Source organism: Methanococcoides orientis, assembly GCF_021184045.1.
Taxonomy (GTDB): domain Archaea; phylum Halobacteriota; class Methanosarcinia; order Methanosarcinales; family Methanosarcinaceae; genus Methanococcoides; species Methanococcoides orientis.
On sequence record NZ_CP073710.1, the window covers coordinates 631,407 to 689,077 of the forward strand.

At 42.5% G+C, this 57,671-nt stretch carries 58 protein-coding genes (2 of these 58 cut by a window edge); 28 read left to right on the forward strand and 30 right to left on the reverse strand.

Annotated features, from left to right (window positions below):
• The 3 genes from J7W08_RS03215 to J7W08_RS03225 all read left to right on the forward strand — a co-directional run.
• On the forward strand, positions 1-30 hold the final stretch of the coding sequence (locus tag J7W08_RS03215; protein WP_233085209.1) for a tetratricopeptide repeat protein. Its footprint begins 873 nt before the window's first position; only the last 30 of its 903 coding nucleotides appear in the window; its start codon lies beyond the left edge, outside the window; it ends in the stop codon at positions 28-30.
• Between the two features lie 112 nt (positions 31-142).
• Positions 143-832 (forward strand): queuosine precursor transporter, encoded by a 690-nt coding sequence (locus J7W08_RS03220; RefSeq protein ID WP_233085210.1) that lies wholly within the window; start codon positions 143-145, stop codon positions 830-832.
• 413 nt (positions 833-1,245) lie between these two features.
• Positions 1,246-2,154, forward strand: coding sequence for a cache domain-containing protein (locus tag J7W08_RS03225; RefSeq protein WP_233085211.1), 909 nt, complete (start codon positions 1,246-1,248; stop codon positions 2,152-2,154).
• A 43-nt stretch (positions 2,155-2,197) separates the two neighbouring features.
• Here the strand turns inward: J7W08_RS03225 and J7W08_RS03230 are convergent, their stop codons facing one another.
• The 5 genes from J7W08_RS03230 to J7W08_RS03250 form a co-directional block, all read right to left on the reverse strand.
• Positions 2,198-2,929: a hypothetical protein gene (locus tag J7W08_RS03230; RefSeq protein WP_233085212.1), complete on the reverse strand. Its 732-nt coding sequence runs from the start codon at positions 2,927-2,929 to the stop codon at positions 2,198-2,200.
• The gene (locus J7W08_RS03235; RefSeq protein WP_233085213.1) at positions 2,926-3,651 is read right to left on the reverse strand and encodes a DUF1673 family protein; all 726 of its coding nucleotides are present in this window, start codon (positions 3,649-3,651) and stop codon (positions 2,926-2,928) included. The genes J7W08_RS03230 and J7W08_RS03235 overlap by 4 nt, the downstream gene beginning before the upstream one ends.
• The gene (locus J7W08_RS03240; RefSeq protein WP_233085214.1) at positions 3,652-4,392 is read right to left on the reverse strand and encodes a DUF1673 family protein; all 741 of its coding nucleotides are present in this window, start codon (positions 4,390-4,392) and stop codon (positions 3,652-3,654) included.
• A gap of 142 nt (positions 4,393-4,534) precedes the next feature.
• Entirely contained in the window at positions 4,535-4,891 is a 357-nt protein-coding gene (locus J7W08_RS03245) for a DUF1673 domain-containing protein (protein WP_233085215.1), read from the reverse strand.
• Positions 4,888-5,334, reverse strand: a complete 447-nt coding sequence (locus tag J7W08_RS03250) for a hypothetical protein (protein WP_233085216.1) — start codon at positions 5,332-5,334, stop codon at positions 4,888-4,890. The genes J7W08_RS03245 and J7W08_RS03250 overlap by 4 nt, the downstream gene beginning before the upstream one ends.
• A gap of 257 nt (positions 5,335-5,591) precedes the next feature.
• Here J7W08_RS03250 and J7W08_RS03255 point away from each other — a divergent pair, with 257 nt between their 5' ends.
• Genes J7W08_RS03255 through J7W08_RS03265 form a run of 3 tightly spaced genes read left to right on the forward strand, consistent with a single transcriptional unit; the run spans position 5,592 to position 6,751 of the window.
• Entirely contained in the window at positions 5,592-5,882 is a 291-nt protein-coding gene (locus J7W08_RS03255; RefSeq protein ID WP_233085217.1) for a PLDc N-terminal domain-containing protein, read from the forward strand.
• A complete protein-coding gene (locus J7W08_RS03260) occupies positions 5,879-6,250 on the forward strand; it encodes a DUF4064 domain-containing protein (protein WP_233085218.1) in 372 nt (123 codons plus the stop codon). Before J7W08_RS03255 ends, J7W08_RS03260 begins: the two co-directional genes overlap by 4 nt.
• A gap of 24 nt (positions 6,251-6,274) precedes the next feature.
• Complete coding sequence (locus tag J7W08_RS03265) at positions 6,275-6,751, forward strand: potassium channel family protein (RefSeq protein WP_259370127.1); 477 nt, start codon at positions 6,275-6,277, stop codon at positions 6,749-6,751.
• A gap of 277 nt (positions 6,752-7,028) precedes the next feature.
• Here the strand turns inward: J7W08_RS03265 and J7W08_RS03270 are convergent, their stop codons facing one another.
• Positions 7,029-7,565 carry an O-acetyl-ADP-ribose deacetylase gene (locus J7W08_RS03270; RefSeq protein WP_233085220.1) on the reverse strand — a complete coding sequence of 179 codons (537 nt, stop codon included), beginning with the start codon at positions 7,563-7,565 and terminating at the stop codon, positions 7,029-7,031.
• A gap of 69 nt (positions 7,566-7,634) precedes the next feature.
• The gene (locus J7W08_RS03275; protein ID WP_233085221.1) at positions 7,635-8,894 is read right to left on the reverse strand and encodes a GntP family permease; all 1,260 of its coding nucleotides are present in this window, start codon (positions 8,892-8,894) and stop codon (positions 7,635-7,637) included.
• Between the two features lie 59 nt (positions 8,895-8,953).
• On the opposite strand from J7W08_RS03275, the gene J7W08_RS03280 reads away from it, so the two are divergent.
• Complete coding sequence (locus J7W08_RS03280) at positions 8,954-10,039, forward strand: (Fe-S)-binding protein (protein ID WP_233085222.1); 1,086 nt, start codon at positions 8,954-8,956, stop codon at positions 10,037-10,039.
• 139 nt (positions 10,040-10,178) lie between these two features.
• Here J7W08_RS03280 and pyk read toward each other — a convergent pair whose 3' ends face one another.
• From pyk to J7W08_RS03300, 4 genes are all read right to left on the reverse strand, one after another.
• Positions 10,179-11,600: a pyruvate kinase gene (gene pyk, locus J7W08_RS03285; protein WP_233085723.1), complete on the reverse strand. Its 1,422-nt coding sequence runs from the start codon at positions 11,598-11,600 to the stop codon at positions 10,179-10,181.
• Positions 11,601-11,699: 99 nt separating this feature from the next.
• The gene (locus J7W08_RS03290; RefSeq protein ID WP_233085223.1) at positions 11,700-11,957 is read right to left on the reverse strand and encodes a hypothetical protein; all 258 of its coding nucleotides are present in this window, start codon (positions 11,955-11,957) and stop codon (positions 11,700-11,702) included.
• Positions 11,958-12,100: 143 nt separating this feature from the next.
• Complete coding sequence (locus tag J7W08_RS03295) at positions 12,101-12,520, reverse strand: hypothetical protein (protein WP_233085224.1); 420 nt, start codon at positions 12,518-12,520, stop codon at positions 12,101-12,103.
• Complete coding sequence (locus J7W08_RS03300) at positions 12,517-13,407, reverse strand: rhomboid family intramembrane serine protease (RefSeq protein WP_233085225.1); 891 nt, start codon at positions 13,405-13,407, stop codon at positions 12,517-12,519. The genes J7W08_RS03295 and J7W08_RS03300 overlap by 4 nt, the downstream gene beginning before the upstream one ends.
• 367 nt (positions 13,408-13,774) lie before the next feature.
• On the opposite strand from J7W08_RS03300, the gene cdhA reads away from it, so the two are divergent.
• From cdhA to J7W08_RS03335, 7 genes are all read left to right on the forward strand, one after another.
• Entirely contained in the window at positions 13,775-16,183 is a 2,409-nt protein-coding gene (cdhA, locus tag J7W08_RS03305) for a CO dehydrogenase/acetyl-CoA synthase complex subunit alpha (protein ID WP_233085226.1), read from the forward strand.
• Positions 16,184-16,186: 3 nt separating this feature from the next.
• Entirely contained in the window at positions 16,187-16,702 is a 516-nt protein-coding gene (cdhB, locus tag J7W08_RS03310) for a CO dehydrogenase/acetyl-CoA synthase complex subunit epsilon (RefSeq protein WP_233085227.1), read from the forward strand.
• 61 nt (positions 16,703-16,763) lie between these two features.
• Entirely contained in the window at positions 16,764-18,173 is a 1,410-nt protein-coding gene (gene cdhC / locus J7W08_RS03315) for a CO dehydrogenase/CO-methylating acetyl-CoA synthase complex subunit beta (RefSeq protein ID WP_233085228.1), read from the forward strand.
• Positions 18,174-18,185: 12 nt separating this feature from the next.
• The gene (locus J7W08_RS03320) at positions 18,186-18,938 is read left to right on the forward strand and encodes an ATP-binding protein (protein WP_233085229.1); all 753 of its coding nucleotides are present in this window, start codon (positions 18,186-18,188) and stop codon (positions 18,936-18,938) included.
• A gap of 40 nt (positions 18,939-18,978) precedes the next feature.
• On the forward strand, positions 18,979-20,295 hold the full coding sequence (gene cdhD / locus J7W08_RS03325) for a CO dehydrogenase/acetyl-CoA synthase subunit delta (RefSeq protein ID WP_233085230.1): 1,317 nt from the start codon (positions 18,979-18,981) through the stop codon (positions 20,293-20,295).
• 3 nt (positions 20,296-20,298) lie between these two features.
• On the forward strand, positions 20,299-21,708 hold the full coding sequence (gene acsC / locus J7W08_RS03330) for an acetyl-CoA decarbonylase/synthase complex subunit gamma (protein ID WP_233085231.1): 1,410 nt from the start codon (positions 20,299-20,301) through the stop codon (positions 21,706-21,708).
• A gap of 72 nt (positions 21,709-21,780) precedes the next feature.
• The gene (locus J7W08_RS03335; protein WP_233085232.1) at positions 21,781-22,716 is read left to right on the forward strand and encodes an alpha/beta hydrolase; all 936 of its coding nucleotides are present in this window, start codon (positions 21,781-21,783) and stop codon (positions 22,714-22,716) included.
• 96 nt (positions 22,717-22,812) lie between these two features.
• On the opposite strand, the gene cobN is transcribed toward J7W08_RS03335, so the two are convergent.
• From cobN to J7W08_RS03355, 4 genes are all read right to left on the reverse strand, one after another.
• On the reverse strand, positions 22,813-27,996 hold the full coding sequence (cobN, locus tag J7W08_RS03340) for a cobaltochelatase subunit CobN (RefSeq protein ID WP_233085233.1): 5,184 nt from the start codon (positions 27,994-27,996) through the stop codon (positions 22,813-22,815).
• 795 nt (positions 27,997-28,791) lie between these two features.
• Positions 28,792-29,043 (reverse strand): hypothetical protein, encoded by a 252-nt coding sequence (locus tag J7W08_RS03345; protein ID WP_233085234.1) that lies wholly within the window; start codon positions 29,041-29,043, stop codon positions 28,792-28,794.
• A gap of 2 nt (positions 29,044-29,045) precedes the next feature.
• Positions 29,046-30,356, reverse strand: a complete 1,311-nt coding sequence (locus J7W08_RS03350; protein ID WP_233085235.1) for a hypothetical protein — start codon at positions 30,354-30,356, stop codon at positions 29,046-29,048.
• A gap of 458 nt (positions 30,357-30,814) precedes the next feature.
• On the reverse strand, positions 30,815-32,047 hold the full coding sequence (locus tag J7W08_RS03355; RefSeq protein WP_233085236.1) for a hypothetical protein: 1,233 nt from the start codon (positions 32,045-32,047) through the stop codon (positions 30,815-30,817).
• 421 nt (positions 32,048-32,468) lie between these two features.
• On the opposite strand from J7W08_RS03355, the gene J7W08_RS03360 reads away from it, so the two are divergent.
• The 7 genes from J7W08_RS03360 to J7W08_RS03390 all read left to right on the forward strand — a co-directional run bounded on the left by J7W08_RS03360 (position 32,469) and on the right by J7W08_RS03390 (position 39,901).
• A complete protein-coding gene (locus J7W08_RS03360) occupies positions 32,469-33,695 on the forward strand; it encodes an NAD(P)/FAD-dependent oxidoreductase (RefSeq protein ID WP_233085237.1) in 1,227 nt (408 codons plus the stop codon).
• A gap of 56 nt (positions 33,696-33,751) precedes the next feature.
• Entirely contained in the window at positions 33,752-34,813 is a 1,062-nt protein-coding gene (locus J7W08_RS03365; RefSeq protein ID WP_233085238.1) for a 60S ribosomal export protein NMD3, read from the forward strand.
• Positions 34,814-34,827: 14 nt separating this feature from the next.
• Entirely contained in the window at positions 34,828-35,979 is a 1,152-nt protein-coding gene (locus J7W08_RS03370; protein WP_233085239.1) for an ATP-grasp domain-containing protein, read from the forward strand.
• A gap of 137 nt (positions 35,980-36,116) precedes the next feature.
• Positions 36,117-36,617 (forward strand): transcription factor, encoded by a 501-nt coding sequence (locus J7W08_RS03375; protein WP_233085240.1) that lies wholly within the window; start codon positions 36,117-36,119, stop codon positions 36,615-36,617.
• Positions 36,614-37,120 (forward strand): TIGR00295 family protein, encoded by a 507-nt coding sequence (locus tag J7W08_RS03380; RefSeq protein WP_233085241.1) that lies wholly within the window; start codon positions 36,614-36,616, stop codon positions 37,118-37,120. The genes J7W08_RS03375 and J7W08_RS03380 overlap by 4 nt, the downstream gene beginning before the upstream one ends.
• Positions 37,121-37,254: 134 nt before the next feature.
• Entirely contained in the window at positions 37,255-37,887 is a 633-nt protein-coding gene (psmB, locus tag J7W08_RS03385) for an archaeal proteasome endopeptidase complex subunit beta (RefSeq protein WP_233085242.1), read from the forward strand.
• Positions 37,888-37,990: 103 nt separating this feature from the next.
• A complete protein-coding gene (locus tag J7W08_RS03390; protein WP_233085243.1) occupies positions 37,991-39,901 on the forward strand; it encodes a beta-CASP ribonuclease aCPSF1 in 1,911 nt (636 codons plus the stop codon).
• A gap of 32 nt (positions 39,902-39,933) precedes the next feature.
• Here the strand turns inward: J7W08_RS03390 and J7W08_RS03395 are convergent, their stop codons facing one another.
• A complete protein-coding gene (locus J7W08_RS03395; RefSeq protein WP_233085244.1) occupies positions 39,934-40,584 on the reverse strand; it encodes an HAD family hydrolase in 651 nt (216 codons plus the stop codon).
• Between the two features lie 125 nt (positions 40,585-40,709).
• On the opposite strand from J7W08_RS03395, the gene J7W08_RS12195 reads away from it, so the two are divergent.
• A complete protein-coding gene (locus tag J7W08_RS12195) occupies positions 40,710-40,835 on the forward strand; it encodes a hypothetical protein (RefSeq protein WP_259370112.1) in 126 nt (41 codons plus the stop codon).
• Positions 40,832-41,044: a ubiquitin family protein gene (locus J7W08_RS03400; protein WP_048194363.1), complete on the forward strand. Its 213-nt coding sequence runs from the start codon at positions 40,832-40,834 to the stop codon at positions 41,042-41,044. The genes J7W08_RS12195 and J7W08_RS03400 overlap by 4 nt, the downstream gene beginning before the upstream one ends.
• Positions 41,045-41,280: 236 nt before the next feature.
• Here the strand turns inward: J7W08_RS03400 and mreA are convergent, their stop codons facing one another.
• From mreA to J7W08_RS03425, 7 genes are all read right to left on the reverse strand, one after another.
• On the reverse strand, positions 41,281-41,655 hold the full coding sequence (gene mreA, locus J7W08_RS03405) for an MreA family transcriptional regulator (RefSeq protein WP_233085245.1): 375 nt from the start codon (positions 41,653-41,655) through the stop codon (positions 41,281-41,283).
• Between the two features lie 332 nt (positions 41,656-41,987).
• Complete coding sequence (locus tag J7W08_RS03410; RefSeq protein WP_233085246.1) at positions 41,988-43,121, reverse strand: DUF2117 family protein; 1,134 nt, start codon at positions 43,119-43,121, stop codon at positions 41,988-41,990.
• 349 nt (positions 43,122-43,470) lie between these two features.
• A complete protein-coding gene (locus J7W08_RS03415) occupies positions 43,471-45,057 on the reverse strand; it encodes a sodium:solute symporter family protein (RefSeq protein WP_233085247.1) in 1,587 nt (528 codons plus the stop codon).
• Positions 45,057-45,170 carry a symporter small accessory protein gene (locus J7W08_RS12295; protein ID WP_375141059.1) on the reverse strand — a complete coding sequence of 38 codons (114 nt, stop codon included), beginning with the start codon at positions 45,168-45,170 and terminating at the stop codon, positions 45,057-45,059. The genes J7W08_RS03415 and J7W08_RS12295 overlap by 1 nt, the downstream gene beginning before the upstream one ends.
• 295 nt (positions 45,171-45,465) lie before the next feature.
• On the reverse strand, positions 45,466-47,058 hold the full coding sequence (locus tag J7W08_RS03420) for a sodium:solute symporter family protein (RefSeq protein WP_233085248.1): 1,593 nt from the start codon (positions 47,056-47,058) through the stop codon (positions 45,466-45,468).
• Positions 47,058-47,177, reverse strand: coding sequence for a symporter small accessory protein (locus J7W08_RS12300; RefSeq protein WP_375141060.1), 120 nt, complete (start codon positions 47,175-47,177; stop codon positions 47,058-47,060). The genes J7W08_RS03420 and J7W08_RS12300 overlap by 1 nt, the downstream gene beginning before the upstream one ends.
• Before the next feature lie 246 nt (positions 47,178-47,423).
• On the reverse strand, positions 47,424-48,248 hold the full coding sequence (locus J7W08_RS03425; protein ID WP_233085249.1) for a molybdopterin synthase: 825 nt from the start codon (positions 48,246-48,248) through the stop codon (positions 47,424-47,426).
• 208 nt (positions 48,249-48,456) lie between these two features.
• Here J7W08_RS03425 and radC point away from each other — a divergent pair, with 208 nt between their 5' ends.
• On the forward strand, positions 48,457-49,146 hold the full coding sequence (gene radC / locus J7W08_RS03430; RefSeq protein WP_233085250.1) for a RadC family protein: 690 nt from the start codon (positions 48,457-48,459) through the stop codon (positions 49,144-49,146).
• Positions 49,147-49,196: 50 nt separating this feature from the next.
• On the opposite strand, the gene J7W08_RS03435 is transcribed toward radC, so the two are convergent.
• The 3 genes from J7W08_RS03435 to J7W08_RS03445 form a co-directional block, all read right to left on the reverse strand.
• On the reverse strand, positions 49,197-49,679 hold the full coding sequence (locus tag J7W08_RS03435) for a hypothetical protein (RefSeq protein ID WP_233085251.1): 483 nt from the start codon (positions 49,677-49,679) through the stop codon (positions 49,197-49,199).
• A gap of 124 nt (positions 49,680-49,803) precedes the next feature.
• Positions 49,804-50,328, reverse strand: coding sequence for a dihydrofolate reductase family protein (locus J7W08_RS03440; RefSeq protein WP_233085252.1), 525 nt, complete (start codon positions 50,326-50,328; stop codon positions 49,804-49,806).
• Between the two features lie 67 nt (positions 50,329-50,395).
• Positions 50,396-50,821, reverse strand: coding sequence for a MarR family winged helix-turn-helix transcriptional regulator (locus tag J7W08_RS03445; protein ID WP_233085253.1), 426 nt, complete (start codon positions 50,819-50,821; stop codon positions 50,396-50,398).
• Between the two features lie 123 nt (positions 50,822-50,944).
• On the opposite strand from J7W08_RS03445, the gene mmp11 reads away from it, so the two are divergent.
• Together mmp11 and J7W08_RS03455 are read left to right on the forward strand one after the other, a co-directional pair.
• The gene (gene mmp11 / locus J7W08_RS03450; RefSeq protein WP_233085254.1) at positions 50,945-51,853 is read left to right on the forward strand and encodes a methanogenesis marker protein 11; all 909 of its coding nucleotides are present in this window, start codon (positions 50,945-50,947) and stop codon (positions 51,851-51,853) included.
• Entirely contained in the window at positions 51,850-53,403 is a 1,554-nt protein-coding gene (locus J7W08_RS03455) for a thiamine pyrophosphate-dependent enzyme (RefSeq protein ID WP_233085255.1), read from the forward strand. Before mmp11 ends, J7W08_RS03455 begins: the two co-directional genes overlap by 4 nt.
• Here J7W08_RS03455 and J7W08_RS03460 read toward each other — a convergent pair.
• Entirely contained in the window at positions 53,370-53,723 is a 354-nt protein-coding gene (locus J7W08_RS03460; protein ID WP_233085256.1) for a hypothetical protein, read from the reverse strand. The genes J7W08_RS03455 and J7W08_RS03460 overlap by 34 nt on opposite strands.
• 27 nt (positions 53,724-53,750) lie before the next feature.
• A complete protein-coding gene (locus J7W08_RS03465; RefSeq protein ID WP_233085257.1) occupies positions 53,751-55,037 on the reverse strand; it encodes an APC family permease in 1,287 nt (428 codons plus the stop codon).
• 40 nt (positions 55,038-55,077) lie between these two features.
• Between J7W08_RS03465 and J7W08_RS03470 the strand changes: the two genes are divergently transcribed.
• Positions 55,078-55,248 carry a hypothetical protein gene (locus J7W08_RS03470; RefSeq protein WP_233085258.1) on the forward strand — a complete coding sequence of 57 codons (171 nt, stop codon included), beginning with the start codon at positions 55,078-55,080 and terminating at the stop codon, positions 55,246-55,248.
• A 56-nt stretch (positions 55,249-55,304) separates the two neighbouring features.
• Here the strand turns inward: J7W08_RS03470 and J7W08_RS03475 are convergent, their stop codons facing one another.
• Both J7W08_RS03475 and J7W08_RS03480 read right to left on the reverse strand, forming a co-directional pair.
• A complete protein-coding gene (locus J7W08_RS03475; RefSeq protein WP_233085259.1) occupies positions 55,305-55,634 on the reverse strand; it encodes a CRISPR-associated protein Cas1 in 330 nt (109 codons plus the stop codon).
• Positions 55,635-55,718: 84 nt separating this feature from the next.
• Entirely contained in the window at positions 55,719-57,107 is a 1,389-nt protein-coding gene (locus tag J7W08_RS03480; protein ID WP_233085260.1) for an amidase, read from the reverse strand.
• Positions 57,108-57,434: 327 nt separating this feature from the next.
• On the opposite strand from J7W08_RS03480, the gene J7W08_RS03485 reads away from it, so the two are divergent.
• A protein-coding gene (locus tag J7W08_RS03485) for a DUF4386 domain-containing protein (protein ID WP_233085261.1) crosses the window boundary here: on the forward strand, positions 57,435-57,671 show its 5' portion. The gene runs 513 nt beyond the window's last position; only the first 237 of its 750 coding nucleotides appear in the window; it begins with the start codon at positions 57,435-57,437; the stop codon falls past the right edge of the window.

Sequence of the window (57,671 nt, forward strand, 5' to 3'; positions counted from 1 at the left end):
TATGAAAAGGCAGAAGAACTCCTCTCTTAAGCTAAAAGAGATATTAGCTACGTAGAAATCCTAATTCATAGTTACAATGTAGTTGCAGTTATGGGATCTCCACAGGACCTATAATACAAAAAACAGATGGAAGGACGTGAAAATGTATGAATTAATACTTTTAATAATATTAACTTTAGCTGCTGCTACTTTCGTCTGCTACCTTGGTGAAAAATATGGCGTAGGCATGTGTATCGGGATATTTGCGGGCCTTGTAGTTACGGGACAGATACTAGCCACCAAAGTAGCTTTGTTTGGTCCATTTGTAGTGCCAGCTGGAGTGATTGTTCATGCAACTACATTTCTCATAACTGATGCTTTATGTGAATTCCATGGTAAAAAAATTGCAAAACAAGCACTATGGAGTGGATTCTTAGCTTCTATTTTGCTGGTAATAGCAATACAAACAGCCATAGCATTACCTTCCGCACCCTTCTGGTCTGGACAGGAAGCATTTGACTTAACTCTTAACTCTACAGGGAGAATTGTTTTTGCAAGTTTGATAGCATATATAATATCGCAGAATTGGGACGTATTTATCTTTGATAAGATCAAAACAAAAACAAATGGTAAACATCTATGGTTGAGAAATTGTGCATCCACAATGTCATCTCAAGGCTTAGACACCATTATTTTTATTACGATCGGTTTCTACGGTCTAATGCCATTAGTTCCACTAATAATTGGTCAATATATTGTCAAACTCCTTATTGCTACGATGGACACACCGTTTTTATATGCAATAAAATGGGCTAAAGAAAAAAAATTGATGGGCTTAGCATTAAACCATTAATAGATTACAACAGTAGCATAATCCACCATAATAGACCATGCGATCTCAGAAGACCTTGCAGATACTTTTAATCACAAAAGTGATCGATATTTACAATATCTTATGATATGGAAATCCAATGTAAGGTCTATTAATAGTTGAATTAGGAAATGATTGTTCAAGCCCATGGACTATAGAAGTGATGAGATTGAACCGGTCGCATGGATACTTTTCATTCTATGTCTGGTATTCTTCGTGTTCTATTCATATTGACCATTAGCAAATCGATATTTTAGAAAATGAACCCAGTTCTTTTTTAAAATAAAAAACTGATGAATGAACCATATACAATAATTATATATTAAGAAAGAAGGCTTAATGCAATTTAAAATAAAATTCCAAATATTATTTTTAAATTGTACGGGTGTAATAATATGAGTGAACTAAAAAAGATACTTTGCGTTCTGTCCATGGCAATTCTGTTGCTGGCAGCTGCAGGCTGTGTGCAGCCAGATAATACAGAAATGAGTGAACAGGAAGAACAAATAGTCATAGAAGCGCAGAATGATCTATTATCCCTGAAACAGGAAAGAATAGCCCTTGTCAATGCTGCTATTGAACTGATCGATGAAAAAGGAGAGCTTGCATTTCCTGAATTCAGAGAGAACAACAGTCAGTGGTATCATAATGATTCCTACATAACCATCTGGAAGGCTGAAGGAATACGTGTTGTCTACCCTCCTAAAGCAAGCGGTGAGGGTGAGGATGTGAAAGATCTTGAAGATTATAACGGTAAACCGTTCGGCAGGATGTTCATAGACACTGCTTTAAGTGAAGAGGGTGAGGGATGGGTTCATTATTACTGGCCAAAACCTGGCGAGATTTCTCCTTCCAAGAAGTGTACATTCATCAAGAGAACTACTATCGATAACCAGACATACCTTGTGAATTCCGGCTTTTATCTCGATGACTACATTTACACCAATGATCTTGAAGATCTTGAACACTTCAGTCGTTTTGGAGACGTTTTTATTGGTAATTTGTTCCACCCTGAAACAACTGATAAAGAATTGGAAGTCAATTACAGTATTGCTCATGTGATAATTAAGCCAGGTAAGTCCATTGGACCTCACATGATGACAAATCCTGAGGTATATTATATCCTTGAAGGCGAAGGTGTGCTCTACATAGAAGATGTACCATTTGAACTGAGCAAAGGAAAGCTTGTTCACATACCTGCTAATTCAAAACAATCCACGGAGAACACAGGGGATGTTGACCTTGAATTCTTTGCTATAAACGAGCCTGCCTGGGCAGAAGAGAATGAGGAAATGGTGGAGTGATCCGCCATCCAGCCTTTCTTTGACACTTTCAATAGAAGGTATTTTACGCTGTCTTCCTGTAGTGTTCAATAGCATCCTCTATTTCGGATGCTGTTACCTCATCAGTTATAAGCGAATAATAAGGACTCAATTTATACCATCTCTTATTTTTGTATTCGATGTACAATTGTGTATCCAAATTGTAGTAATCTTTTTTCTGTTTTTGATATACAAACAGGGATAATGGCAACAGTGGGATCATTGATAGAATTGTTCGCCATTCCCCCAGCATGACCATATGTGTAACTATTGCAAAAACGATTACAAAAGCTATGCATTTCAACATCAGAAGTGTTTTCTTTGAGTGCTCTACAAGCTTGTTGGAAATGATGGAACTAATCTCACTGTGGTTTAATGTAATATTTTTCATCCCGATGGAACTTAAATGCACACCAGAATCATTGACCAAAATACTTGCCTGAAAGCTCCTAGATACAATGAAAAAGTAGAAAACATACACCACGGACACAATGATTAGATAATTCAAAAGACCAAGACTTGAAGGAAGACGAAACAACACACTCAATCCTGCTATTAGGAAAGCAGTATACAAGCTGCTATTGGTTGGAAAGATTACGTTAGCAGATCGGAACTGTCGAATGTTAACTGTTTTACCCAAAGAACTTGCAGACTGGAAATCCGGTGAGCAATTTTTTTGCGGTTGTCTAAACTCTATATCTTTCACCGGACACCACCCCATAATTTTCTTAATATTTTCTGCAAAACTATCAATCATCTCTCCAATGTCTCCTTCAGAATGTGATACTCAATATCATTTCTTGGAAATAGCGTGATGGCCTTATTTTCAACATTTATTTTGATCGCTTTCGGACAATGGGATCTCCGGCGATTTATATAAATCATATATATATAAAGAAAATAAGGGAGCACAACCATTGTAGTATTTGATCTTATGTATTCCAATAATAGGGATTTTGTTGACAAGTTGTATAAGTACCGGGTATGCACAAAAAAGGCCAGTAGCATAACTATAATGAGCACAATATAGAGCGGTCTTTTCCTGTACACGGTATTGTCAATAGTCTTTACTTCTTTAATCTGCTGTTTTGGAATGTTTATCGGTTTGAACAGAGGTGTTTTTATCATCAGTATTTCGGAACCAATGGAAACCCGGTTGTGATTGAACAGGAAAAAAGATGCCATCAACATAATGAGAACTAACACAAGGATAAGATGGCCTACAGGTGTTATGGTAAACTGATCGTTAAAAACTAAAATCAGAAAAGACAAACTAAGGGTGAGTAAAATCGTTAACTGGCGCCAATCTATCATTTGGAGGGGAATATCTTTTTCCTTAATTGATTGGTTATCCATTTGACTCAGATTCATATTTTTAGATTTGAAATCCGGTGAGCAGTTCTTTTGAGCCGGTTTAAACTCGATATCTTTCATCGGACACCATCCCATCATTCTTTTGACACTTTCAAAGGATACCATTTACTGTGTCCTCCTATAATGGTCAATAGCATTCTGTATTTTAGATGCTGTCATCTCGTCTGTCATAATTGAATAATCAGAAGTAAGTTCATACCATCTTGTATACCGGTTTTTATTTTCATATTTGATGGATAATTGTGTCTCTATATCGTGATATTTCCCACCCAGGTTATGTTTTACAAGTAAGTATCCTGGTACGAATGAGACAATTGATATGATCATTTGCCACTCTCCGCGTATCGTTGCTGAATAAACAGCCAATGAAACAAGAGCTGATAGTGGTATTGCCAGTAGTAGAATTATTAAAACTGTAGATCTAATGCGCTTATTTGCTGTGACTGATTTTATTTCGTTGTACTTTAATGTAATATGCTTCAGCTCAAAAGATTGTAAATGAATCCCACTTTCATCAATTAATACGTTTGATTGAATAAATTTTGTTACAAGGAAGTAATATATGAAATACATTGCAACGATGGTAGGAATCAGGATTGTGGAACTCTCACCCCTGACTAAAAACAGAACCGCATTTAAAACTGATACAACGATAATGAAAAACAGGGAAGTATTTGCAGGGAACATCACGTTTTCAGATTGAACCAGTTCAAGATTTGATCTGCCGGAAGGTTCGAGTGAAGTGTTTACAAAATCAAGATCCTGATTTGATCTCAATTTCATTGAAGGTGTATTCGGGCACCACCCCATTAATTTTCGTATAGTTTCTGTCACATTTATTGTCATACCAATCCCCTCAACTTCTCAAACAGTTCCTCTGCCAGTTTTGTAGGATCGTCCGTTTGTTCGATCTTTATCTTTATCTTCATCTCATCTGCAAAATCCCAATGCATTTTGATAGAATTATTTTATCCTGCCACCTTTCTTTTCATTCACGATCGGCTTTTTCTCTATAAAGTTTCTTGAATTTCAACATAGTGAATATCCAGATTATTGCAAGACCAGATGTGCCTATAGTGAACCGATTCGCCTGCAATGAACTCATATCACTTCCTAAATAGGAAGTTAATTGCCATATTATTAAAATAGAAAGTGCAACTAATGAAAGGATAACTGTTCTTATTTCTTTTTCTGGTTTCATTTGTTCTTGGCCCCCTCTTATTCCTGAAGGTTTCAGTGAAGTGTTTGAAAAATCAATCTGCTGAGATGACTTAAATCCCCCCGCAGTTGCATTGGGACACCATCCCATGACTTTACGTATAGTTCCTGTCACATTTATTGTCATACTAACTCCCTCAATTTCTCAAACATTTCCTCCGCCAATCTTGTAGGATCGTCCGTCTGTTCGAGCTTGATCTTCATCTCATCTGCAAAATCCCAGAGCAATTCCATGCACTCCTTGTACCTGCTGCATTCATTGCAATCTCCTTCGTGCTCATACCACACCTGAACGCCATTTTTTTCAGAAATAAAAATCAAGGCATCAACATTCAGAGGAATTGACTGGCCGAACAATATGCCCCGTTCAACGTTCATACGTTCCACATGGATCTGGTTTGACCTTGCCATCTCAAGCAATAAATTTTCAACACGTTTGTCCATTCCAATAAGTGCCCGGGATACTGCTTGTCTGGAGATGTTGAACGAGTGTGCGATATTGATGTTGCGGGATCCACTCCTTCGTAGTTTCCAGAACTCGAACTGTCTATCTCCTGTTGGAAGGAACATATGTCAACATATGTATGTTTACTATAAATACATTATTAATTTATTTTACTATTATACAAAACAAATCAGTAAAATTATCATTAATTTAATCTCATCCAATTATTTATGTATGTCTTTGATAATTAAAAATTATATTGAACTTAATAATTTGATGAAATGGGCATAAAATTATTATAATGAACTGCTATGCTATAAAGTAAAGACTTTTAAAATGAATAAATGATAAAATTGAATATAATCAGAAGGAAGGCATGCAAATGAGCAAAAGTGATTCAGAATGGATGGTTGCCGGACTTATTGTATTCTTTGCGATGATTGTTTTTGCATATCACATAGGCCAACTGCTATGGGGAATAATCCTAATAGCTCTTGTTTTCTGGATGCTCATGTTGGCTGACTGTCTGCGAAGAGGGACAGATAGTTTCCCCGGCAAAGGAGAGTATGACAAATTTATCTGGTCGGCTGCCTTAATTTTTCTGAATTTCATAGGTGCGATCTTGTATTATTATCTGGTTCGGAAGCAGGATATCATTGGAGAAATATCATGAGCAAGGAAACTGCAATAATATTGGGGGCAAGTGGAGGAATCTTCGGAGTTGGTGCTTCTGCAATTACATTTTTGGTTGCAGCGTACAATTTCGGATTTGGAAGCAGGATCATAGACTATGCTCCCAGTCAGGTTTTTGGAATTGCAAACTTTATAGTCCTGGGTTTAGGTCTCATAGCACTGGCATTAAGCATGATTGGAATTGCAGGCTCGGTTGTTGCTAGAACGGACAAGAAGAAAGGTGCTAAATTAATGCTGGCATCAGGTATATTTGGTTTCTTCCTTCTCTTTGCATTGTGGATCATGCCGGGAATACTGCTCACTGCCGGTGGAATTATAGCAATGCGTACGGACGAAGGAACTATGTAAAAATAAATCGTGGAATTTGATCAAATGCATAATCATTTTTTTAAAAGATTTCAACCAAGAAATTGCTCAAAATTAATTCAATTTATATTTTTGATGTTGTCCCTTACAGTAATCTCAGGTGTCCTGATGTACTTTGTCGAAGGGGCAACTCGTGGATTTAGCAGTATACCAAAAAGCATCTACTGGGCTATTACAACATTTACAACTGTAGGGTATGGGGATATAATTCCACAAACTGATACTGGCAGAACAATTCACTCTTTCATAAGAATATTAGGCATAAGCACACCATTTATAATTATTGGATCAGCTTTTGTTTTCCTGTTCAAAATGCTGATCGACTGCCTCCAGAGACCTTTGGAAGACTTCCCACAAGGGGAAAGATATGATAAGTTGATCTGGTCTCTTGCAATCATCTTCCTGAATTTCATTGGTGCGGTCTTGTATTACTATCTGGTTCGGAATCAGGATAACAATGAAAATTACATAAGTAAAAAATGAAAGAGGTTTAAATGACTAGATGACCAATAAAAGCAATGATTTTAGGACTACAAATTGTGTTGTTGGGTGGATTCATGATCATTGATACTTCAACCAACTTGAATGGCATTGAATGCCTGATAATTCTAGCCGGATTATTTGTCAGTCTTGGTGGGTATATTCGTGATGTTTGAAAATAAACTTACATACAATTGATGAATAGTGGCGATACAGGCTATGGATTTAGATTATTACATCCATTTGCTACTATAATAAAACCTAATCCTGAAAAAGTACTTCAATCATTTCCTCCTTCGGCTACTCTTTTCTCAAGAGCACGGGAATAGCTATCAAATGCCCTATCATTAAAACAAACTATCAGAACCTTCTCGATAGAATTGCCCTTCCCAAGGAAATCAGCGATCTCACTTACCGCTATCCCCGCAGCCCTTTCCACAGGGAATCCGTAAGCACCTGTGCTTATTGAAGGAAAGGCGATCGTTCTCACACCATTCCTTACCGCTACTTTCAGACTGTTGCGATAGCATCGGGCCAGCATCTCATCTTCCCCGGAAGTTCCACCTCTCCATATCGGACCTACAGTGTGTATCACCCACTTTGCAGGAAGACGATACCCTGAAGTGATCTTTGCCTCTCCCGTTGGACAGCCCTTCAGACTCCTGCATTCCTCAAGAAGCTCAGGTCCCGCTGCATAATGGATAGCACCATCAACCCCGCCACCTCCCAGAAGGGAATTGTTGGCAGCATTTACGATGGCATCAACATCCAGTTCTACAATATCACCTTTGGTAACTACTATCCTGTCCGAAAGCATACATTATAGTATGGTCTGATGGGACTTTAGAATTATCCTGCTTTTCCTTTCCGTTTCTTGATCAAGGCTTCAGCCAAGCAGGAAAATCACCATGGAACAACAGAAGATCAGAATCCCGGCACCTGCAAGAGGAAGCGTGAACCTGCGAACGACAGTGGGTATAGAATCTCCTGTGGAGCGTTGTATCAGCCAGAAATAAGGGTCACTGACATATGAAACGACCAGTGTGCCGGCTGAGATCATCAGTATGAGGGGGATCGTTGGAATTGAAGCAACAATATCTGTACCGGCGAGGATTGTTGCTGTGATGACTGCTGTGACCACACGGGAGCCCTGTGCCGTCTGAATGAGGACTGCAAGTGCAAAAGGGATCACAACTACTGGAAGGATGGCGGATATCAATGTAAAGACCTCATCCGGGAAGCTGCTTGCAGATATTACAAACCCAAGGGCCCCTGCGCCACAAAGGTCGAAGAGTATGATTCCTGCGTTCTTGGTCCCTTTCTCAAGTGCGAGCCTGCGTGGCCCTTCGCTTACTAGCAGAAGTGAGGCGAATACTGAGATCACAAGAGCGATGTTTACGTCACTGATGGCTGACAGGGGGGAGAACAAATAGCCTATCGTTATCAGAAGGACTGGCAGTGCAATTGGTAGCCAGACCTTCCATCTGGGCAGGGAAATCATCACAGGTTCCACGAGTCCTTCAAGTTCCGGAACCGGGTGTTGCTGGCCTCTGCTTAGTCTTTTCGAGACAACGTAACCGATGCCTAGCAGGAATATGGAAAGAGGAACTGTTATGAGATTGATGCTGAAACTCTCTGATGCCGGGACACTGAAAGTCGTGGTCATGCTATAAACAACCGGCAATGGCAAAATGAGCACGAATGAGAGAACACTTCCAAAGGCTGCCATGTAGAAAAGCCTTCCATTTGAGGAATGTTCCTTCTCCATCTGTTCAATAAGGGGAAGCATCACTACATATGCAGTAAGACAGCACATGAGTGGAATGGAAAGAAGGTAGCCTACAACTCCTGCAGCCATATCAGGTGCTTTGATGGCTCGTTTCACATCATCCACGATCCTTTCAATAAAGTGTCCGTGTCTCAGGATCTGGGCTATCACTGCTCCACAATATATGGGGATTCCCAGAAGAGAAAAGATTCGACCGGCACCACCGGTAACATACTGTACCAGCCATTCGGTCATTCCATTGAGTATTCCAAATATGAATGCAGCTGCTATCAGGGTAAGGAAGGGGGTGACGTGAAATCTTATAGTGAGGATACTGATGAAAATAATAATAAATATAAAGATGAGCAGTGATTCCATACAAGGTTTGATGTATCAGGAGATATATGATGCCATCGGAAGATCAAAGGAGCAATAAGATGGATGAAGACCTGCTTGCTGTGGATTATTGTATCGATTGTGGAAAATGCTATGATGTCTGTCATATTTCAAAAGTGACGGACAACAAGTACACGCCAAGATCGAAGATAATGTTGCTACAGAAGCTGCTCGATGGAGATGAACTAGAGCAGGAAGAAATTAATGATATTTATCTTTCAACCCGCTGCGGTGCTTGCGATGATGTATGCCCCGTGAACATTCCGATCACAGATATAATCCAGAGAGAAAGGGAAATACTGGCACAACAGGGAAAAGAACCTGCCAGAACCACACAGATAAGCAGGAATATTCTCGAAGCAGGAAGTCCGGGAAGGAAGGATGCTTCAATTCGAAACTCGTGGGTCACAGACGAACTTGAGCTTGATGATAGCTCTGATGTGGCTTACATGGCAGGTTGCTGGATAGCATTTGCACATCAGGATATCGCCAGCTCCACCATTAAGATACTCAATGCAGGAGGTATAACTCCAAAGGCTATTCCGGAAGAGAAATGCTGTGGTCTTTTCCTGATAGACAACGGTCATCTTGAAGAAGCTAAGGAATATGCAAAAGAGTATGTTGAATATCTTGAATCCCTCGGGATAAAAAAGGTCATTGCTTCATGTCCGGGATGTTATCTTGTTCTTAAGGAAGAATATCCGAAGCTCTTCCGTGAACCTGAATTTGAGGTCATATATTCACTTTCACTTTTCGAGCAGCTCATTGATGAAAGAAAACTCATTCCAAAGAAGCTGAACAAGACTGTATCCATAAGGGATGCCTGTGCAATTATGGATATGTCAGACATCCCAAGAAAGATCCTCTCTGAAATGGGAGTTGAGGTCAGGGAGATGTTCGACAGAAAAAAGGCATGTTGTGGTGGTCCTGCCGGAGTGAAACCAAATTTCCCGGAAATTTCATCGAAGACTGCAATGCTTACCATCGAACATTTCAAGGACACTCCTGATGGAACTATTTCCTACTGTCCGTTCTGTTACCATCATCTGGAAAACGTGTGTCAGGAAAAAAATAAAGAGATGGATATGCAGGACATCTCTCTACTGCTTTTGCAGAGCATACTTTGAATTTGAATAATTGATGGCTTAATAGGAGGCTACTTTAAAATTAAACTTTCAATTTAGTTAGTAGCCATCCAGTTGGTCAGCAAGTAAATAAGTAAGCGGATAAGTTGGCCAACCGAGCAGCCAGCTAAGTAGTAAGTAATTAAGTCAATTGTATGATCTTCAGAAGGTTTGTACCGCCTTCATGACCCTGGGTCAGGACGATCATGTCTTTGGATTTGCCTATGCCCTTTGATATCATGGTATTGTTTACCTTATCTTCAAGGCCTTCAAACCCATCCATCACTTTGATGGGATATACACCATAGGAATATGCCAGCTGCTCACATGTCAGGTCCAGATGGCTCATGGCAATGATCCATTCATCTGGCTTGAATCTTGAAATACGCCTTGGAGTGCCACCTGAATACGTAGGTACTACCACGTACTCTATGGGAAGCCGTTTGATAGCTTCGTATACCTGAAGTGAAATAACATCACTGATGATCATTGTGGTCTCATCTATCCCTTTTCTGATAAGATCTAAACCAAACCCTGTCCTTGCACGCCATTCTTCGGTTCTCTTTGCAATATTGATCATGGTACTAACGGTCTCTACCGGATATTTTCCAACCGCAGTTTCACCGGATAACATTACAGCATCGGTTCCGTCAAGGATAGCATTTGCCACATCGGTCGCTTCGGCACGTGTTGGCCTTATATTTTCGGTCATAGACTCAAGCATATGAGTTGCAGTTATTACCGGTATACCGCGAAGATTGGCTTTATGAATCAGCTGCTTCTGGGCTATTGGGACCTCTTCTATTGGTATTTCCACACCAAGATCACCACGTGCAACCATCAGGCCATCGACCATATCAAGTATTCCATCTATGTTCTTCAGTGCCTGCTCTCTCTCTATCTTCCCTACAAGGAAAACAGAATGTCCCTGTTTCTCAGCATGATATCGCACTTTCTCGATATCGGAACCAAGCTCTATGAACGATACACTGAAACAATTGACACCTTCGCTCAATGCAAAATCCACGATCTCGAGGTCCCGTTTTGTGACAGGATCAAGTAAAAGGTTGGTTCCGGGAATGTTGACACCTTTATGGGAGGAAAGCAGACCTCCCACTACAACCTCACATTCGGCTTCATTGTTGCAAACGCCATTGCATCGCATCTGGATAAAACCATCATTAAAATAAACATCAGAGGGTTTTGCAATACAATATGGAAGCTTATCGAAATCTACAGGAATAAGATTACCTGAGCCTACGATCTTGTCCGTTGTCAGTTTAATCTTGTCGCCTTTCTGCAGGGTAATGGGCTCATCTTGAATCTCTCCAACACGGATCTTCGGACCCGGGAGATCTGCCATGATAGATACAACGACATCCATTTCCTGACATAGCTTTTTGATCGTACGAATGACCTTACCATGGCTTTCAAAGTTGCCATGGGAGAAATTGATCCTTGCGACGTTCATACCGGCCAGTATAAGTTTACGCAACACCTCTTCCGAAGAAGAAGCAGGTCCGATGGTGCATACTATCTTGGTCTTGTGGTCCGGCAGCTTCATTGAAGTCATGATTAAATTATATACTGGCTGCCTTAAAGCATTAACTATGTAGTAATGATCAGTATTAATTTAAAAAAAGAATTAAAGGGTGTAGAGGTATTATTTCGTTTCTTCGGATCCGGAATGATACACAATTGAATCCCTTGCATATGTTCCGCGCTTTTTGGAAGGATTGGACTCAAATAGTTCGCCCATTTCCAGAGAAAGCCCGGTGAACCTTTCATGAAGCATATTAATGTAAGCTGTCAATTCAGTGATCTGACCATCCAGGTCCATGATCATTTCATCTTTTTCCTGCAGTTGACGTTTAAGTCCTTCGATCTGTCTCTGAATTTCCTTGAATGGATCATTTTCCATAAATAGCACCTCTTAAGAGATCATGAACAATAGATAGTCGAAATTTGATGTATCTTTAATGCCAGCTTAATGGATAAAGCTTATTGTTCGTTAAAATGTATGGGAATTTTTTAAAAATACTATTCGACTTTATAAAAAGAGGTTTACAATATTTCTCCAAGAAACCTTCTTTTTGCACGTACTTCAACAGGTCGGTCTTCAAGCCTGAAATGGTTGATGGCCTTTTTCCCCTGTTTTTTTCTTGTATAACGCAATTCTCCTCCGTAGAGGAGAAAATCATTCATTACATCTTCGAACTGGATGCGTTCTGTGTGAGATAGTTCTATTACACTTATTCCATCAAGAAACCAATTGTATACTTTAAGAAGAAATACCTCACGCACACGTTTAAGCTTTTCAGGATCATAATTGCATGGTGCAGTAAGGTAGATGGTCCTTTTAAGCTCAGGTGACCATCCAGCGATCTTTTCTTCCAGTTCAATAAATTGTATGGGGATCTCTTCCCCTTCTTCTGGTTTTGGCCGGTATCTTGAAAGGTGGCTTTTATCAGTTTTCAGATTCACCACCTTCGAGGATCATACTCTGCTCTTCTGCGTTGTTTTCTGGTATTCCTGATCCTAAGTCCCATGTATAGTCCTACCAGAACACCACTAAGGTGTGCAGTATGGGCGATCATGTCAGGAGCTCCTATTAATGCAAAGTCAAGCAGTACAAAGAGCATGAGGGCGTATTTTATCCTCATTGGTATGAAGTATACATATACCTGCATATCCGGGGCTAATATAGTTAGTGTGGCGAAAACTCCCATGATGGCACCGCTGGCTCCAACCATGGGGTAGCTGACACTGCTGGTAAGTGCATATCCAATGGCTGCGACAATGCCTGAGATGAAGTAAACATACAGGAACATGTCCTTTCCTATGCGTCTTTCCAGTTCTCTTCCGAAAAAGAACAATACCAGCATGTTGAAGAATATGTGCCCGAAACTGGCATGTAGGAACATGTGTGTTATCAAGGTCCATGGTTTCAGGAAAATAGTGCTCGGGACAAGCTGGAATAGTTCCACATAACCTGGTATCAGCTCAAGGAAGAATGAAATGATACAGATGAATATAATGGCCATTGAAGGACTTGTTGATATTGATGACCTTGTCCTTTGAACTGCACCTGTAGCTGCTCCTTTTGCAGCAGTTTTGGCTGCATCTTTCATCATATTCTTTATAACGTCATCAATTTCCGGTCCCGCTCCGTATGCCTGACCTCCGGTAGTGCTTCTGTTATAGTTCCCTGATGTTCCGGAAGTTCCTGAAGAATATCCTGCATTGCGATCAAGTCCCTCACAAGCATGTCTTTCAGGAAGTCTGTGGTCTGAGCAGAACGTCTTACCACAATGACGGCAGGTAAACATCATAGGTTCCTGTTTCCCACATATCCAGCATTTATTATCCAAAGTATCCTCCCGATCACAAATAATATTATCCGGATCTAATATGTCAATATCTGCTATCAAATAAAATGATTTCTAATGGTGACAATCTCTACATGTTTTTTTATTTTATGCAGTATGGTGTATTTTTAAAATTAGATGTATGCTCTTCCTGTTTTTGGTGTTTGTAACGGCGTAAACTCACAAAAGAATTGTCGGGTATAATCATGACAAATTATGGAAACGTTTATATAGTAGATGTGCATACTAAACCCACATTCAAAAGACTGTATATCAGTTATTACGTTTTACATAATTCGTAACACCCTCGGGGAATAGTCTATATACCCCTCTAACTATGAAATGTTCAATCCAGGAGGAGAGAAAACATATGAGTGAGCTAACTACAGGTAGCTTTTCTATCGACGACCTTGAAAATGTTCAGATCACCATCAACAACATTGTAGGTGCTATTGAAAAGGAAGCTGAAAGCATTGATGCTGAAATGGGCCCTACAGTTAAGCCCGGTGTCTCATCACTAAGAGATTGGGATCACAATATTCTTGACAGGTACAACGCTGTCTACACTCCAATGTGTGACCAGTGTTGTTATTGTACCTTCGGACCATGTGATCTTAGCGGTAACAAAGAAGGAGCATGTGGTATCGATCTTGCAGGCCACAATGCACGTGAGTTCATGCTTCGTGTCATCACAGGTGCAGCAGCACACTCCGGACACGGAAGACACCTTCTCCATCACCTGATCGACCTGCATGGCAAGGACTTCCCTCTTGATGTCGGTGCTACTAATATTATTGCTCCGAACGTCCAGCTTGTAACTGGTGTCCAGCCAAAGACACTTGGAGATCTCGACAGTGTTCTTAGCTATGTTGAAGAACAGCTTACCCAACTGCTTGCAGCTGTCCACATGGGTCAGGAAGGAGCAGCTATTGATTTCGAATCAAAGGCACTTCATGGCGGTATGCTTGATCATGTTGGTATGGAGATCTCAGATATCGCACAGATATCCTGTCTCGATTTCCCTAAGGCAGATGAGGAGCCACCACTTTCCGATATCGGAATGGGATGTCTTGATTCTTCCAAGCCTACACTGATCGTTATCGGACATAACGTTGCAGCAATTACTGATATTATTGATTACATGGATGAAAAGGATCTCAACGATAAGATGGAGATCGGTGGTCTGTGCTGTACTGCACTTGACATGACCCGTTATAAGGCAGGCGACGGGACACCACCAACCGCAAAGATCGTTGGTACCCTTGCAAAGGAACTGAAGACCATCAGGTCCGGAATTCCTGATGTTATCGTTGTGGATGAACAGTGTATCCGTGCTGATGTCCTCGAAGAGGCAAGCAAGCTCATGATCCCTGTCATTACAACCAATGATAAGGTCATGTACGGACTTAAGGACCGTTCTGATGATGATATCGAAGACATCCTTGAAGACCTTACCACCGGTAAGGAGAAAGGTGCACTCATGTTCGATTATGAGAAGCTCGGGGAGCTTGCACCACGTCTTACAATGATGATGTCCGAGATCAGGGAGCAGAAAGGCATCAAGGCACTTCCTGCAGAAGAGGATCTTAAGACAATTGCAGACTCCTGTGTCCACTGTGGCGCCTGTGAAATTGCATGTCCTGACAGTCTTCCTATCAGTGAGGCATTTACCCGCCTTAGTGAAGGTGACCTGACAAAGTTCGAGTGGCTCCACGACAAATGTATTGCATGTGGCCGCTGCGAATACGCATGTCCTAAAGACATCGATATCGTTGACGTTATCGAGAAATCCTCACAGCGTGTCATCAGTGAGGAAGTAGGAAAGGTCCGTGTCGGTAGAGGACCTATCAGTGATCCTGAGATCAGGGAAGAAGGTGTCAACCTTGTCCTTGGTACAACACCAGGTATCGTTGCACTGGTCGGATGTTCCAACTATCCTGACGGGACAAAGGATCTTTACACAGTAGCCGAAGAGATGCTCAGAAGGAACTACATCGTTGTTGTTTCCGGCTGTTCCGCAATGGACCTTGGTATGTACAAGAATGAGGATGGCCTGACACTTTATGAGCAGTATCCTTCAAGGTTCAGGAGCGGTGGCCTGATGAACACAGGTTCATGTGTTTCCAACTCACACATATCAGGAGCGGTTATCAAGGTCGCAGCTATCTTCGCACAGAAGAACATCTCAGGTAACTTCGAAGAGATCGCAGATTACACTCTAAACCGTGTTGGTGCTGTTGGTGTTGCATGGGGTGCATACTCCCAAAAGGCAGCTTCCATTGGAACAGGATGCTCAAGGCTTGGTATCCCTGTAATTCTCGGTCCTCACGGTTCAAAGTATCGCAGAGCACTCATTGCAAAGCCATATGAGGAAGAGAAGTGGACGGTTTACGATGCAAGAAATGGTAGTGAGATGAAGATCCCGGCAGCTCCGGACTATCTGCTTACCACTGCTGAGACCGTTGAAGAGATGATGCCAATGCTGGCAAAGAGCTGTATCCGCCCAAGTGATAACAACATGGGAAGGATGATCAAGCTGACACATTACATCGAGCTTAGCCAGAAATACCTTGGTGTCATGCCTAACGACTGGCACAAGTTCGTCAGAACAGAAACTGATCTTCCGCTTGCAAAGCGTGAAGAGCTGCTGAAGATACTTGAAGCCGAACATGGATGGGAGATCGACTGGAAGAGGAAGAAGATCCTTTCCGGACCAGCAATGAAATCCGATGTTTCAGCACAGCCGACTAACCTTAAGAGACTTTGCAAGGAGGCTTAAATCATGGTCGACGTAATTAAGAACACCCAGATACACTGCACATACGGTTGCAAGACCTCAAAGGCAGTACAGCCAAATGTAGCTGGAAAGATGATCTCAAAAGCAAAACGCCCTCTGTTCATTGTAGGATCCCAGATCCTTAAGGACGAAGAGCTGTTGAAGCGTACCATCGAGATTGCAAAGAAAGCAGATTTGCCGGTAGCTGCTACCGGCCACTCCATCAGTGGAATGGTAGACTCAGGTGTCAATGCAAAATATATCAATGTCCATGCACTGGCAACATATCTTTGTGACCCTGAATGGAAAGGACTTGACGGCGAAGGTCAGTATGATACCGTAATTATGCTGGGACATTTGAAATACTATGTTAACCAGGTACTTTCCGGTCTCAAGAGCTTTTCCAGCCTTAAGACCATTTCAATTGAAAGACATTACATCCAAAATGCTACCATGTCCTTTGGAAACATCAGTCCTGAGGTACACCTTGAAGCACTGGATGAACTGATCGAGAATCTATAATCCCGACAAAATCACATAAATCATATTACAAACATTAGGTTACAATTACGGAGGACAAAATATGGCAGAGGAATTCCCCTTTGAGATATCCCCTATGTTCGAAGGGGAAAGGATTAGAAAGGACGGCATGCATGTCGAACTCTCAGGACCGAAATCAAAAGGTTACGAGCTTGTAAGAGCTACACCTATGGATGAAGTAGAGGATGGTAAGTTCACACTTATCGGTCCTGATCTTTCAGAAATGGAAGAGGGATCAAGACATCCGTTCGCAATGATCTACAAGATCGCAGGAGAGCTTGTGGAAGAAGACCTTGAGTCTATCGTCGAACGTAGGAACCACGATTTCCAGAACTACATCCAGGGTTTAATGCACCTGAACCAGCGTTACGATGTATGGATACGTGTCAGCAAGGATGCTGTGGCTAAGGGTTTAACATCCTTTGAGCCAATAGCACAGGCTGTTATGATGCTCTTCAAGAACGAACTTCCATTCATAGAGAAGGTCGAAGCTGTCTATGTGACTGATCTTGCAGAGATCGAGAAAGAGATGGACAACGTAAAGGCCATCTACAAGTCAAGAGATGACAGGACACGTGACCTGCACGATGAGGATGTAGACACATTCTATGGCTGCAGTCTCTGTCAGTCATTTGCTCCATCCAACGTTTGTGTTATCACACCAGACAGGATCTCACTTTGTGGTGCTATCAACTGGTTCGATGGTCGTGCAGCAGCAAAGGTCGACCCTGAAGGTCCGCAGTTCGCGATTCCTAAGGGCGATGTGATCGATGCTGAATCCGGTGAATTCTCCGGTGTTAACGAGGTCGCAAAGTCACTTTCAAGCGGTGAATATGACCGTATCAAACTTCACTCTTTCTTTGAATATCCACACACATCATGTGGTTGCTTCGAGGTAGTAGGTTTCTACATACCTGAGGTCGATGGTATTGGCTGGGTAGACAGGGATTATGCAGGCACTGCACCAAATGGTCTTCCATTCTCTACAATGGCAGGTCAGACCGGTGGTGGAAAGCAGGTATCTGGTTTCCTTGGTGTCGGTATGAATTATTTCAGATCACCAAAGTTCATTCAGGCTGATGGCGGATGGGACCGTGTCGTATGGATGCCAAAACACCTGAAAGACCGTGTACTTTCTGACATACCTGCTGAGATCGCTGATAAGGTTGCAACCGAAGAAGATGCTCCGGACCTTGATTCACTGAGAAGTTTCCTTACTGACAAGGAACATCCAATAGTCGAGAGATGGGAATCAGAGGAAGAACCTGAGGCAGAAGAAGATGTAGAGGAAGAAGCAGCAACATTTGCAGCACCGGCTATGATGCAGGCAGCAATGCCAATGCAGGGTATGCCAATGATGATGCCACCTTCATCCGGAACTGGCGGTGTCAAGATCATCCTCAAGAATGCAAAGGTCAGCATAGACAAAGTGATAATCCAGAAAAAGGAGTAAACGAGGCCTTCTGTGACAAAAGTAATTGCAATAACAGGTAAGGGTGGAACAGGGAAGACTGCAACAACCAGTCTTCTCATCCGCCATCTTACAAGAACTGATAAGCTTGTCCTCGCTATCGACGCAGACCCGGATACAAATCTTCCGGAGACCCTTGGTTGCGAGACTATCAAGACAGTCGGTGATATGAAACAGTTCATGCAGGATGAAAGGGACAACTTCCCTCCTGACATTAACAAGGAATCCATCTTCGAATCAAAGATCTATGAGATCCTTGAGGAGATGCCCAAGTACGACCTTATCGTAATGGGTCGTCCAGAAGGCTCAGGATGCTACTGTTATGTCAATAACCTGCTTCGTGGTATCATGGACAAGGTCGTAAAGAACTATGATGTTGTCATTCTCGATACGGAAGCAGGACTTGAGCATTTCAGCCGTAAGATCATTCGTGATGTTGATGATCTCATCGTGGTTACCGATGGCTCAAGACGTGGTCTGAGGACCGCCGAGCGCATAAGGGAACTTACCGAGGAGCTTGAGACCAATATAAAGAATATCTATGTTGTTGCGAACAAAGTCACAGATGCCAATAAGGAAGAAATCAAGAAAACTGCAAAAGATCTTGATCTCGAACTCATCGGAACTGTTCCGATGGACAGCATGATCGCAGAAAGAGACCTTAAAGGGTTACCCCTTTTCGACCTTCCTGACGAGTCTGTTGCTGTACAAGAGGTTGGAAGGATCGCGGAGAAACTTGGTTTGTAAGAACTTTCATTACTTCACTTAATCAAATGGTGGAATTCATATGTCAAATAAGATGAAATTATCAGGTCTTACTGATATCCTTAAAGATCTTGATGTCGAGTCACTTGAAGGAGTGACCATAGAAGGAGACATTGAGCTTGATATCAGTGGAGGCGGAGGTCTTAATCCTGCTATGGCCTATGCACTTGGTCATGAAGCTGCACAGATCTCATTACATGTCGCAAATATCGCAAGGATGCTGGGATACCCTGTAGACCAGCTTTTCGCTGCATCCATGGGCGGACTTCCACAGGCACCTGTAGCCGGACAGTCCAGGATACAGGACCTCATTCCTGCAAAGTTCGATGTTTCTAAGATGAGTGAATGGGCAACTCCTATCCAGGAAGTGACCCTTGGTGCTACATCAGCAGATGGTGGTTCAAGGAAGAGCACTGTCACTCTTGGTGGAGAGAATGCACTTCCATATTACTTCGATGCTGAAATGCCACACCGCAACTACGTCACAATGGATGTCTTCGATATGCCTATCGGAATGGCAAAATCTGTCAAAGGCAACTATGAAGATGTTATCAACGATCCTGCAGAATGGGCAAAGAAGGTCGTACGTGACTTCAACGCAGATATGGTAACAATACACCTTATCTCAACAGATCCTCTGATCAACGATACACCTGCAAGGGAAGCAGCAAAGGTCGTAGAGGATGTCCTTCAGGCAGTTGACGTACCTATCGTCATTGGTGGTTCAGGTAACCCACAGAAGGATCCTGAGGTTCTTGAAAAGGCAGCTGAGGTCGCAGAAGGCGAGCGTGTGCTTCTGGCATCTGCAAGTCTCAACCTTGATTACGAAAGGGTTGCAAAGGCTGCAACAGACCACGGTCATGCAGTACTTTCCTGGACACAGCTTGAGATCAACGCACAGAAGGAACTTAACAGGAAGCTCATGAAGCAGTGCGGAGTCCCAAGGGACAGCATCGTAATGGACCCGACAACCGCAGCTCTTGGTTACGGTCTGGACTATGCTTACACTAACATGGAACGTATAAGGCTTGCAGGTCTTATGGGTGATGAAGAACTGACATTCCCAATGTCTTCCGGTACTACCAATGCATGGGGTGCCCGTGAGTCATGGATGAAGGAATCACCACTAAGCCAGGATTCCGACTGGGGTCCACGTGAGTACAGAGGTCCTATCTGGGAGATCGTTACAGGTCTTACACTCTCACTTGCAGGAAACGATATGTTCATGATGATGCATCCAACATCTGTACAGGTTCTCAAAGAGATCACACAGACACTCTATGGTTCCATTGAGGCAGATGAGATCGACATTACCAACTGGATCGGAGCGGAGGTGTGAAAAATGAAAATTAACAGCCCTCTTGAAGCTTATAAATTCCTTCCGGGCACCAACTGTGGTGAGTGTGGCGAAACATCCTGTATGGCATTTGCATCCCACCTTATTGACAGGTCATTGAAAGCTACTGATTGTACTCCTCTTGTAAGTGAAGAGAAGTACAAGAAGAAATATGCTGAGCTTGAAGCACTTCTTGCACCTGAGATCAGGGAAGTTGTGATCGGTGTCGGTGAAAAGGCAGTAAGCATTGGTGGCGATGATGTATTGCACCGCCATAAACTTACATTCTTCAACAAGACTGCATTCGCATACGATGTCTGGGACACTATGGATGAGAAGGACCTTGTTGAAAGGGTGAACAAGATACAGGACTTCAAGAAATTCTATGTAGGAGATTTCCTGACACTTGACATGATCGCAGTGCGCAGCATTTCAGACGATCCTGCAAAGTTCGCAGCAGCAGTAAAGAAAGTAATGGAAACCACTGATTTCCCAATGGTCCTCTGTTCATTCAATCCTGAAGTTCTCAAAGCAGGACTTGAGGTGGCAGCAGAAAAGAGACCACTTCTTTATGCAGCTAACAAGGACAACTGGCAGGATGTTGCAGCTCTTGCACAGGAATACAATGTTCCTGTGACAGTGTTCGCACCAAACGATCTTGACATGCTCAAGTCACTGGCCAAGACATTCTCAGAAAATGGTATTGAGGATGTTGTCCTCGATCCGGGAACATTCCCAACAGGCAAGGGACTGAGAACAACCTTCCAGAACTTCCTGAAGATCAGAAGGGCAGGCATCAATGGTGACCGTGACATTGCATTCCCTATCATGGCAGTACCTCTTACAGCATGGATGGCACACGATGACGATGTCAGTGCATCCTACTGGGAAACCGTGGTTGCATCAGTATTCACTGTCAAGTACGGCGATATCATGATACTCCATAGTATTGAGGGATACGCACAGTTACCAGAGGTTCACATCCGTGACACCATCTACACCGACCCACGTAAGCCGGTCACAGTAGATCCGGGAGTCTATGAGGTAGGTTCACCAACAGCAGATTCACCTCTGCTTGTCACAACTAACTTCGCCCTTACATACTACACTGTAGAGAGTGACTTGTCATCCAATGGTATTGACTGTTACCTCACAGCTATCGACACCGATGGTATTGGTGTGGAAGCTGCTGTAGCAGGCGGTCAGCTCACAGCTGCAAAGATCAAGAAGGGACTGGATGATGCCGGCTTCGACATGAAGGAGAAGCTCAACAACAATGTAGTTGTACTTCCGGGACTTGCAGCACGTCTTCAGGGTGATGTTGAGGACGAGACTGGTGCCGCTGTTATGATCGGTCCGGCAGATTCAGGAAGACTTCCTGGCTGGATGGAACAGAACTGGCCACCAAAGAAATAAATCAATTTATACTATCCGTGTCAGCTCTGACACGGAAAACCTTTTTTTTATTGTATTACCATTTATCTAGCTATGGCTAAAATCGAACCAAAGCGAACTTTTCTAAAACGTCACAACAACATTGTACTTCTCATCGGTGTTTCACTTCTACTTGCAGGTTTTTATGGTCTCTTCTATAGTGGTCAGGAAGATCAATGGACAATGACAGATGATGGATTGCTGTCATATCCTGAGCGTGAAGAACTTGAATATTCCGTCATCAATCTTGACGACTCCAACCCCGATTATGTTGTAAAGACAATCATATACACAAGCAGGGAAGCAGAGGTAGATTCCCTCTTAACGATTCCTTCCACAGATAGCAACAACAGCGATCCTGTCCCTGCTGTTGTTATCCTGCCGGGCGCAGGCGTTACTAAAGAAGGTGAACATAACCTTTCTGTGCTGCTGGCTGAAATGGGTTATGCATCTATCGTCATCGACCAGCGTAATCTTGGTGCAGTAAATGTGGAAAATGATATAATGCTCTTCAGGAACGGTGCTGAGCCTGTTGAGTTCCTGATGGTCTATGATGCATTGATGGCATCAGATGTACTGCGTGACCAGCCTGAGATCGATGGCTCGAAAATAGCAATGCTTGGCTCTAGCAACGGTGGAAGGTTTGCTATCATTGCAACATCCATTGATGAGTCCATATCCGGTGTCATCGGCATAAGTACAAGTGGATATGATTCCGATTCTCTCGATAGGGAAGATGTCATTGATCAGGCAGCCTATGATCTTTACATATCGATCGATCCTGACAACTATGTTGGTGGTATATCTCCACGTCCTTTTGTGATGATACACTCCCTTAATGATACTATCATTCCTTACGATTCTGCAATGAACACATTCGAAAAGGCCGAAGAACCAAAGTCATTCGGAGCTGTTGATAGTGCAGCACATGGTTATACTGACGCGATGTATCCATATCTGGAAAGCGGATTGGAAGAGATCTTTGCTTAATATATCTATTGATGAACGATTAATGGATAAATGAGCAATTAAGCAATCAAAAAAGTAAAAAAGAAACAGGCATCCATCTAAGGATGCCACTTATTTTTAGAGTCTTTGTCTGCGGAATCCGTAGATGATAGTTCCTACGGCAACCAGAACAACTGCTGTAGCGATCACGTCAGATCCTGAGAATCCACTTGAGGATGCATTCTCTTCAGAAGTTGTTTCCTTTGTCATCTCGTATCCTTCCACATAGTTATCATCCACTGCAGATCCCTGTTCTGTAGCAGTTCCATAACCTGCGGTATCAGTGTTTGTGCTTGTGGTATTGACTATGTTTGCAGAAGGTGTGTTCGAGCTGCTCTTACTGCTGGCACTGGTTTCAGGATAACGATGTGTTGCTTCCTGCATAAGTTCATTGTACTTCTCAAGAGTATCCCTATCTACATCTACTCCCAGAAGGGATATCTGTCCGGAGATGAACTGGTCGAGTGAAGGATTACCACAAGTGTGATGGCAGCAGGTAACACCGTTCTCAGCAACGGACTCAACATAATCTTTAATGAGGCTCTTAAGCACTTCATCAGATGCATCCCAGTTACCCTTTCTTGCAGTCTCGATCATCCTTGCGTTCATGGACTGATATGCGTAAGGGTTGTTCTCTTTGATCCAATCTGCATTTTCACCGGTCATGTATGTCTCATACACACTGTCCCATACATGTTCATCAATTAGGTCAGGGCATACGGCTTCCCATCCCCAGAGATTTTCGATGAAGTCTCCCATAGCACCTGCTCCTTCAAAGCCATGCTGTTGCATGCCCTCGATCCAGGACGGGTTGAGGTACCTTGTAACGATCTCCCTTGAGAGATATGTCTTAAGGGTCTCTATTGTTTCAGCATCCGGGTTCTGGAGGTTCATTATGTAAGTGTCCGGAGTTGTACCGGAAGCTTCTCCTACAACCAGCATCAATCCGCCCATGTACTGGAAGAAATCATCTGTGTCAAGGGCACCGTAGGTGTTTGAACTGCGGCTGTGCAATATAGCTTCAACGTCCTCAAGGTTATCCTCAAAGACTTCCTTATTATCCACGGAGCTATCGGCGACATCCCATTGGCTGACGATATCTTCAATGCTCTCTCCCCAGACATATTCACCATATGCATGACTCATCCTTTCCATGTAAAGGTCAGCAAGAGCCGTGTTGTCTTCCCATGTATCACTCGCAGAGATCGCATTAGCCATACCTGTTCCATAGGCACCATCCTCAGGACCGAATATCCTGAGCAGTGAAATGGTCATGGATGCCGTTTCATTCTGGAAGGTTGCATTCAGTCCGTTGTAGATGTTGTTGGTATTTTCCCTGACATAGTTCGTGTTCTCTGCAGGGTCATACGGGATATATTCGGGCGTTGGACGTTCCTCATCCTCTTTATATCCATTATCCGGTGCATTGTATGCGAGATATACCGCTTTATCTATCAGTTCTACTTTGTGTGGGAAGCTATCCCTGTAAAGACCAGATATCTGTACAAGTACATCTATACGTGGACGACCGAGCTCTGAAGAATCGATCAGCTCTACGTCTACAACTTTCGTTCCATCCCAAACAGGCTTTACTCCGAGAAGATACAGGATCTCTGCTTCCATTACGCCTTCGTGACGTGTGGATTCTCCTGCCCATAGGACAAATGCGACTTTCCTTGGATATTCGCCATTATTCTCAGCCATGTAAATATCAATTGTCTCGTTGGCAAGATCCATTCCAAGTTTCCATGCATGAGGGGTTGGAATGATCTGTTCATCGGAAGCATAGAAGTTCATTCCTGATGGTAGGGTATCTGGACGTAGTATTGGGTCTCCTCCGAGATTAGCTGCAATATATTTACCGTCCATCGCATTGATTACCTGTTGTGTCTCGTTCTCACTCTGACTCAGGGTATTGGCATACTCCACAGAATCTGACAGGTAAGCATCCATTTTTACGGAACTGTTGCCAACTCCAAGAACCTGTTCCTGAGCATCAGTGGAACCAATTCCCTGATTCAATACGAGGTCAAGAAGTGATACTGATGCATTTTCGGATGTATTATACAGTGCAACTTCTTCCTTGAAATCATTTCCAAGCATGGAACAGACCATTTCATTTAGTTGTTCATCTTGTGGTGAAGTTCCAAGGATGTGCAGTCCATATGGCATGGATGTTGTTCTGAGTTCTCTTAAGACATCGTCAAGTTCGTCCAGGAACTCATCTCTGGTAGCATTGTCCTGTGAAAGGCTCATGTCAACCCTTTCATCAAGATGTAGTTCGAGTGTCAGGTTTACTATTTCTTTGTAGCGTGCTTCCTGCATACTAGGATCACTGGAAAGGGTGTTGTACTGACCTATCTTTTGATTCAACGTTGTGTAGTTACCATAACTTCCGGACATCACAACCGGTGGTATGAGGTGATCGATAATGATGGCATTACCTCTGCGTTTTGCCTGCATGCCTTCTCCGACACCATCCATTACATATGGATAAACTACAGGTATGTCACCAGTCATTATAGCGGGCCATTCATCTCTGAACAGACCAAATTCTTTTCCGGGTAACCATTCAACAGTTCCATGTCTTCCCATGTTTATCATTACATCAGCATCGAACTCGTTCTGTAACCAGAGGTAGAATGCGATGTATTGGTGGTGGGGTGGGAGTTCTCCTGCATGATAAATTGCATCATTGTCCTGTAACCATCCGCGGGTAGGCTGTGGAGCAAGAATTACATTTTCACTGATCTCTATTTTTGGTATGACTATGAACTTGTTCCCGTTTTCGTCCTCATGGACCATTATCTCTCCGGGTGCTTCACCCCACATATCAATTACTTCCTGTTTTCTCTCTTCGGGAAGTGCATCGAACCATCCATTATAGGTCTCTTCAGGTATCAGTTCTACTTTGTCGGTATCCACAAGCTCTTCCAGTTTTCCTGGAGCCCATGTGCCTATGTTCGTTCCCTGTGTCAGGAAGAGGTCTACAAGTTCTGTTTCGTTAGGGATTTCAGATTCGTTCACTTGATATCCTGCATCATCCATTGCATTCAGTAGATTGTTAATACTTGGAATGACCTCAAGGTATGAAGCACCGATGTTGTCTTTTCCTGCTCCATGGTTATAGTAAACGACAACTGCCTTCTTTTCGGATTCATCTTTTAGAGCAAGTTCTGTCTGTGCTTCAGCTCTGTCCACAAGCCAATCTATCTGACTCTCAACAGGAACGTAAATATCATTTCCCTGAGAATCAATTTCTTCTGATGCGATCATGATCGGATCGATCCAGCCCCATGACTCTGGCCTGTAGATCCTCAACATATTAGTGTTTGGTAGTGGATTAGTCGCTTCCTGCCACTCTGTTAGGTTCATGTAGCTATTGAGTACTGTGTTCATGACCGGTACACCCAGTCCGTCGATGTCAAAGTACTGGCTACGATAAGTGCTTGAAAGTATCAGGTCAACTTTGGTTTCAGGGCTGTAATTAAAGAATGGGTCGGAAGGTTCCGTTTTGGCACTATAGCATGCGATGACATTCATTCCTCTTAGTTCCAGCTTTTCAATTATGTCATCATAAGCTGCCATATCATCCGGATAATAGGAGGCATAAAATGTCATACCAATGGTTGGAGCATCCACATCAAAGGAGTGTTCTGCTGGATCCCTGTTGCTGTACCACTCGAAGTATTCACTGGCATTGTTAGTGAAATGTGGTGCAGGCATGCCGGGATGGTAAATTGCCCTATCTGAACCTATGGGCTCTTCAACTTGCAGGTCATTGCGATCGCCAAGTGTGGTTGCCAGGAAGAATATTAGATTATCAAAGTTTGACTCATCTATAGCACCATATATCCAGTAATCCTGCAGCTCGTCTTCGAATTTGTCTTCACTGGAAAAGCTTTCTGGAACTACATAGTTTTCATTTAGGAGTGTATTGTAACCTACAACGATTGTTCCGTTTGCAATTGCCTCATCGATATTATCCGTGATCAATGAAGCAGTATCTGAGAACATGTTAACGTAGATGATATCCATCTCCGTAAAATTGACATCACTTTCAATTGTTGATGGTAAATAATATGAAACCGTTATGTTGTAGTCAGGATTGCTGTTTATCCTTTCAACTACACTGTTTAATTTTGCAGAATAGCTTTCATAACCTGTTATTATGGAAATATTAAGGTGATGATCATTTGCACCTAGCTTTTCTTTTAGCAATAGTACTGTGGTGTATGGATGGACCTCTTCTGGAGCATCCTTTACTTTCTTATATGTTTGACCTGATACTGATGATCTGTTAAGCAAGCTCATCAAGTATTCCATTTCTGTTGCATCAATATTCCTGCTACTGGTATTTAGATATTCAAAACAATCAGAATTTGCTATACTGATATCAACTTCTGCTTTACGCCATGTATTATCCTCTGATTTGTTTATTCCAATTAGTGTGTAGTCACCGTTTGGAATTCCGGTTAATGTGTAGTGACCAGTCAAACTACTGGTTGTGTTGGCAACAAGTTCGTTTGTAGTTGAATCAAACAATAATACGGTGGTGTATGGATGTACCTCTTCTGGAGCATCCTTTACTTTCTTATATGTTTGACCTAATACTGATGATCTGTTAAGCAAGCTCATCAGGTATTCCATTTCTGTTGCATCAATATTCCTGCTACTGGTATTTAGATATTCAAAACAATCAGAATTTGCTATACTGATATCAACTTCTGCTTTACGCCATGTATTATCCTCTGATTTGTTTATTCCAATTAGTGTGTAGTCACCGTTTGGAATTCCAATTAGTGTGTAGTGACCAGTCAAACTACTGGTTGTGTTGGCAACAAGTTCGTTTGTAGTTGAATCAAACAATAATACAGTGGTGTATGGATGGACTTCTTCTGGAGCATCCTTTACTTTCTTATATGTTTGACCTGATACTGATGATCTGTTAAGTAAGTTCACCAGGTATTCCATTTCTGTTGCATCAATATTCCTACTACTTGTATTTAGATATTCAAAACGATCAGAATTTGCTATACTGATACCAACTTCTGCTTTACGCCATGTATTATCTTCTGATTTGTTTATTCCAATTAGTGTGTAGTTCCCATTTGGAATTTCAGTTAATGTATAATCTCCATTCAGATCACTAGTCGTATTCGCAACGACCGCCATATTATCATAACTTCCTGCCGATACCACTGGCATTGCAAGTGCCAGCAACAAAAGTATGCTTAAAGCTAATATGCCGTATTTTTTCATATATCTACCACCAATAATGCAGCACATTCTGTCAACAAGTGCAGCTGACCGAATGGCGTGCATTTAAACCTTCAAATATTTTGAATCAGGCTGTTTCAAATTCACTTAAGATAGTGTAAATCAACTTGTTTTAAAAATCCAAAAAAATTAGCATATTTTTTATTCCTGAGTCTGGGAGAACCTGGATCACACGATTGTTGTTGGAGTTCTACTTTTATTCATTATATGGTAGGAAATATGATTGACATTTTTTTGATTTTTCATTAGCGAATTACTTATCTAAAGATAAATTGAATTTATGTTTGTAATTATACTAATATATAAAACAACAAAAACGTTATTTTATTTTAATATAATTACATTTAAAACATTGAGGCATATTTATGTCTCATATGTTTTCATAAGTAGAACGAATTATCCTATATAAGTTTGCTGAATGTGCAACTATTATTATCTTTAATGCTAATGTTACAATAAGTCTAATGCTTATTGGTGTCTTTTTTAAAAATATGATGTACTTTGCAATTACTTTGATTCATAATCTATAAATAAAATAAAACATTTAATTAAAGCTGCTTTTATTTGTATAACTAAATATATCTCGAATGATTACATTAAGATAATTCTGTATCTGTAAATTAAGTCTTTTACTGGACACTTCAGGTCAAAAAACAGTATCTTATCAAGCATTATACTACAAATATTCTTAAGTAAGAGAATCTTCGGCAAGTATCAATGCTGGTGAATGAATTGCAGTATAAGATAAAAAGAAAAAGAGCCTGAACTTTTGTTCGTTCAGACCTCTTCAATAGTCAGGTTCTCATCCTCATCAAGTTCCATGAGTGTAGCTTCCAGTTCGTCAAGATCACTTTCGAGATCCTCGATCTCCGAATCGGTTAGTCCGACCCCTTCTTCTGCAAGTATCTCATCTGCAGTTGGTGCTTCGGCATCAACCACCTCTTCTGCAGGCTGGTCGTCAACACAACCTGAGAAGGTGAGTCCTATCAGCAGGATCGCGATAATTCCAATGTGCTTAAAGCTGACCATGATTAGTCCTCCTGTGGCTTATTACTTTCATCATTTTGGCCGGATGTATCAGCTCCTTTCACACCTTCAGTTCCTAAATCAGCTGATATTTCTTCCTCAACGCCTTCGTCGTTAACCTCTTCAGCTTCTGAAACTTCTCCTGCAAACTCGGTCACAAATGCTTCAGCACCTTCACCAATCCGGTATGATCCCTCGCCTGAGAGTGAAGCACTTCCATCTCCTTCTGCAAAGACTGTTATGTCCTCACCGCGGATCATAATGGTAAGCCTGCTTCCCTTAATGATGGCATCGCCGGTGAAGTTGTGATATACAAAGGCATGGTACCCGTCTTCTGCTCTCTCTTCATTGACCAGTTCATATGTTCCGGTGACATCAATATATAAATCTCTGGCAAGGTCCTTGACAACAAGCATTGCATCTGTTGCGCTGATGGTAGCGTTCAGTTGTCCGGAAAGGACAATAGTTCCGTCTCCTTCTGCATTAAGAGGACCCTCGCCTGCCATGTTCACAAAACCTTTTCTGAATTGTTTCATCTCACGGAGTAGTTCCCTGAGCCTTTCGTTAGCTTCTCTGCTCTTCTTAATTGCCTCCTCAACATCACCTTTTTCCTGGAGTGATTCTGCTTCAGCTATCAGTTCATTATATTCAGTAAGCATTTCCTGAAGATCTTCGACATCCTCGCCGTTCTGTTCCATCTCTCTTATTTCATTCTGCAGGCGTTCAGATATACGATTGGTGTTGGCAATATGATTTTCAAGTTTCTCACCAACTTTTACTGAAGTGAAGTCTCGAATATCCTTTATTGCATCCATCCAGAGCTTCTTTATATCTCTCATTGCATCTGAAAGCTCCTTTCTTGTCTCGGCTTCCTCAACAACTACTCTGGCAAGTTCGAATTCACCGATGTAACTGTTAATGGTCTCGTTCACGTCTTCAGGATAGTCGCCTTCATCCCTTATGTTCTCGAGACGAAGTACCATGTAATCGATTGTACCATTGAGGTAAACTTTAGATGCGTCGATCATTTCTTCAGATGTAAGCTCACCTCTTACCTGCTGCCTCTTTACCATCTGGAACTCATATGTCAGGTTGTTGTATTCCTTCTTTGCCTCCTGAATATTTATCCTGTCCTGCGTCCTTAATCTGTCTTGTTCCTGTAGGCCGAACGTTTCATTGGAATTGTTCATCTGCATTTTTCCGGGTGCAGCCTCAAATCCATTTACAGTATCTGCAAGTGCTGTTATGGGAAGTAAGCTGACCATCATCAGCACAGTAGCAATAATTGCAAAACCTTTAATCGTTCCTAACTTCATTCCGGTTTCCTCCACTATTATGAAATTGACTTACAAAACAATATTTGGGGTTATTGGATATATACTTACTTTGAAATTAATTTATTTAGATTACATGTTCTTAAAATTTACAGGTATTTTCAAACATAATTTTTCTAATAAAACTTGATGACGGTTTATTTGCTAAAACTAAGCTCAAATAAAGTTTTTATTATAATTTAATAATCTACAGTCAGTTTACCTCTCGATTTCTATATTTTAGGTTTAATAAATTCCTCTTTATCATTTTTTTGTAAAACCCATCTTTTAAGGTTCAGTTCCCGAAGAACTGGAGTGGGAAGATGTTGGAATATTGAGAAATTTTCTGTTGTTTAGTGATAGAAATGCTATTTTCAATTAAAAAAGAAAAAGTATGATGGGTGAATTAAAAGTAAGATGTGGGGGTCAAGGGCGCCCACATCTGAGATGCTTTTTTAAATTTATTTATTTTTACCTCCCTTCTTCTTTGATTGTGAATTTCCCATCACAATAGCATTGCTTTCCCCATAAAATTCCGTGCCTGCGGGATATACGCCTTCTTCAAATACACCCCTGATGTAGAGTGGGACAGAACCAGTCATATCATCACCACTACAGGAAGATTCAAGAAAGGCACCAAAGGTCACGGGTTCGCCGTGAACATCATACCCAAGTTGGGAACTAAACACATCACTTCTGACATACTGCAATACGAGATTGCCTGTTTCGGGGCTGATCTCATATTCATCATGTTCATTCTTAAGATCGATAGCATTTTCTATTTTTATTGCACCTACTTTGTGTTGACCGGTTTCGTTATAAATTCCATCATCTTCAGTCAAAATAACCCCCAGCTCTATGTTCACAAGAAACTTGTCGTTCATATCCTGAACATCATATCGAGCATAATCGACTTCAAGAGTGTCTGCATCAGTACCGTTTGCGTTGTTTTTAACCTCCATACCAAACATAGGACATTTTGACTCCAGCATGATTGTAAGAGGCGAGACTAAAGCACTTACCACTACAGGTTCAGTTACAAGTTCGCATGCGGGTTCATTTGCATTTATAATCACAACTTCACTTGTAGGAACATCATTTGTCTCAGAGGTAGCTGCATGTTTTCCTTTATCTCCTCCTCCAGCCTTTTCAGGCATTTCTCCCTGAAGTTTTACATCGACAACCGAATCGGTTGCTTTGAATTTCACATCTCCGCTCTGATTTCCTTCAGTTTCCGGATATGTGATTATACCTGTTACCTCAATTTTCAATGGGCTATCGAGGTCATCGGTAGGAGAGTTAGAATCTAATGTCACATTATATCTAGCGACCATAATTGCCAAAACGAAATCCCCGGTCGTTTCACTTCGTTTAATTTCGAAGCGGTCGAATTCCGTCTTACCGCTGAATATTATTCCACCAGTGCTGTTGGTAATTTCGGCATAGAACTCTGTTTCATTTAATCCCAATTCATCAGCCCAATCGGTATCATTTAGATACTCAAACGATGGATAGTTCTCTAAGCCGGGATCATATACATCCAATTCCAGCCAGGGACTGTTTGCACTTAACACAAACATATCCGGCATTACCTCCATTTCAACCTCAACTTCTCCCTCTTCCGCTGAAGCCACAGACAAGCTCATTAAGACAAGAGCCAGTCCAATACATATTACTATACTTTTGTCTCTCATACGCACCACCCTTTAAATTTATGGAATCTGTTTATATTTAAAGCCGTGTAGGTAATTCCCCAATCCTACAACAAAATATTTTCAATTCCATGCCACCATTTACAATTAGATACCACCACCCTGCACAATACTCAATTATGCTATCACTCACTATGTAAAATATTCACTTTTTACGCATAAATAATTTTCTTATTTTCTAAAAGTTAACATCGTTAACTCTTATTTACTAAATAAGTTATTGCTATTCTAATAAGGACTTTAATAAGCAAACATCGATTAACGTAAAGCTTCACTTCGATTTTATTATAAACTGGTATATAAGTTAGCCACAGGTGCCATATAATCTTAAATAAAATAAATCAATTGTAACTACCTTCCCCGATCATTAGAAATAAATAATCGGGACCTTTGGAGCAATATTATGAAAGATCGGTATGATGTGATCGTTGTAGGTGCAGGACCGGCTGGTTCGATAGCAGCAACCACTGCTGCAAGGAAAGGACTTTCTGTTCTTCTTGTTGAGAAGCGACAGGAGATAGGTGCACCTATAAGATGTGCTGAGGGTGTAAGCAAAATACGACTTCAACAGCATATTGAACCTGATGAAAAATGGATCTGCTCTGAAGTTAAAGGAGCACATATCATATCGCCTAATGGTATTACCATTACGATGTCTGAAGAGAATGCCGGGTCTGAGGTCGGTTATGTTCTTGACAGGAAAGTATTTGATCGTTCACTTACAGAACAAAGTGCAGAAGCTGGTGCTGATGTTCTTGTAAAGGCAAGGGTAACCGGACTTATTATTGAGAATGGGGCTGTATGTGGCGTTCACCTGATGTATCACGGTGATATGCATATGATACGCTCCAGTATTGTCATTGGTGCAGATGGAGTTGAATCCAAGGTCGGCAGGTGGGCAGGTATCGATACATCCCTTAAGCCCTCACAGGTTGAAACATGTGCACAGTTTCTTGTAAGTGGTTCTGGTATTAATCAGAATTTCTGTTATTTCTATATCGGAAATGAAGTTGCACCTTCAGGATATATCTGGTTGTTCCCTAAAGGCGGTGACGTTGCAAATGTGGGTATCGGTATACTTGGGAACAAGGCCGGTATCAAGAGGCCGATAGACCTATTGACCGAATTTGTTGAGAATAATATCTCTGAAGGCAGGATCATTGAACGAGTTGCTGGTGCAGTTCCTGCAAGTGGTCCTATTGAGAGGACAATCGCCAGTGGATTGATGCTTGTAGGTGATGCTGCAAGGCAGTCCGACCCCTTTACAGGCGGCGGGATAAGCAATGCCATGGATGCTGGAATGATGGCGGGCGAGGTTGCAGCAAAGGCTATCGCATCCGGTGATGTTTCTGAGAATATGCTTCAGGAATACGAATCACTCTGGCGTGAGACTATCGGAAAGGATATTGGCAACAGCCTGATCGTGAAGGAAACATTCTTTAACCTGGCAGATGATGATCTCAACAGTCTTGCTGAATCAGTCAAGGATGTGGATTTCGATAAGATGGATTTCATTGTACTTGTGTCTGCATTGTTCAAGAGTAACAAGAAACTTCTCTGGAATCTCAGGCCATTGTTCACCCAGAAACTAAAACAGAAATTCTCTGCTAAGAGCATATTCAGGAAATGAAGTTTGTTGTATTGTACAAAAGACTAATATCCAACTACTGACCATTCACAACTCTAATGAGCTTTACATTATGCCCAAAGTGTGGGGCAGAGACCAAAAGACTCTACAAAAACGTTTGTAGGAAATGCTTTTTAGAACAATTTACTTTAGCTGTGCTTCCGCTTGTCCTTCACACACGGATATGCTCCAAGTGCAATGCACGATTTGACCGCAATAAATGGCGGGATGAAGGAGATCTTGAGGATATCGCCATAAGGACTGTTGAGGACGAGCTTTTTATCCACGATGAAGCGGACGATGTTGAGGTCAGCATTGATCCTCGGGAGATGACTCCCCATCTCTACAAAGTAAGAGTGGGGATCGATGCCATGGTCGAGGGAGAACCACTGCATCAGGAGCTCAAGGCAGAGGTTCGCATCATACGTGAAGCCTGTGACAGGTGCAGCCGGATGGCAGGTGGCTATTTCGAGGCTATTCTGCAGATAAGGGCAGCAAACAGAATCGTAACTCCTGAAGAGATCGATTCCTGTAAGCTCATCTCTGCCGAGATGGTAGAGAAATTATGGAAAAAAGGAGACCGTTTTGCGTTCATTACGGATTGCATTGATTCAAAGGATGGAGCTGATCTATATCTTGGTTCGGCAAATGCAGGCCGTCAGATATGCAAGTCCATTGTATCAGAAATCGGGGGGACCTTTTCAGAGTCTCCTACGCTTTACAGTCATAAAGATGGGAAAGACCTTTACAGAATTACTTTTTCCATGAGATTGCCTGAGTTCATGCCAGGTGATATCATTCTCTTTAAAGGAGATGTTATCGAGATCAGGAACTCCGGAAAGAACTCCAAAGGTATCTACCTTGCAACTGGTGCCAAGTTCCTCGAAGAAACTGAAAAGCTCAATGGTGCTATACGCATAGCCAACAGGGATGATGCAGTTGGTGCTGTTCTTGTAGCTGTGGAGGGCGATGATATAATGGTCCTTGATCCTTCTACTTATCAGACTATAACATTAAAGAAACCTATGTTCTTCTCATCCGAGTCCGGAAGTGAGATACCGGTGATAAGTACCGAGCAGGGACTTTTTGCTCTGCCGGAGGACAGTGCACACAGGCTATAAGGAGGTTATCTTTTTTGGAGAACGTTCTTGTTTTAGGGTACAGTAGCAGGAACATAGCCTGCTCAGCTACAAAAGCCGGCTATAATGTCTATGCCATCGATGCCTTTTGTGACATGGACCTGAAAGAAAATACGGTTGCCTGTCAATCCCTTCTTACAAATGAAGACATTGATATCAAGGACATAGATAAAAAAACCATTCTTGAACTGATCGATAATTTTGATGTATGTCCCGATGCCATCGTACTCGGTTCCGGGTTTGAAGAACTGGATCTTAGAGATCAGTCCTGCAGGATACTGAACAATGATCCTGTTACCATGAAACAGGTTTCTGACAAATCATTTCTTGCAGAAGAGCTTGAGTCTCTGGGAATTTCCCATCCTCGCTCAGGTAATGTGGAAGAAGCTGATGAGATCGGATATCCCCTCATGGTGAAACCTAAATGTGCAGGAGGGGGTCGTTTGAATAGGATCGCACATAATGAAGATGATCTTAATGCTATTCTGGAAGAGATCCCTGAACTGGATCCGACCTTGACATCCGGTGATATCATGGTACAGGAGTTCCTTTCAGGTTTTCCCGCAAGTGTTTCTCTCATAGCGGATGGGTCCCGTGCAGTTCCTATAGCGGCCAACGAGCAGCTTATCGGTGTTCCGTGGCTTTCCGGTTTGCCTTTTGCGTACTGTGGTAATATAACGCCTTACAGGACACCTTACACTCAACAGATGTATGGGATATCTGAAAGGATCGCATTAGAATTTGGACTAATCGGCTCCAATGGTGTGGATTTTCTCCTTACTGATACAGGGCCTGTGGTAATAGAGGTAAATGCCCGATTGCAGGGAAGTCTGGATACTGTGGAAATGGCAACCGGCGTTAATCTCTTTGATCTTCATGTACGGTCTTTTGATGGCATTCTTCCGGAAGAAACTCCTGATATATGTCAATATGCTATTCGGGCTGTATTGTATGCTGATAAGAATGTAACTGTGGATGGCTCATTTTATGAGAAGATAAGGACGGAACCCATTGCTGATATTCCTGCACAGGGCTATCAGGCTCTTCCTGATGATCCCATTGCATCAATACTTGCTACAGGTGCTACCCGCGAAGATGTTATGGAAAAGGCATTGGACACAACATACAGAATAAGAAACATGGCTTAAGACTGGAAGGACGAAACTCATATCAATTATTTATGGATTAGTTATAAATAACAAAATACCCAAGAGTCCTATCCTTAGTTTAATAATTATTCATACTATCTACTTATAAATACGATCTTACTTGAAAGGTGATACTATTGACAGATTTAAATGATCCAGTTGTCCGAGGATATCTGATACAATTAATGGGTGAAGAAGGGCTTGAGATGATCGAGAAGATGCCTGAGGGCGAGGTCACTGACGAGCAGATCGCCGAAGCAACCGGTGTTATGCTCAACATTGTCAGGAGAACACTTTTCATCATGAACGAGAACAAGCTTGCGATCTGCAGAAGGGAGCGTGATTCCAGCAGTGGATGGCTTACTTACCTGTGGCAGCTCGATCTTAGTGACATTGAGTCCCATCTTGCAAAAGAAAAAAAGAGACTTTTCAAGAACCTTCAGTTACGTCTTGAATCTGAAGAAGATAATGTATTCTACACATGTCCTGAAGGATGTGTAAGGTTCCAGTTCAATGATGCAAGTGAATGTGAGTTCCTTTGCCCTGCATGTGGTGAGGATCTTATGTTCGAAGATAATTCACCTATGGTCGAAAAGCTCACAAAACGTCTTGAAGAGCTAAAAACCAGCAATCCATGATCTCACCTTCTGATGCCCTGAAAATTCTTGTGGAAGCAGGCTGTGCAGCGAACGTTATCCGCCATTGCCAGGTGGTTTCAAAGAAGGCGGTGGAAATTGCTGCTGCATACAGGGGATCAGGTAAGGATGTAGATCTCGGGATCGTGGAACTGGGTGCCCTTCTTCATGATATTGGAAGATGTCGTACTCATGGAATAAGGCACGCTCTGGAAGGGGCATTGATCGCAGAAGATCTTGATCTTGATCCTCGGCTGGTACGTATTATAAGGAACCATATCGGTGCAGGTATAACCTGTCAGGAAGCTTCACTTCTGGGTCTTCCTGAAGACAATTACCTTCCTGTGAGCATCGAAGAGAAGATCGTGTCTCATGCTGATAATCTTGTAATGGGGGAAGAAACTGTGACCATTTCAAGATGTATCCAGCGTATGAAGGACAGAGGGATGAGTGAAGATGCTATTGCCAGGGTTCAGGATCTTGCAGATGAGGTCGGAATTTATTGATCTCTATATTGTTATTTGAAAAATGACTATGGATAAATTTATATATTAAAATCACTAAAGAGATGTTGTATTGCGGGAAGCAAAACACATTTTTACCTATTGATTTTCTCGTTTTTTACTATGAGGTATAATTAATGGATAATGATAAGCATTTAAAAGGCACAACTACTGTAGGTATAGTGTGCTCTGATGGAGTAGTCCTTGCTACTGAACAGAGAGCAACAATGGGGAATTTTATCGCCAGCAAGACTGCAAAGAAGATCTATCAGATCGATGACCTTGTGGGAATGACCACTGCAGGTTCTGTAGGCGATGCACAGCAGATCGTACGTGTCATTAGTGTAGAATCCAAGCTTTTCAAGATGCGCAGGCAGGAGTCAGTCACCATCAAAGGTATTGCGACACTTCTCTCTAATCTTTTGAGCGGACAGAGATATTATCCACTTATGGTTCAGTTGCTTATTGGCGGATTTGACAAGAACGGACCTGCAGTTTATTCATTGGATGCACTTGGAGGCAAGATCGAAGAGACAAAGGCAGTGTCAACAGGTTCAGGATCTCCGATGGCATATGGTGTTCTCGAGGACCGCTATAAAGAGGATATGACCGTAGATGAAGGAGTTGACCTTGCAATACGTGCTCTTCACAATGCAATGAAGAGGGATTCCGCTTCCGGAGAAGGTATTGACGTCGTTGTGATCACAAAGGACAAGTATGAAAGACTTGATCAGGAAGAGGTTAAGGAAAAACGTAAAGCTTTATATTGATTTTATGCAGATCAGATCCGTTCTTATGGGTTTGATCTAATTTTAATATATTTTTTTTAAATTTTAACATTTTTTGACTTTTTTGAAATAGGAAGGCTATTTAATGGCAATAGAAGATGTACTATCTGACCTAAAAAAGAAAATAGAAGAAAAGGTCCCTGATGGAACTACCATCACCAGTGTTGAGTTTGAGGGACCTCAACTTGTTGTTTATACTGAGGATCCTAAAAATTTTGCAGACAATGGTCATATCGTAAGGAACCTTGCAAAAGCTCTTCGAACAAGGATAGTCGTTCGTCCGGACCCTAAGGTCTTAGTTCCTCCAGAGGATGCTATCGAAAAGATAAAAGATACCGTTCCAAAGGATTCCATTCTAACTAATTTTCACTTTGATCCTGATGTGGGAGAAGTGGTCATAGAAGCGGAGAAACCCGGACTTGTGATAGGTAAGCACGGAGAGACACTCCGTGAGATCACAAAGAAGATCGGCTGGACACCAAAGGTTGTCCGCACGCCGCCGATCAAATCCCGAACTGTTAATAACATCAGGGAATTTATGAGAACCAACCACAAGGACCGTAAAGAGATCCTTAAGACAGTTGGTCGCAATATTCACAGGGAATGTACCTCAAAGGATAAGTGGGTAAGGGTTACATCACTGGGCGGTTGTAAAGAAGTAGGAAGAAGTTGTTTCCTTTTATCAACTCCTGAGTCAAAGGTCCTGATCGATTGTGGTGTGAACGTTGGTTCAGACGACAATATGACTCCATACCTCTATTTACCTGAAGTACAGCCACTTAACCAGATCGATGCGGTTGTAATTACACATGCTCACCTTGACCACCAGGGACTTGTTCCTCTACTTTACAAATATGGATATGAAGGTCCTATTTACTGCACATCACCTACAAGGGATATGATGGTGCTCTTACAGCTGGATTATATCGATGTAGCTGCAAAAGATGGTAAAAGGATACCTTACGAGTCTTCAAATGTGCGTGACGGACTTAAACACACCATTGCACTTGATTTCGAAGAGGTCACCGATATTGCACCTGATATCAAGCTCACATTCCACAATGCCGGCCATATCATTGGTTCAGCAATATCACATTTCCATATTGGTGATGGTCTTCACAATGTTGTTATCACCGGTGACTACAAGTACGGTCCGACAAGGCTCTTTGACCCGGCTGTCAACAAATTCCCGCGTGTTGAGACCGTTATAACAGAATCGACCTATGGTGCATCCTCGGCAACACAACCATCCCTTAAAGAAGCTGAGAAGAATCTTCAGCAGATCGTCAAAAAGACAATTGCCAATAATGGTATTGTACTGATACCTGCGTTTGCTGTTGGAAGAAGCCAGGAAGTCATGATAGTTCTTGAAGATGCTATCAGGAAAGGCATAATTGACGATATTCCTGTCTACCTTGATGGTATGATATGGGAGGCTACAGCAATCCATGCGACCTATCCGGAATACCTGAACAATAACCTCAGGAAGCTCATTTTCCAGAAAGGACAGAATCCGTTCCTTGCAGAATGCTTCAAGCCGGTAGATTCCCATGACCTTCGAAAGAAGATCATCAATGATCCACACCCATGCGTTATCCTCTCAACCTCCGGTATGATGAATGCAGGTCCTGTTATGGAATATTTCAAGGCATTTGCACCTGATCCTAACAACACTCTTGTGTTCGTCGGTTACCAGGCAGATGGTACCCTTGGAAGACGTATCCAGAAAGGCTGGAAGGAGATCCCGCTCTCATCCAAGAACGGAGCTGAAGTTGTCCAGATGAATATGGATGTGGAGGTGGTCGATGGTTTCTCAGGTCACTCTGACAGAAAACAGCTGATGGACTTCTTCAAGAAGATGAAGCCACAGCCAGAGCGTGTTTTCACTGAGCACGGTGATGAACGTTCATGCATTGATCTTGCAAGTTCATTGCACAAGAAATATCGCCTTGAAACAAGAGCACTTACAAACCTTGAGACTGTAAGGCTTGTTTGAAGCATCTATTAGAAAAAAGGATATTGAAAGAATTACCTGGGCGATTCTATATCGCTCAGGAATTCAATTAATTGTTTGTGATCCTGAATTATCCGGTCTGCTCTCTTAAGTTTTTCAGCATCCACATAGGTTGGAACTGCCACACAGTAAATTCCTGCATTCTTTGCAGAATCTATGCCAAGAGGTGCGTTCTCGATCACAAGGCAGTTCTCTTTTTCTACTTTTAATATTTCCATGGCCTTAAGATAAGGTTCAGGATCTGGTTTTCCATTGGTAACATCAGCACCTGATATCGTCACTTCGAAGATGTCCGGATAGAATTCATTTATCATACTATCCACGATCGGACGATCTGAACCGGAAACCACGGCAAGATGGAAATCGGTTTTAAGTTTCTTCAGTAGATCGTACATGCCGTCAAAAGGAGCTATATTCTTCTTTTTTAAGAACAGTTCACGCTTTCGAACCCGAAGCTTTTCGATAATTTCAGGATCTGGTTCACGACCGGCCTTTTTGAATATGAGCTTTATGACGCCTGCGTGGTTGGAACCTTCAATATCATAGATATCTTGCCGGAAGATGTCAATACCAACTTCAGAGAATGTGTGTACCCAGGCATCAGCATGACATGGCATAGAATCCATAAGGACCCCATCAGCGTCAAATATCAGTGAATTTAACATGCATTTAAAATCTGGTTGATATGACATAAAGATTACCTGTTCGGTCTTCCTTTTAATAGTTTATATAATGGTTTTCGAAAGGATTAATAACTATACGAACCCATTTTATTAGTGAGGTGAAATGTATGTCAAAGTACCATAAACGCGAGTCAGAACGTAAGGGTGAAAAGAAGATCGAAATTCTGGAAGACAAATTAATACACGAAAACCTCGAAGATCTCAAAGGAGAAGGCGGTGAAATACTAGATTGAGTCCGCAAGTAGAAGTGAAGATATTTCCTGAAAGTCCGGAAGGACAGATCATAGATGTTCCTGATGGAGCAACCTATGAAGACCTGTTAAAAATTCTGGATATAAATCAGGAGCTAGTAATATTATTAAACAACGGTCAGGCTGTTCCCATTGATGGGACAGTCGATGCCGGAACAATAACTATTCTCAGGGCGATATCAGGCGGCTGATACTACTCTGTAATATAATACATCGCAGCAATATAATTCATTAACAGTTCGTTTGAATATTGCTGCAATGTAATGTATATGGTTCCAAGACTTACAATATATTTTTATAAAACAGAGTAATGTGATTGTTGATCATATAAATCAAAAAAAGCAAAGCTGTTTTGAAACTTCTTTTCTTACAACCAAAGAACACAGCTAACAAAAAAAATCCGGAGGGATCTAAATCCGGGTGCTCTTTATTTGGCAAGAGTTTTCAGTTTGTTGATTATGCGCATTCTTGCTTCGTTTTCCTCACGGATCTTTTCTTCATAATGTTTAATGATCTTTGCAAAAGGAGTTGTTAAAGAATAGATCTTTGTAGGTCTTCCTTTGCCGGTCACCTTCTCATTATGAACTGATATCCAGGAGTTCTCTCTCATTTCTCTCATTGCAACACTGACTTCGGGTTGACGAAGACCTGTGCTCATTTCTATCTCCTGCGAAGAGGCTTCTTTCACATTTGATAGATATGCAATGGTCGTAGCAAGATTCCTTGTCATTCCAAGACTCTTTAGAGACTCCACGATCTCCTCGTTGGATTCACTCAATTGCTTTCCACCAAAGCTTATCATGTCCATCACCGTACCGCTATTGTAGAATAAATACTGTAGAGTATTTTCTACCCCCAATTAAAGATGTGTCATTATTATATTTAAACTGTGTGTGACGAATTAGGCAATTATGCAGGGAATATATAAATACATATTATAATATTTAATCTACTTATTTTACATGTATATTTTTAAAGAACAGCCTTCAAGATCATCCCGGATCTTATACAGGGTGACTACTATTGGGGAATTGTTATGGGGGAGTTTTGTATGGAAAGTCTTGTATGCAAACTCTGGTATAGAGATTTCCCATAAGTCCCTGGTATGGAAATCCATCAACTAACATAGATGATTCAATAATTGGTCAACAGCACCAGTTTTTCCCCGACGATTTCCAGAACGTTTTCTCGCATATTTTCAAAGCTATCAAATCTTGCACGATCATTGCCATCGAAAAGTTTCTTGCGTATAAGTTTCCCGATAATATCATCCCATCCCGGCTCAAGTTGCAGGACAAGAGATCCCGGATAAAAGTGTGCAGTGTGTGAAAAACCATCGGGATCTCCATCAGTGATCCCAATTACAGGAATATGCAACCTGTAGAGAATATCACCTGCTATTGCAGTCGTATCATCACCTACAGTGATGGCACATTTACATCCTTCGGCAAGTTCTATGGATCGCTCTGCTAGATGATCGATCAAAGTAGCCATGAGGGAAGAGTTGCTTTCATGGATCAATGTATGGCATTTTTTTGGTCCGATCCCAACTTCAGGCAAACTGCGTCTTATAGCGCCGGTCTTAACCCAGGCTTTCCTGATATCAAGTGGTTCCAAGGATTCGTACATGTGTAGTTTCTCAAGTCCATGCTCTTTGATTATGCCGCCCTCTAATCCTGTTACAAAACCGTTTTCCACTACAATGGATACATCCTCGGAAATAGCTTTACCAATGACGAATCCTTCTATCATGATAAGCTCGCCGGTATGAACTCCTCGTATTTTTCTCATGGTCTTTGTGCCTACAGTCGAGATATCAACATCCCCGTGATCCTGACCTTCAGATACTGGCATTGCAAGCAGATCTCCCATTTTTGTTGCGAGACTGTAACCTTCATCATTCCAGTAGATCACGCTGCTATCTTCACATCCCGGGCTTTCTATCTGGATGATGGGGTTGAGGTTCCTGTCAGAAAGCCTGGACATTACAATACTGCCAAATTCAACCCCATTCTCTGGCGTTTTCCCATGATTGAGCAGGAAAACAGCGTCACAGTTGCCAAGAAGGGAATCAATAGCATTACTGGGTTTGAGGCTTTCCTTAATATCTATAAGGTCTTCCATGTGTGCATCCATGACTGCGATCTTTCCCATTGTGCCACCAAGCTTCGCAGTGACTTTCCCCATGCCTGAGAGAATCTCCAGTATATGTTTTGCATGACCGGAATCGATAACTTCAGGTCCGTGGATAACAACACCTATTTTCATGGTTAATACTTTGTGATGGACCTTATTTTTGGTTTTCGATGTGATCTCCAAACAATAAAATCAATACATTTATATTCGATGTAAACGAACTTAAATTAGGCAAAAGTCGAAATAATTATTATGAAGTATAAATCCATCCCCTCTAAACTTCCGTCATAGACTTTTGCCTTTCATCTTATTCTGATCACTTTCTTTTAGAATAGCTTATGTCATGTATCTTTAAATTTTTTTATACTACAAAGTAAAAGCTTTCAGCTCATTTCTTTATCAAAAAAGAAAAATGCGAAAGATGTCAACATGAAGTTTATCAGTTAATTTTCTTCTCTGTTGATCATCTTATCTGCTGATCTTATTTTTTATAGCAGGTCGCAAGATGTTCTTCCGATGGTGGTTCTGTCATCAGGCTGACCGCAATGGCCACAATGGCTGAAATAGGAGTGGCCACCAGTATCGGGTCAACAACTGTCCAGGTCCCGGTCAGGATCGTATCCATACCGAAAAGTGCCTGTGAAATGCCCAGTGGTACTGCCTCTTTTGCGTGGACAAATGTCAGCCAGAAAAGGCTGCTGAATGTACCGACCAGAAGACTTGCAATTGCACCCTGACGGGTCATTCTCTTCCAGAAAAGAGCACCTGCATACATGGGCAGGAAAGCTGCTGCACAAATTCCGAAGAATATTGCTGTTGCTCTTGCAATTATGCTAATAGGCAGGATGTATGCAAGTATCACACTCGCAATAATGGTAATGAAAATTCCCACTCTTGTCATAGTTACTGTCTGCCCGGATTTTCCTTTCATAAGGAACTCGCGATAGAAGTCGTGACCAATCGCACTTCCCATTGTGTGGTACTGTGAACTCATGGTCGACATTGCTGCTGCAAGAAGGGTCACCATGAATATAATTACAAACAGGTCAGGCATGGCACTGTTGATATATTCAGGAATGATAAGATCCTGATTACCACCGGCTGCGGCGATGGCTATCAGGCCATCCGTCTGGAAGAAATATACGTTGGAAAGTGAACCTACGATAAAGGCGACACCTGTCATCATAAGGATAAAAGGTCCTCCCACAAAGACTGCCCTGTTGAGCGACTTCTTGCTGTTCACGGTCATGAAACGTACTGCAAGCTGTGGCTGTGCAAGAACGCCGATACCCACGCCAAGCACCAGTGTTGAAATAAGTGTCCACCAGATAGGTGAGCCAAACGCTGGCATTGAGGTCCATCCCATATGTCCTCCTGCAGCCAGGCTATCGGGTACAAGACCTGCCATGTTGGTAAGTGCCATATGGGCCTCGGTAACGCCTCCGAGCTTAATATATGTAAGAACCAGAAGGACGGTCATACCAATGAACATCAGGGCTCCCTGCAAGGCATCGGTGTACATGACGGCAAGTAATCCTCCTGTAATAACATAAGCTGCAACAATGATCGCAAGGATCAGGACTGCAACATCATAATTGATCCCCAGAGTGGTTTCAACAAATCTTGCTCCACCGATCAGGACAATTCCTGCGTAAAGAGGCATGAACAACCCGATAATTGCTCCGGAAAAACCTTGTATGAAACGGGATTGGTACCTCTTTCCCAGAAGTTCGGGGAAAGTGACTGCCTTAAGATTAGCTCCCATACTCCTGGTTCTGGATCCGAATAAAACGAAAGCAACAAAGATCCCTACAATTATAGTCATGGCAGCAAGCCACAAGAGTCCCATTCCCAGGACCGCGGCAGCACCGCCAAACCCTACAATTGCCGATGTGCTGATGAATGCAGCACCGTAGGAAAGGGCAAGAATGACTGGATGCACGTTCCTTCCTGCCAGCATGTAGTCATCCACTTCCTTGGTACGCTTGTATGCAAGCCAGCCGCACCAGAAAACAACCATCAGGTAAATAAGTACAACAATTCCGAGAAGGGGGATACTCACTGCCATTAGAGCTCCTCCTCTTCATTCCATTTTAAAAGACCATAGACCATACAACCAAGAGCGCTTACAACGCAAAGGACGTAAGCGATCCAGATCTGAGGGTCATCTATTCCTAACATAATTGTCACCACGTTTTTTATCAATATAAATCATGACAAATGTTAGCAATGCTATACATTAATGTTTCGTCTGAAAAAAAGTATATATTTAGAATAAATTTGGCAGTTGTTCACAAGGTCTTAATATATATGCTGCCAGATATATAAAAAAGCCATGCGGTAGTTAATGCGCTGAACTGAATAGCAGCTCAGGCATTATACTGCCGGTATTCTGATGGATCAGGACAGCAACGATACTGTCCTTTTGTATGATCCGTTCACAGATCTTCTTAGTGTTTTGATCCGCTAGTTTCTCTTATTTCTGATTGCTGTAACAAGTCTCAAGGTGCTCCTTCGATGGAGGCTTTGTGGCAAGGCTGACAACCACTGCGACGACCATTGCAAGGGGGGTTGCTACGAGGATAGGGTCAACAACTGTCCATGTTCCTGTGAGCAATGTGTCCATTCCGAAGATCGCTTTTGATATGCCGAGGGGGACTGCTTCCTTTGCATGGACGAATGTCAGCCAGAAAAGGCTGCTTACTGTACCTACAAGCATACTTGCGATAGCACCTTCTTTTGTCATTCTCTTCCAGAACAATGCACCGATGTACATTGGAAGGAATGCTGCTGCACACAACCCGAAGAAGATCGCTGTTGCTCTTGCAATGATACTTATTGGAAGTATGTAGGCCAGGATGACACTTGCAAGTATCGTCACTGCAATACCAAGTCTTGTGATGTTCACCGTGTTTCCGATCTCTCCTTTCTTGATATACTCGCGGTAGAGGTCATGTCCTATAGCGGTTCCCATTGTATGGAACTGTGAGCTCAGTGTAGACATTGCAGCTGCAAGTAGTGTCAGCATGAAGAGAACAACGAACAATTCCGGCATTGCACCATTGATATATTCCGGCATAATGAGGTCAGTGTTCCCTTTTGCTGCTGCTACTGAAATAAGCCCCTGTGTCTTCTGGAAATAGACATTTGAGAGGGCTCCTACGGTAAAGGCCACACCGGTCATCATCAGGATAAATGGTCCTCCTACGAAGACAGCACGATTTAGTGCCTTGTCGTTCTCAACTGTCATAAACCTGACAGCAAGCTGAGGCTGTGCCAGTACGCCGATCCCTACTCCAAGAACGAGAGTTGAAATCAGCGTCCACCAGATGGGCGTACCGAAAGCCGGCATCGCGGTCCATCCAAGATGACCTCCCGCAGCAAGGGATTCAGGAACAAGACTTGACATGCCTGAAAGTGCTTCGTGTGCTGCAGTGACACCTCCGAGTTTGACATATGTCAGTGCAAGCAGGATTATCATACCAACGAACATGAAAGCACCCTGCAATGCATCGGTATACATTACAGCAATAAGTCCGCCTGTAATGACGTAAGCTGCTACTATGATCGTAAGGATAAGAACTGCAATATCGTAGTTCACTCCAAGTGTGGTTTCAACAAAACGAGCTCCACCGATCAGGACGATACCTGCATAAAGTGGCATGAACACGCCGATCAGCGCTCCGGAGAATCCCTGGATGAACCGGGACTGGAAACGTTTTCCAAGCAATTCCGGGAATGTGACAGCATTGAGACGGGCACCAATGCTTCTTGTTCTTTTTCCAAATATGACAAAAGCGATGAAGATACCGACAATGATGTTCATCACTGCAAGCCAGAGCAGACCCATGCCAAGAGCACCTGCTGCACCGCCAAAACCGACGATCGCAGATGTACTGATAAAAGTCGCACCATAGGAAAGTGCAAGAATATAAGGATGGATCGTTCGTCCGGCGACCATGTAGTCATCGATCTGTTTTGTTTTCTTGTATCCTAATAATCCCAGGTAGAAAATTATCATCAGATATACAAGTACAATAACTCCAAGCAGAGGGGTACTGACTGCCATTAGAAGTCATCCTCCTCTTCTTCATTCCATTTCAAAAGACCATAAACCATACAACCAAGAGCGCTTACAATGCAAAGTACGTAGGCGAGCCAGATCTGTGGGTCATCTATTCCTAACATAATTGTCACCACGTTTTATAATAAATGTACAAATCATGTCAAGCGTTAACACGAGGCATACTTTAAGGTTTCGTCTGAAATAAGTATATTCTGGAAGTCATTGAACATATAGTTGCATCAATGTCCATAAGTATACGGAAGCTGACGTGTGGTGGAGTTGTATAAGTAATAAAAGGTCAATTAAATGGAGAATTGTAATTAATTTACATGTAAAATAAGATTGGATGCGCTGAACTGAAAGGCAGTTCAGGCATGGTCGTGTACCCAGAAGTTACCGTCAACAGTGATCTCTTTCTTCCAGATTGGTACTTCTGACTTCACTCTTTCAAGTGTCTCTGCAAGAGCCGGGAAAAGCTGCTGCCTGTGGCCAGCTGCCACGACGATGTACACAATATCCTCCAGAGGTTTAATAGTGCCGACCTTGTGATGGATCAGCACGTCTATGATGCCTTCCTGCTGCATGATCTCTTCGCGGATCTTCTGAATGCTTGCATCAGCAGCCGTTTTATAACTCTCGAACTCGAGCTGGCTGGTCCTGAAGTCCTCATTGTCCACACGTACAATCCCGGTAAAGCTTCCTATCCCGCCTACCTTTTCTATCCCAGGAGTCTCCTTTATCTGCTTGAGAAGCAGGTCAAGTGTCACATGGTCAGGCTGTTCCTTTATCAGCTCCACAAGCTTGTCAAGATCCCAGTCAGACCTTGCAGGAAGCTTTGCAATCACATTTTGAACATCCTCATCCACATCTCCCAGTAATATCTTCGCAATAGAGTTGTTCTTTGCACCTTCTACCACAGCAAAGTCCATTCCTGCGTCTGCAAGAGCATCGATGGCCTTCTCAACAGAAGGGTCACGCTGGATGGAAACAAGCTCACTGTTGGTTATAGCTGTGACCATGTCAGCTCCGGCATCGAAATGTTTGCCTGTATCAGTTTTCGGATCATCAAGGCGATGGTCAAGCATCATTTTGGCTGTTCCCACACGACCAAGTTTTGAAAGCTCTTGAACCAGCTTTGTAACAAGGGTTGTTTTTCCTGTATTCTTGTATCCTATTACTGAGATGACTTTCATGGTCTTTCTGTATTTTCAGCTCACTATATAAGCACGTTGGATTATGGAAACACAAATAGAAATGGATAGATAAAGTAAATGAAAGCAGACAATAAGAAATGAAAATAGGAAGTAAAACGGAAAATAAAAAGGATATTCCTTATAAAAATATAAAGCAACAACTTAAATTTCGGCTGCTTTATATTAATCCACTATATTATACCTCCACATGCCTGACCATAAAGTGCGTATACATGACATGCCTGAAGAGGAACGCCCAAGGGAGCGCCTGCTAAAGTACGGCCCCAGCTCACTTTCCAATGCAGAGCTGCTGTCAATTATCCTTCGCACAGGCTCAAAGGACGAGAACGTCCTGAACATGTGTGCACGCATACTTTCTGAATATAACCTGAAGCAGCTCAGCCAGGCAAACATCAGCCAGCTAACAAAGATGCGTGGTATTGGTCCTGCAAAGGCTACACAGATAGCTGCCGTTTTTGAACTTGCAAGAAAGCTGGAGGTCTTCATGGATGATCCCAAACGGAAGATACGATCAGCCGGTGATGTCTATTCACTCCTTTATCCAAAGCACAGGGAGCTCAAAAAGGAAATTCTCACTGCTCTCTACCTTGACACCAAGAACCAGATCCTTCGGGAAGAGGTCGTATCCATTGGCAGCCTGAACGCGAACATCGTCCACCCTCGCGAGGTGTTCAAGTCAGCACTTATGGAGTCATCAGCATCTGTCATACTGACTCATAACCACCCTTCAGGCGACCCGTCACCAAGCAGGGAGGACATAGCTGTTACTGAAAAGCTTGTTGAGGGTGGGAAGATCCTCGGGATCAATGTTCTGGATCATGTGATAATCGGGGATGGCAGGTATGTCAGTCTGAAAGAGGAAGGTTTCATCAGTTGATATTTTGTCAATCAATATTTCATCAAATACTAGGGCTATCGGTACTATTTTCAATCGACGTGGCTGAGAAGTTCCATAAGCTGTAGCACAAAAATAAGCAATGCAAGTAGCAGGTATGGTATTTTTCGGAATGCAATTAGGAAGCCTATTAGTGAATGGGCAAGTGAATACTTCCAGAAATCATCAATAATATCAAATATGTATGTCCATTCAAAATACCTGTCAAGTCGTGAGAATTGGAAATCAACAATTGCACCGATGGGTACGGCATAAAAGAACATAAGTGGTATTATCACTAGTCCTAACATTGCAGAAGACAGTTTGTTTCCTGTGTAGTAGGCATAGCAAGCCAATGTAATAATTGGTCCAACCAGTATAACGAACATAGAAAATGGATCGAACAGCACTCCTATCAATGCAAGTATGAATGGAAATCCCAGAATGACAAATATGGAATAAGATGGGTCTTTGATGGCATCTTTAATTCTATCTGTATATTCTGTTCTTTTCTTCGCAGAAAGATTTAGTTTCATTGTAGCTGAATTCATCATTCAATATTTAATTATATGTATTATTCATAAATATATGATGTATCTCTAATTTGTTTTATTTATTTTGTCCCCTTAATTTCAATGAACTGATCCATATGAATACCGCTTATCTTTTTGCATAATGGAGCATTGCAATTCCATTCACAGTTTCATTCTTTAACAATTTCAGCTTGATCTCAGGATTTTTGTCTTTGAAAAGAGAGATCCCTTCTCCCAGGACACAGGGGATAACAGAAATAAAGTATTCATCGATCAGGTCTTTCTTTATGAAGTCATCAATAAGTCCTGCACCGCCTATTATCCAGACATCTCTCCCATTTTCTCGTTTTAGTTTTCCAATGAGATCTTCGACATTTTCATCAGTAAATTCAACATCTTCGTTGTTGTCCCTTTTTTCTGATGTGTAAACATATCCTCTGGTCCCCTTGTATGGATATTCTCCGAAAGTAAGTATCTGGTCGTATGTCTTCCGACCCATGATCACTGTATCAACGGATCCATAGAATTCATCATAACCAATATCCTCATCAGGTTCAGAGCCATCACCTTCCAGCCAGTCAACATCCCCATTCTTTCGTGCGATGTAGCCATCTAGACTCATTGCAATATACAAAATAACATTTCGACTCATTTTTTCTTCACCTTTCAATTTTAGTCCTTTTGGCATACACTTTCAGCTGTCAGCTTCTCGCCACTCATTACTTAGTTTCCTCTTCAAGTCCTCTGGAGATCCGATTCCATAAATTTGCGAATAGCTTGAAGTCGTCATCACCAAGTATTTCCTCTATCTTTCTGAAGAACTGTTGATCTGCAGAATCAAGAACTTCAAGAACTTCTTTTCCAGTGTCGGAAATACATAGGTGAGAGAAACGTCTGTCCTGAGTGGATTCCCGGACAGCTACAAGTCCCATCTCCTGAAGCTTTTTGACCGCATTGCTTACAGCAGGTTTTGATACCCTCACACTGCTTGCCAGTTCTGACATGGTTGGGTCACCTAATGTCTTGATCTGAGTGAGATACAAGTACAATCTTGCACTCAGGTCCCTGTTATTGTCAGGTTTCCCATCATTAACGATCTTGTTGTAGTATATGCTAACATTTTCAAAAGATAGTTGATCAGGCATAATAGTTAATTAAGTTAATTAATTATATACTTATTGGGGATAACGTTTTGCCTGAGAGATCATTTCGGACAAATCGTCTATTTAACAAAACTTTTAAACCATTGCCTGTAATTATCCATTCAGATGAAAGAAGTAGAACTCACAGACCCCTACACCATTCCTTACAGGGGCATATATGTAGTCTGCGATGAAGAGAATAAGAGCGCAGAGATAATTGAGCATACCAATTGCTATAGTGGGGCTGCATGGTCACGTTTCCATTATGCGAGATCTCCACTGATACAGCAGGCACGTGCTGTGGGGGACATGACTCGCTATCTTATGAGTACCGGGGTATGCGACCTGTCACTTCAGCCATCTGTGGCTGCTGCAGGGATCGAGTCCGTTGTGGTTGAAGGCGATGAGGTCTCAATAACCTATGCAGGTCTTGGTGGCGGCGGTGTGGGTGCTACGAAATGCAGGGCATTTGCACAGGGAGTATTGCGCTACGACGTTAGTGAATCCGGTGGCGGGAAAGCTGCCAAAGGCACTATTGTAGTTCCGAGACGTGAGCGTGTCCTTATCGGCATCGATGATACCGATACAAAGGAAGAGGGAGCCACGTGGTCCATGACACACAACATTGCAACGGCGCTGAACTGCAACGAATCCGTTTATCTTTCACATTCACTTGTACAGCTATTCCCGGTATCAGCAAAGACGCAGAACTGTGTTTCCACTGTGCTGGAGTTCGGTTGTGTCAGCAAGGAAGCAAAGCAGGAGCTTCTGGAAAACCTGAAGGCTGCGCTCCTTAAATACAGTGTTTCCGATGAGACCGGAATGGTCGTACTATCATCTTTTGAAGCTACCAGGATGGAGGAATACAGCACCATGTGCCGTAGCGGGGAGCTAACTAAGGATATCGCCATGGAACATGCAGAGAAGAACGGTGTTGATGTCTGGCTCGATGGGAACGGTGTCATTGGTGCTCTTGCATCACTTGCATGGTTCGCACGACCTGATGAATCGGTAGATCTGGACGCAAAGTTATGACCGGAACTGACAAGAGAATCGGAACTTCAGAGATCTCCGGACTTGAAGCACTCTATTTTGGATTGATCGACAGCAACGTGGAGTTTGTCACAGGAGTTGCCGGCTTTCCTGTCACTGCCGTAATGAACTATTTTGAGAAGAATCTCGGACCTGAAATTCCCACGCTCTGGATGACGAACGAGAAGGTCGCCCTGGAGGCAGCACTTGGTGCCTCAGTTTCAGGCAAACGATCTCTTGTCCTCACAAAGCATGTGGGCATGAACGTCCTTTCCGACCCCCTTGTTACATCTGTCACCCACACCATTGGTGCCGGGTTAGTGATCGTAGCAGGAGATGATCCCGGGGTCAGAGCATCCCAGAACGAGCAGGATTCACGATGGTACGGCGAGGTTGCAGAGGTTGCTGTATTCGACCCGTCGAATCCGGAGGCTACTTACAGTTCACTTATCAGGGCTTTCGAACTCTCCGAAAGTACGAAAACTCCTGTGATAGTCAGGATAACCGACCGCCTGGAAAAAACCACTGGAACTGTTACAAGATCAGATGACATTAAAACAGAGACCGAAGCAAAAGCCACATTTGACAGGTCGATCTGGAAGCTGACAATGCGTGGCAAGCACCAGCATTTTCACATAAATGTACAGCCGTTGCTTGTGGATGAAGCAGAGAACAACCCTCTGACCCGATCTGTTAAAGCTGGTAAGTCAAACAAGATCGGAATCATATCTTCAGGCTATCCCTCTTTACTTGTGGATGAACTATTGTCCGAAAAACAGCTTGAGGTCTCGCATCTTTCACTTAATGTCGTATCCCCTCTTCCTCTCAGGAAATTAAGGGATTTCATATCCGATCATGAAAAGGTTCTCGTCGTTGAGGAAAGTGAGGCCTTTATGGAATCCCATATCGGCATCTGTGGGAACGTGCTTGGAAAGATGAGCGGACATCTCCCCTATGGTCGTATTGAAAAAGATCAGATTGCTCTTGCCATCGAGAACATTGATAAAGATAAGGTAACTGAATATACTTTCATTGAGACCATCAAGGGACGAGGTTCCCGCTCGTTGTGCGAGGACTGTCTTTTCCTCCCGGTCTACAGAATGCTTCACGACCTGAACATTCTGATAGCAGGCGACATGGGCTGCTCCATACGCAGTGCCCCTGCACCCCTTGAAGCCGTTGATGTCGGCTTTGCACTCGGTGCCGCTATTTCCACAGCCATAGGTTTCGACAAGAAGTCCGTTGCCGTTATAGGCGATTTCGGACTTTCCCATTCCGGGATCGTAGGTCTGATAAACGCTGTTGAGACCAAACGTGACGTGCTGGTAATGGTACTGGACAACAGGACAGCAGCAATGACTGGTGGACAATCCACACCTGACCTTACTGATGCTGTAAAAGGGCTCTGTGATGATGTCACTTTGTTTGAGTTCAATGATCCGGAGCTTGCTGAGAGCAGGATAAAGGAACTTGCAGGGCTTGTGAGGGATAAGCTTTCTGTGAAGGGTGTCTCTGTTATTTATGTCAGGGCTGAATGTGTTTTGTATAAGTGAAGAGTAAAGGCTGGCTTTTTTGCGGTTCTTTTAATTTTAAGACTGTCTGGCAAAAACATTGGAATAAGTAATATAATGAAAACAATAGTTGCCATGAATCCACTAATAAATGTTTGTCCAGCAAGATGGAAGCCATAGACCAATGCAATTATGAAATAGATTAAATGGCATAGCTTGAAACCAAAGCCTAGATGACCATTTATTTTTACCATATCTTCATCAATTTTTTCAAATAAAAAATAAGCAGAATCAAACTTCTGTTTATTCTCTTTTCTATGCGTATTGAAAGAAACTCTCCCTTTTTTATGGGCAAGGTCCACTCCATCAAGGGCACGTACCCCACACCATCAGTATAAATTACTTTGGCTCTTTAACCTGATAAATACTACCACGACACCCACAAGCAATAAAATAAAACCATAGACAATGACCTCAAGACTCAGGTGTGCAAAGAGCAAAAGGGCACATAATATACCAAAAAGCGGTGAAAGGGGAAAACGGCCTATGTTAAAGGGAATCCTGAATGGTCTTTCGATATCGGGTCTTGAGTACCTCAACCATATCAGTGAAAGATTGATCGTTATAAAGATGATAAAGACCATGAAATTGGTCATATTCGCCACGATCTCGATATCACCTATGAAAACAAACATTATTGAGAGTGATGTGAACACTAATATAGAGACCAATGGAGTCCTTGTCTTTGGATGAACCCAGGAGATCAATGAGGGAAGTGAACCAGATTCCGCCATACCATAGAGTATCCTCGAGCCCCCGATCTGCATAAGCAGAACGGTATTGGCAGTCGAGAAAAGAGCTATCAACGAAAGGATGACAAATGCATTGCTGCCCAACGCCACGGATGCAACCTCTGCCAGAGGAGCCGAAGACGTTGACAATACCCTCCAGTCAAGGACACTCACAGCAGCCAATGCAACAAGTATGTAAAGCAATACAGTGGTTGCAATGGCAATTATAAGGGCTCGGGGTGTCGTCCTATGAGGGTCCTTTGTCTCTTGTGATAGCTTTACTATCTCCTCAAAGCCGAGGAATGCAAAGAAAACAAGCGCTGATGCCTCAAATATGCCTGACAGACTCTGTACCTCCAGATAGTCCACAGAACCCATATAGGGAAGACCTATGGAGATTATCACAAGCAAGCCTATCATCTCGATGACGGTCATAAGAATGGCAGCCCTTGCAGATTGCTTAATACCCACGAAAAGGATCAATGTGAAAAGCAGTATAAGAGCGATAGCTGAGGGAATAGCAGGGGTGTGAAACAGAACCCCGAAATATTCCGCAAAGCCAAGGGCAACGGTAGAGCTTGAAATAATCTCCACGAAAATGACCAGCAGGCCTATAAGAAGACCCAGGAACTCGCCGAAGGCATTCCTGACATACTCATATTCGGCCCCTGCCTTGGGGAACATGGATGAAAGCTCCATGTAACTTATAGCGGTAAGCCCGGCAGCAATGGCAGCAAACAAAAAGGACAACCAAAGGGTATTGCCCGAAAGACCTGCTGCCTTTCCAATAAGAACATATATACCGGCTCCCAGTATGCTTCCCACACCACTGAGTGTGATCTCCAAAAGCCCAAGCTCTCTTTTAAGAGTAACCTCTTCTCCCATTAAATCCCAAATAGAGTTAATCTCTGAAAATACAAATAGTTTGGCAGCAGTTGAAGATTTCGATGGAGACTTGGATTTGGTGATTTACTTTAGAGTCCAAAAAACTGGAATAGAAGCAGGGGATACAGATGCAACTTTGACAGGTGAAACTTTTGATGGGACACCCTTCGAAGGCACTGACTCAGTAAGAACTGTTCCACCTACAAAATGATTCTGATCCAACATCAGGATCTACTTTTTTCTTTTTCAAAAGAACTAGTGCTTTTGTCATGAAACAATAGAAGCCGTTGAATCCCATTTTTCCAATCTCTCCCTCACATGAACATTGAGAGTAAATGGCTTATCACTCTTTGTATTTTGCTTTATATAATGCAACGTACCTTTGGAAAATCCCATCTTCTTCCACTCAGTATAAGATATGTCAATGATCTTCTTCCTCAACAGATCAGAATCATCCCTTTCACCTACATAAACAGTCTTCATGAACTCAGCAGCTTTCCTCTTCCCAACAAGATGATGGCTAAGCTCCCTTGCCTTGAACAACAGTACAGATCCCCAGGAATTGTTCTTCTTTCTGTACTCGGCCTTACCGTTCATATTGCATTGATTTCTTCAGTAACCTTCCTTGATCAAGTTGGTTTAAGCCTCAGTGAAAAACTCTCAGCATCCTCTACATGCTTATCAGAGCTGTGGAGGCTGCCAGCCACCCAGGACTTTCTCGATGTATTGCACCACAGCCAGAGCAACATCTTCTCGCCATGGACGAGCCACCACCTGTACACCAATGGGCAGTCCTTCCGGTGAAGTACCGGCACGGACAACTGCAGCAGGCCATCCGGTCAGGTTATAGGTCATGGTATAGCTAAAAGCAGGGAAGTTTTCGAGCCAGGTTCCATGAGGAATGGCAGGATAGGCACACACAGGACAGATCATCACATCATAGTTCTCCATGAAAGAGAGCATTTTACTGCGGAAAATGTCCAACTGGATCAGCAATTCACTGAAATCAGCAGATGATCCGGCTTCAGCATGGCACTCTTCTAAAGTAACTTTTGTCCAGGGATGTATTTCAGTTGTCCCTGCAGCCTCTAAGGACTTTTCAATCCAATATCCGGCGTCTGCTTCAAACATAGCATTCTCGAGCCAAAAAGACTGTTCAATTCCTTCAGGCATGTCTTCTGTCACATCCATGCCTGCATCTGAAAGTACCCTTAAGGTTTTCATCACTACCTTAGCTGTTTCCGGTGTGGGCGGTATGATACCATTATCTGTGTAGACAGCAGCACGCAGTTTATTTATCTCAACTTTATCAGGATCACCCAGTGGCATAGGGGCGATCGCAGGATCGCGCCAGTCTACACCTGCAATAATTGGAAGTGTTAATATCAGATCTTCTACGAACCTTGCCATTGGTCCGGCCTGCCATAATTGAACTATGTGTCCAAATGGAGTCGGAAAGTGGCCTGTTAATGGAACTCTTCCTGCAGTCGGCTTGATGCCGGCTATACCACAGAAATGGGACGGTAAACGAATGCTTCCCCCTGCATCATTGCCAAGGCCTAATGGGGATCCGCCCGCAGCAATAATGGATGCTTCTCCTCCACTGCTACCTCCGGATGTACGTGAAAGATCGTAAGGGTTCGATGTACGTCCATAAACCAGATTGTCGCTCTCAAGGGCAAGAGCCAGCTCCGGGAGATTGGTCTTTCCCAATAAGATTCCTCCTGCATCCTTCATTCGGGTTACAATGGTAGCGTCCTGAGCTGGAACAAAAGATGAACGCCCTTTAGTTCCTGATGTGCAAATAATTCCTTTTATCTCTGCATTATCTTTGACCGTAAATGGTACACCGTGAAGTGGCCCTTTAATATCTCCCCGTGCAAGAGCAGCATCGGCCTTTCGGGCCTGTTCCCGAGCCTCATTGGCTTGAAGTTGTACGATCGCGTTCAATTCAGGATTTACTTCTTCGATCTGCTGCAAGTATGCTTCAACAACTTCTTCAGAACTGATCTCTTTTGCACGAATAGATTGTGCCAGTGCCTTCGCAGATGAGTAGATGATTTTGTCCAATAACTTTACCCCCATTGTAAATTTGTTACTTGTATTGATATAAAATCTTCGCTTATCTTGCATTCGCCCTTCAAAATAGTTTCCATATTAATCGCTTTGTCCGAAAAATCATCTTGTTGTCCATTCAAACCAATTATTTGGACGTTACCTATATTCCTGCATAGCAAGTCGGGGAGATATACAACGCTAAAGAAGTGTGCAGGTTGTGGAGGAGTTACAAAACCTAATTGTTCCCGGGAAAACAATGGTAGATCTCCGCAAAAGGCAACGCATCCAAAAATATTATATAGTTATCTCTCCCACTTTTTAAAGTGGGAGTGGTGTTAGATGGAAATAATCGATAAAAAGATGGATTCTCACAGAAAGACCGCAACAATCGTGGGAATATTGTTCATATTTGCGATCGTCATGCTTTTTGTTGGAGAAGCTCTTTACAAACCTATTCTGGATTCTCCGGATTACCTGGATAATGCTTATCCAAACAAAACAGTTGTAATAACTGGAATACTGCTGGAATTTACAGGTGTTCCTGCAGTAGTTCTCTTATCATTGCTCTTGTTCCCC

What these genes read in the sequence shown, in the direction of transcription:
- J7W08_RS03265 (WP_259370127.1), top strand. Translation starts at nt 6,275, where the DNA reads ATGCATAATCATTTTTTTAAAAGATTTCAACCAAGAAATTGCTCAAAA.
- J7W08_RS03455 (WP_233085255.1), top strand. Translation starts at nt 51,850, where the DNA reads ATGACCGGAACTGACAAGAGAATCGGAACTTCAGAGATCTCCGGACTT.
- pyk (WP_233085723.1), bottom strand. Translation starts at nt 11,600, where the DNA reads ATGAAGCTGCCGGACCACAAGACCAAGATAGTATGCACCATCGGACCT.
- J7W08_RS03380 (WP_233085241.1), top strand. Translation starts at nt 36,614, where the DNA reads ATGATCTCACCTTCTGATGCCCTGAAAATTCTTGTGGAAGCAGGCTGT.
- J7W08_RS03440 (WP_233085252.1), bottom strand. Translation starts at nt 50,328, where the DNA reads ATGAGTCGAAATGTTATTTTGTATATTGCAATGAGTCTAGATGGCTAC.
- cdhC (WP_233085228.1), top strand. Translation starts at nt 16,764, where the DNA reads ATGGCAGAGGAATTCCCCTTTGAGATATCCCCTATGTTCGAAGGGGAA.
- mmp11 (WP_233085254.1), top strand. Translation starts at nt 50,945, where the DNA reads ATGAAAGAAGTAGAACTCACAGACCCCTACACCATTCCTTACAGGGGC.
- J7W08_RS03250 (WP_233085216.1), bottom strand. Translation starts at nt 5,334, where the DNA reads ATGTTCCTTCCAACAGGAGATAGACAGTTCGAGTTCTGGAAACTACGA.
- cdhA (WP_233085226.1), top strand. Translation starts at nt 13,775, where the DNA reads ATGAGTGAGCTAACTACAGGTAGCTTTTCTATCGACGACCTTGAAAAT.
- J7W08_RS03280 (WP_233085222.1), top strand. Translation starts at nt 8,954, where the DNA reads ATGGATGAAGACCTGCTTGCTGTGGATTATTGTATCGATTGTGGAAAA.
- J7W08_RS03260 (WP_233085218.1), top strand. Translation starts at nt 5,879, where the DNA reads ATGAGCAAGGAAACTGCAATAATATTGGGGGCAAGTGGAGGAATCTTC.
- J7W08_RS03435 (WP_233085251.1), bottom strand. Translation starts at nt 49,679, where the DNA reads ATGAAACTAAATCTTTCTGCGAAGAAAAGAACAGAATATACAGATAGA.
- J7W08_RS03465 (WP_233085257.1), bottom strand. Translation starts at nt 55,037, where the DNA reads ATGGGAGAAGAGGTTACTCTTAAAAGAGAGCTTGGGCTTTTGGAGATC.
- J7W08_RS03255 (WP_233085217.1), top strand. Translation starts at nt 5,592, where the DNA reads ATGAGCAAAAGTGATTCAGAATGGATGGTTGCCGGACTTATTGTATTC.
- J7W08_RS03475 (WP_233085259.1), bottom strand. Translation starts at nt 55,634, where the DNA reads ATGAACGGTAAGGCCGAGTACAGAAAGAAGAACAATTCCTGGGGATCT.
- J7W08_RS03350 (WP_233085235.1), bottom strand. Translation starts at nt 30,356, where the DNA reads ATGAAGTTAGGAACGATTAAAGGTTTTGCAATTATTGCTACTGTGCTG.
- J7W08_RS03420 (WP_233085248.1), bottom strand. Translation starts at nt 47,058, where the DNA reads ATGGCAGTCAGTACCCCTCTGCTTGGAGTTATTGTACTTGTATATCTG.
- J7W08_RS03395 (WP_233085244.1), bottom strand. Translation starts at nt 40,584, where the DNA reads ATGTTAAATTCACTGATATTTGACGCTGATGGGGTCCTTATGGATTCT.
- J7W08_RS12295 (WP_375141059.1), bottom strand. Translation starts at nt 45,170, where the DNA reads ATGTTAGGAATAGATGACCCTCAGATCTGGATCGCTTACGTCCTTTGC.
- J7W08_RS03225 (WP_233085211.1), top strand. Translation starts at nt 1,246, where the DNA reads ATGAGTGAACTAAAAAAGATACTTTGCGTTCTGTCCATGGCAATTCTG.
- J7W08_RS03275 (WP_233085221.1), bottom strand. Translation starts at nt 8,894, where the DNA reads ATGGAATCACTGCTCATCTTTATATTTATTATTATTTTCATCAGTATC.
- psmB (WP_233085242.1), top strand. Translation starts at nt 37,255, where the DNA reads ATGGATAATGATAAGCATTTAAAAGGCACAACTACTGTAGGTATAGTG.
- J7W08_RS03240 (WP_233085214.1), bottom strand. Translation starts at nt 4,392, where the DNA reads ATGACAATAAATGTGACAGAAACTATACGAAAATTAATGGGGTGGTGC.
- J7W08_RS03355 (WP_233085236.1), bottom strand. Translation starts at nt 32,047, where the DNA reads ATGAGAGACAAAAGTATAGTAATATGTATTGGACTGGCTCTTGTCTTA.
- cobN (WP_233085233.1), bottom strand. Translation starts at nt 27,996, where the DNA reads ATGAAAAAATACGGCATATTAGCTTTAAGCATACTTTTGTTGCTGGCA.
- mreA (WP_233085245.1), bottom strand. Translation starts at nt 41,655, where the DNA reads ATGATAAGCTTTGGTGGAAAGCAATTGAGTGAATCCAACGAGGAGATC.
- J7W08_RS12300 (WP_375141060.1), bottom strand. Translation starts at nt 47,177, where the DNA reads ATGTTAGGAATAGATGACCCACAGATCTGGCTCGCCTACGTACTTTGC.
- J7W08_RS03445 (WP_233085253.1), bottom strand. Translation starts at nt 50,821, where the DNA reads ATGCCTGATCAACTATCTTTTGAAAATGTTAGCATATACTACAACAAG.
- J7W08_RS03425 (WP_233085249.1), bottom strand. Translation starts at nt 48,248, where the DNA reads ATGAAAGTCATCTCAGTAATAGGATACAAGAATACAGGAAAAACAACC.
- acsC (WP_233085231.1), top strand. Translation starts at nt 20,299, where the DNA reads ATGAAAATTAACAGCCCTCTTGAAGCTTATAAATTCCTTCCGGGCACC.
- J7W08_RS03245 (WP_233085215.1), bottom strand. Translation starts at nt 4,891, where the DNA reads ATGACAATAAATGTGACAGGAACTATACGTAAAGTCATGGGATGGTGT.
- J7W08_RS03415 (WP_233085247.1), bottom strand. Translation starts at nt 45,057, where the DNA reads ATGGCAGTGAGTATCCCCCTTCTCGGAATTGTTGTACTTATTTACCTG.
- J7W08_RS03290 (WP_233085223.1), bottom strand. Translation starts at nt 11,957, where the DNA reads ATGGAAAATGATCCATTCAAGGAAATTCAGAGACAGATCGAAGGACTT.
- cdhB (WP_233085227.1), top strand. Translation starts at nt 16,187, where the DNA reads ATGGTCGACGTAATTAAGAACACCCAGATACACTGCACATACGGTTGC.
- cdhD (WP_233085230.1), top strand. Translation starts at nt 18,979, where the DNA reads ATGTCAAATAAGATGAAATTATCAGGTCTTACTGATATCCTTAAAGAT.
- J7W08_RS03235 (WP_233085213.1), bottom strand. Translation starts at nt 3,651, where the DNA reads ATGGTATCCTTTGAAAGTGTCAAAAGAATGATGGGATGGTGTCCGATG.
- J7W08_RS12195 (WP_259370112.1), top strand. Translation starts at nt 40,710, where the DNA reads ATGTCAAAGTACCATAAACGCGAGTCAGAACGTAAGGGTGAAAAGAAG.
- J7W08_RS03270 (WP_233085220.1), bottom strand. Translation starts at nt 7,565, where the DNA reads ATGCTTTCGGACAGGATAGTAGTTACCAAAGGTGATATTGTAGAACTG.
- J7W08_RS03390 (WP_233085243.1), top strand. Translation starts at nt 37,991, where the DNA reads ATGGCAATAGAAGATGTACTATCTGACCTAAAAAAGAAAATAGAAGAA.
- J7W08_RS03230 (WP_233085212.1), bottom strand. Translation starts at nt 2,929, where the DNA reads ATGATTGATAGTTTTGCAGAAAATATTAAGAAAATTATGGGGTGGTGT.
- J7W08_RS03220 (WP_233085210.1), top strand. Translation starts at nt 143, where the DNA reads ATGTATGAATTAATACTTTTAATAATATTAACTTTAGCTGCTGCTACT.
- J7W08_RS03345 (WP_233085234.1), bottom strand. Translation starts at nt 29,043, where the DNA reads ATGGTCAGCTTTAAGCACATTGGAATTATCGCGATCCTGCTGATAGGA.
- J7W08_RS03360 (WP_233085237.1), top strand. Translation starts at nt 32,469, where the DNA reads ATGAAAGATCGGTATGATGTGATCGTTGTAGGTGCAGGACCGGCTGGT.
- radC (WP_233085250.1), top strand. Translation starts at nt 48,457, where the DNA reads ATGCCTGACCATAAAGTGCGTATACATGACATGCCTGAAGAGGAACGC.
- J7W08_RS03335 (WP_233085232.1), top strand. Translation starts at nt 21,781, where the DNA reads ATGGCTAAAATCGAACCAAAGCGAACTTTTCTAAAACGTCACAACAAC.
- J7W08_RS03365 (WP_233085238.1), top strand. Translation starts at nt 33,752, where the DNA reads ATGAGCTTTACATTATGCCCAAAGTGTGGGGCAGAGACCAAAAGACTC.
- J7W08_RS03410 (WP_233085246.1), bottom strand. Translation starts at nt 43,121, where the DNA reads ATGAAAATAGGTGTTGTTATCCACGGACCTGAAGTTATCGATTCCGGT.